Annotated in this window: 40 protein-coding genes (1 of these 40 only partly in view); 23 read left to right on the forward strand and 17 right to left on the reverse strand. The window is 48.1% G+C overall.

The features are described 5' to 3' along the window. The 4 genes from D8Y20_RS05050 to D8Y20_RS05065 form a co-directional block, all read right to left on the reverse strand. Positions 1–1,314 carry the 5' portion of a DegQ family serine endoprotease gene (locus D8Y20_RS05050; protein WP_121541949.1) on the reverse strand. 102 nt of this gene lie to the left of the window's left edge, so only the first 1,314 of its 1,416 coding nucleotides appear in the window; it begins with the start codon at positions 1,312–1,314; its stop codon lies beyond the left edge, outside the window. 85 nt (positions 1,315–1,399) lie between these two features. After that, positions 1,400–1,891, reverse strand: a complete 492-nt coding sequence (locus D8Y20_RS05055) for a SoxR reducing system RseC family protein (protein WP_121541950.1) — start codon at positions 1,889–1,891, stop codon at positions 1,400–1,402. A 150-nt stretch (positions 1,892–2,041) separates the two neighbouring features. After that, positions 2,042–2,272 (reverse strand): nitrate/nitrite transporter NrtS, encoded by a 231-nt coding sequence (gene nrtS / locus D8Y20_RS05060; RefSeq protein ID WP_201265535.1) that lies wholly within the window; start codon positions 2,270–2,272, stop codon positions 2,042–2,044. Between the two features lie 54 nt (positions 2,273–2,326). Beyond that, complete coding sequence (locus tag D8Y20_RS05065) at positions 2,327–2,797, reverse strand: MgtC/SapB family protein (protein ID WP_121541952.1); 471 nt, start codon at positions 2,795–2,797, stop codon at positions 2,327–2,329. A 179-nt stretch (positions 2,798–2,976) separates the two neighbouring features. Here D8Y20_RS05065 and D8Y20_RS05070 point away from each other — a divergent pair, with 179 nt between their 5' ends. The 5 genes from D8Y20_RS05070 to glnA all read left to right on the forward strand — a co-directional run bounded on the left by D8Y20_RS05070 (position 2,977) and on the right by glnA (position 10,974). After that, positions 2,977–4,479: an FMN-binding glutamate synthase family protein gene (locus D8Y20_RS05070; protein WP_201265536.1), complete on the forward strand. Its 1,503-nt coding sequence runs from the start codon at positions 2,977–2,979 to the stop codon at positions 4,477–4,479. Positions 4,480–4,482: 3 nt separating this feature from the next. After that, the gene (locus D8Y20_RS05075; protein ID WP_121541954.1) at positions 4,483–5,937 is read left to right on the forward strand and encodes an aldehyde dehydrogenase family protein; all 1,455 of its coding nucleotides are present in this window, start codon (positions 4,483–4,485) and stop codon (positions 5,935–5,937) included. Between the two features lie 259 nt (positions 5,938–6,196). Beyond that, entirely contained in the window at positions 6,197–7,849 is a 1,653-nt protein-coding gene (locus tag D8Y20_RS05080) for an acetolactate synthase large subunit (RefSeq protein WP_121541955.1), read from the forward strand. Positions 7,850–7,859: 10 nt separating this feature from the next. Next, entirely contained in the window at positions 7,860–9,209 is a 1,350-nt protein-coding gene (gene gorA, locus D8Y20_RS05085; protein WP_121541956.1) for a glutathione-disulfide reductase, read from the forward strand. A gap of 349 nt (positions 9,210–9,558) precedes the next feature. Then, positions 9,559–10,974, forward strand: coding sequence for a type I glutamate--ammonia ligase (gene glnA, locus D8Y20_RS05090; RefSeq protein WP_121541957.1), 1,416 nt, complete (start codon positions 9,559–9,561; stop codon positions 10,972–10,974). Between the two features lie 102 nt (positions 10,975–11,076). Here glnA and D8Y20_RS05095 read toward each other — a convergent pair whose 3' ends face one another. Next, a complete protein-coding gene (locus D8Y20_RS05095; protein ID WP_121541958.1) occupies positions 11,077–11,805 on the reverse strand; it encodes an HPP family protein in 729 nt (242 codons plus the stop codon). Between the two features lie 152 nt (positions 11,806–11,957). Next, positions 11,958–12,182: a hypothetical protein gene (locus D8Y20_RS05100; RefSeq protein ID WP_121541959.1), complete on the reverse strand. Its 225-nt coding sequence runs from the start codon at positions 12,180–12,182 to the stop codon at positions 11,958–11,960. A gap of 168 nt (positions 12,183–12,350) precedes the next feature. Here D8Y20_RS05100 and glnE point away from each other — a divergent pair, with 168 nt between their 5' ends. From glnE to D8Y20_RS05135, 7 genes are all read left to right on the forward strand, one after another. After that, the gene (glnE, locus tag D8Y20_RS05105; RefSeq protein WP_121541960.1) at positions 12,351–15,083 is read left to right on the forward strand and encodes a bifunctional [glutamate--ammonia ligase]-adenylyl-L-tyrosine phosphorylase/[glutamate--ammonia-ligase] adenylyltransferase; all 2,733 of its coding nucleotides are present in this window, start codon (positions 12,351–12,353) and stop codon (positions 15,081–15,083) included. A gap of 66 nt (positions 15,084–15,149) precedes the next feature. Beyond that, positions 15,150–15,518, forward strand: a complete 369-nt coding sequence (locus D8Y20_RS05110; RefSeq protein WP_161957578.1) for an EF-hand domain-containing protein — start codon at positions 15,150–15,152, stop codon at positions 15,516–15,518. A gap of 106 nt (positions 15,519–15,624) precedes the next feature. After that, complete coding sequence (locus D8Y20_RS05115; protein ID WP_121541994.1) at positions 15,625–17,634, forward strand: ATP-dependent DNA helicase RecG; 2,010 nt, start codon at positions 15,625–15,627, stop codon at positions 17,632–17,634. A 195-nt stretch (positions 17,635–17,829) separates the two neighbouring features. Continuing rightward, positions 17,830–18,018: a carbon storage regulator CsrA gene (gene csrA / locus D8Y20_RS05120; RefSeq protein ID WP_121541962.1), complete on the forward strand. Its 189-nt coding sequence runs from the start codon at positions 17,830–17,832 to the stop codon at positions 18,016–18,018. A gap of 223 nt (positions 18,019–18,241) precedes the next feature. Then, on the forward strand, positions 18,242–18,631 hold the full coding sequence (locus D8Y20_RS05125) for a Fur family transcriptional regulator (protein WP_121541963.1): 390 nt from the start codon (positions 18,242–18,244) through the stop codon (positions 18,629–18,631). 74 nt (positions 18,632–18,705) lie between these two features. Continuing rightward, positions 18,706–20,421, forward strand: a complete 1,716-nt coding sequence (locus D8Y20_RS05130) for a proline--tRNA ligase (RefSeq protein ID WP_201265537.1) — start codon at positions 18,706–18,708, stop codon at positions 20,419–20,421. Further along, positions 20,409–21,110: a lytic transglycosylase domain-containing protein gene (locus D8Y20_RS05135; RefSeq protein WP_236075261.1), complete on the forward strand. Its 702-nt coding sequence runs from the start codon at positions 20,409–20,411 to the stop codon at positions 21,108–21,110. Before D8Y20_RS05130 ends, D8Y20_RS05135 begins: the two co-directional genes overlap by 13 nt. 108 nt (positions 21,111–21,218) lie before the next feature. On the opposite strand, the gene argF is transcribed toward D8Y20_RS05135, so the two are convergent. Next, entirely contained in the window at positions 21,219–22,127 is a 909-nt protein-coding gene (gene argF / locus D8Y20_RS05140; RefSeq protein ID WP_121541997.1) for an ornithine carbamoyltransferase, read from the reverse strand. Then, complete coding sequence (locus D8Y20_RS05145) at positions 22,124–23,293, reverse strand: acetylornithine transaminase (RefSeq protein ID WP_201265538.1); 1,170 nt, start codon at positions 23,291–23,293, stop codon at positions 22,124–22,126. Before D8Y20_RS05145 ends, argF begins: the two co-directional genes overlap by 4 nt. Positions 23,294–23,411: 118 nt before the next feature. On the opposite strand from D8Y20_RS05145, the gene D8Y20_RS05150 reads away from it, so the two are divergent. From D8Y20_RS05150 to D8Y20_RS05180, 7 genes are read left to right on the forward strand one after another with little or no spacing between them, the layout of a single operon-like run. Then, positions 23,412–24,056, forward strand: a complete 645-nt coding sequence (locus D8Y20_RS05150) for a phosphoribosylanthranilate isomerase (protein ID WP_121541965.1) — start codon at positions 23,412–23,414, stop codon at positions 24,054–24,056. Between the two features lie 2 nt (positions 24,057–24,058). Next, positions 24,059–25,276, forward strand: a complete 1,218-nt coding sequence (trpB, locus tag D8Y20_RS05155) for a tryptophan synthase subunit beta (protein ID WP_121541966.1) — start codon at positions 24,059–24,061, stop codon at positions 25,274–25,276. Continuing rightward, entirely contained in the window at positions 25,273–26,100 is an 828-nt protein-coding gene (gene trpA / locus D8Y20_RS05160) for a tryptophan synthase subunit alpha (protein WP_121541967.1), read from the forward strand. The genes trpB and trpA overlap by 4 nt, the downstream gene beginning before the upstream one ends. Next, a complete protein-coding gene (locus D8Y20_RS05165; RefSeq protein ID WP_121541968.1) occupies positions 26,097–26,882 on the forward strand; it encodes a 3',5'-cyclic-nucleotide phosphodiesterase in 786 nt (261 codons plus the stop codon). The genes trpA and D8Y20_RS05165 overlap by 4 nt, the downstream gene beginning before the upstream one ends. A gap of 32 nt (positions 26,883–26,914) precedes the next feature. Beyond that, positions 26,915–27,784: an acetyl-CoA carboxylase, carboxyltransferase subunit beta gene (gene accD, locus D8Y20_RS05170; protein ID WP_121541969.1), complete on the forward strand. Its 870-nt coding sequence runs from the start codon at positions 26,915–26,917 to the stop codon at positions 27,782–27,784. Positions 27,785–27,819: 35 nt separating this feature from the next. Beyond that, entirely contained in the window at positions 27,820–28,989 is a 1,170-nt protein-coding gene (locus D8Y20_RS05175; RefSeq protein WP_121541970.1) for a folylpolyglutamate synthase/dihydrofolate synthase family protein, read from the forward strand. 57 nt (positions 28,990–29,046) lie between these two features. Beyond that, positions 29,047–29,403, forward strand: coding sequence for a response regulator (locus tag D8Y20_RS05180; protein ID WP_121541971.1), 357 nt, complete (start codon positions 29,047–29,049; stop codon positions 29,401–29,403). A 3-nt stretch (positions 29,404–29,406) separates the two neighbouring features. On the opposite strand, the gene ilvN is transcribed toward D8Y20_RS05180, so the two are convergent. From ilvN to D8Y20_RS05195, 3 genes are all read right to left on the reverse strand, one after another. After that, on the reverse strand, positions 29,407–29,904 hold the full coding sequence (gene ilvN, locus D8Y20_RS05185) for an acetolactate synthase small subunit (protein WP_121541972.1): 498 nt from the start codon (positions 29,902–29,904) through the stop codon (positions 29,407–29,409). Next, complete coding sequence (gene ilvB, locus D8Y20_RS05190; protein WP_121541973.1) at positions 29,901–31,601, reverse strand: biosynthetic-type acetolactate synthase large subunit; 1,701 nt, start codon at positions 31,599–31,601, stop codon at positions 29,901–29,903. Before ilvB ends, ilvN begins: the two co-directional genes overlap by 4 nt. Positions 31,602–31,719: 118 nt before the next feature. Next, positions 31,720–32,406, reverse strand: a complete 687-nt coding sequence (locus D8Y20_RS05195; protein ID WP_236075263.1) for an SIMPL domain-containing protein — start codon at positions 32,404–32,406, stop codon at positions 31,720–31,722. Between the two features lie 310 nt (positions 32,407–32,716). On the opposite strand from D8Y20_RS05195, the gene D8Y20_RS05200 reads away from it, so the two are divergent. Then, the gene (locus D8Y20_RS05200) at positions 32,717–33,238 is read left to right on the forward strand and encodes a cupin domain-containing protein (protein ID WP_121541975.1); all 522 of its coding nucleotides are present in this window, start codon (positions 32,717–32,719) and stop codon (positions 33,236–33,238) included. A 4-nt stretch (positions 33,239–33,242) separates the two neighbouring features. Beyond that, entirely contained in the window at positions 33,243–34,130 is an 888-nt protein-coding gene (locus D8Y20_RS05205) for a pyridoxal-phosphate dependent enzyme (protein WP_121541976.1), read from the forward strand. 39 nt (positions 34,131–34,169) lie between these two features. Here D8Y20_RS05205 and D8Y20_RS05210 read toward each other — a convergent pair whose 3' ends face one another. From D8Y20_RS05210 to D8Y20_RS05225, 4 genes are all read right to left on the reverse strand, one after another. Further along, positions 34,170–34,481 carry a hypothetical protein gene (locus D8Y20_RS05210; RefSeq protein ID WP_121541977.1) on the reverse strand — a complete coding sequence of 104 codons (312 nt, stop codon included), beginning with the start codon at positions 34,479–34,481 and terminating at the stop codon, positions 34,170–34,172. Positions 34,482–34,921: 440 nt separating this feature from the next. Beyond that, a complete protein-coding gene (locus D8Y20_RS05215; RefSeq protein WP_121541978.1) occupies positions 34,922–35,107 on the reverse strand; it encodes a DUF2934 domain-containing protein in 186 nt (61 codons plus the stop codon). A gap of 160 nt (positions 35,108–35,267) precedes the next feature. Next, positions 35,268–35,660, reverse strand: a complete 393-nt coding sequence (locus D8Y20_RS05220) for a PIN domain nuclease (RefSeq protein ID WP_370050565.1) — start codon at positions 35,658–35,660, stop codon at positions 35,268–35,270. Next, positions 35,657–35,851 (reverse strand): type II toxin-antitoxin system VapB family antitoxin, encoded by a 195-nt coding sequence (locus D8Y20_RS05225; protein ID WP_121541980.1) that lies wholly within the window; start codon positions 35,849–35,851, stop codon positions 35,657–35,659. The genes D8Y20_RS05220 and D8Y20_RS05225 overlap by 4 nt, the downstream gene beginning before the upstream one ends. Positions 35,852–36,114: 263 nt before the next feature. Here D8Y20_RS05225 and nfo point away from each other — a divergent pair, with 263 nt between their 5' ends. Next, on the forward strand, positions 36,115–36,957 hold the full coding sequence (nfo, locus tag D8Y20_RS05230; RefSeq protein WP_121541981.1) for a deoxyribonuclease IV: 843 nt from the start codon (positions 36,115–36,117) through the stop codon (positions 36,955–36,957). Between the two features lie 483 nt (positions 36,958–37,440). Continuing rightward, the gene (gene trmFO / locus D8Y20_RS05235) at positions 37,441–38,814 is read left to right on the forward strand and encodes a methylenetetrahydrofolate--tRNA-(uracil(54)-C(5))-methyltransferase (FADH(2)-oxidizing) TrmFO (protein WP_121541982.1); all 1,374 of its coding nucleotides are present in this window, start codon (positions 37,441–37,443) and stop codon (positions 38,812–38,814) included. A gap of 271 nt (positions 38,815–39,085) precedes the next feature. On the opposite strand, the gene D8Y20_RS05240 is transcribed toward trmFO, so the two are convergent. Continuing rightward, on the reverse strand, positions 39,086–39,892 hold the full coding sequence (locus tag D8Y20_RS05240; protein ID WP_121541983.1) for a sulfite exporter TauE/SafE family protein: 807 nt from the start codon (positions 39,890–39,892) through the stop codon (positions 39,086–39,088). Between the two features lie 3 nt (positions 39,893–39,895). Beyond that, a complete protein-coding gene (locus D8Y20_RS05245; protein WP_121541984.1) occupies positions 39,896–40,150 on the reverse strand; it encodes a hypothetical protein in 255 nt (84 codons plus the stop codon). Between the last annotated feature and the right edge of the window lie 516 nt (positions 40,151–40,666).

Below are 40,666 nucleotides of genomic sequence, written 5' to 3' on the forward strand. Positions count from 1 at the left end.
CAGTTTGGAGAAGCTTTTGACATCATTGACATTTTTACCATTCACCCGGTAAATAACATCACCACTTTGAATGCCGGCTCTAGCAGCAGGCATGCCCCGCTGCAGTTTTTTAACGACAGCACCTTTTTTTACGCGTGTTTGCAAGCGTGTTGCGAGTTCTGGTGTCAGGTTTTCAACCAGCATGCCCAAGCGCACTTTGTTGGTGTCTTTGTAAGTCTCGCTTTTAGCCAAATCAGGGTCAGTCATGGCTTCTACGGTGACGGTGATAGTCTTGAGTTTGCCATCACGAATTAAACCAATTTTAACTTTATCACCAGGCGTGTGCCGTGCTACACGAATAGGTAAGTCATGGGCTTTATCAATGAGAACGCCGTCAATGGATACGATGACATCACCGGGGTGAATACCCGCTTTGTCCGCAGCAGAGCCTGATTCAACCTGTGGAACCAATGCGCCTTTACGATTTTTCAGCTTCAGGGCCTGCATGGTCTCTTTATCCACATCGGTGATGTGAACGCCTAAACGTGCACGTGTTACATGGCCTGTTTCACGCAACTCATCCAATACAGAACGCGCTAAATTGATTGGAATAGCGAAACCAATGCCGTTATTGCCGCCACTACGTGAGAAAATTGCAGTATTGATGCCGACAACTTCACCGCGACTATTGAACAGTGGCCCACCGGAGTTGCCCGGGTTGATCGCTGCATCGGTTTGAATAAAGTCATCATAAGGGCCGGAACCAATCACACGACCTTTAGCGGATACAATGCCCGCAGTTACTGTCTGTTCAAGACCGAATGGGTTTCCGATAGCTACAACCCAGTCTCCGACCCGTAGTTTTTTGGAGTCTCCAAGTTTTACGGCTTTGAGTCCCTTTGTGTTAAGTTTGAGTAAAGCCACATCCAATTTTGGATCGGCACCAATGACTTTCGCTTCGTGTTCAGTGCCATCGCGCATTTTTACAACGACTTCATCGGCTCCATCGACAACATGGTTGTTGGTGACAATATAACCGTCATCAGAGATGATGAAACCGGTACCCAGCGCGTGTTTTTCCTGCTGTTGCTGTGGCATATTACGGAAGAAATCATTAAAAAATTCATCGAATGGTGTGCCGCTATGTGGAGAACCAAGTCCCGGAGGCATGCCTTGTTGAACGCGTTTTTTTGCGTGTTGGGTGGTGCTGATGTTTACAACGGAATCAGCTTGCGCTGCGGCCAGATCAGCAAAGCTTTCAGGCATGGCTGCAGCTTGTGATCCCCATAGGGTGATTAAAAATACAACTGGAAATAGACGTTTGATATGGCTCAATCTTAACTCCTTATGAATATTCAGGGCGATTTGTACGGTTTGCAGATGAATAAAAGATGAATAAATAATTTATTGTTGATCAGTTTTAATCAGAGGGGGATACCTGCCGAAGCGGTATGTCTAGCGTAATGTTATCGGGGGTTGAGCAATGAATTACCCGTACCATCTGCACATCCAGATTATTTTGATGGCTGGATAGATAGAATTTATACCAGAGATAATACGCAATGACCGCAGCAAAACCGGATAGTGCTGCAATAGCCTCAACTTCTGGCCAGGCCAACCAGGTTGCCATGCTTTGCATGCCAAGTCCGGCAAGGATAAATGCGAGCATGGGAAGAGCATACAGTCTAAAAGCAATTTTCATGACTGCGCTATCAGGGACTTCCAACAAAACGCGATCACCAATGCCTGCACCGACACTGTTGTGTACACGCAGTTCGATGAAACGCTCTTTCCATGATCCGATAGTGCTGCAGGAAGTTTTGCCAGCGCAATCACCGCAAGCACTAGCGCGATTGCCACGCACAATGGCATCACGTTTTTCAATGGCGATAACGGTAACCTGCTGCTGCATCCATACTCCTCTTTAGACCTATTCATCATGCCTTATTTTCAGGACGTGCGTATCTTACACTGGAATTCGATGGCGTCGCTAGTTTCTATTTCAACCTGTTTTAGCCAAAAGTCCGATATGGACAGGTTGCACAGCTCACCTGCTTTGCATTTATACCTTGTTGCAGTTTTTGTATGCGCTAATGCTGGAAAGCGTTGATACAATATAGGGAACAATCATTGTCAGTCCGGATTTTAACCACGTTTCTGCATGCATGGAGCCGTCGATAATCGCGTCACCGTGGTTGATGAGAACCAATATAGGTCCGACAATCAGGGCAAACCTTGCGGCTGTTCGTATGACTTTTGGTTGGCATGCAATATTGAATCGCTGTTTCATCATGTGTCCTTTTAAATCATTATTCAGGAATATGTTGAGCTTACAATCGGGCGGTGATTATTTTGATGAGGGCGTATCTTTGTTGTCGCTGTATTCTCCGCGTCTTAGCCATGCAAAATTATGTTCCAGCGAAGAGCATGCACTTAAAATGAGTACAGTAAGTAGTGATAAGAGCAGTGGCGAATAGATATAACCCAAGCCAGCCATGGAACCTACTGCTGCCAATACCCAGATTACGGAGGCTGTTGTGACACCATTGACCACTCCGTTCTGGTTGAACATCACACCAGCACCGAGAAAGCCAATGCCTGTGACAACCTGACCTAATACCCGGCTGGCATCCACGCTTGAGCCATCCATATGGCTGCCCATAAAAACGAATATCATTGTCCCTATCGTGATAAGTATGCCTGTTCGAACACCTGCAGCCTTGCCTCTGAACTGCCGTTCAAAACCGATCACTGAGCCACAAGCAATAGCGACTGCAATCGCAGTCCATAATTCACTATTCAATATCTCTTTTTCCATATCGCTGAGGTCGTTATATTTGATGAAATATTACAAACGGATGTTCGTCTATGATGTGGGGTGGAGAGAGTGTAATGCTTCAGCCGTATTGCCGACGACTCATGTAATACAACAGCGTTTCTTGAAATTATAGTCATAAGGAAAAGAGACCTGCACAGAGGTGTTTCATGACCCGGCATATGATCGAAATAAGTTATAACTGGTTATCAGAAGCCTTGATTATTCTTCTGGCCGGCGCATTACTGGCAGGGGTCATTCTGTTTATCATTGATGTCACCCAGACAAAAAATGCAATCAGACGCAACTATCCGCTGATTGGCCGCTTTCGATCTCTGTTTGAACACCTTGGCACCTTTTTTCGCCAGTACTTTTTTGCGATGGATAGAGAAGAGATGCCATTTAACAGAGCCTTTCGTGAATGGGTTTATCGGGCCTCAAAAAATGAGGATAGCACCATCCCTTTCGGTTCAACGCGTGATTTGACACCGACCGGTAGTATCTCTTTCGTCAACTGCCCTTATCCCACCCTAGATGTCGATGCTGTGCCAACCCGGGCGATGGTAATTGGCGTCGATTGTCGTACCCCGTTTGAAGCCGGCAGCCTGTTCAATATCTCCGGTATGAGTTATGGCGCCATCTCCAAAGTGGCTGTGCAGGCGCTTTCCAGTGGTGCGGCCAAAGCCGGTTGCTGGATGAATACCGGAGAGGGAGGGCTATCGCCTTATCATCTGGAAGGTGGCTGTGACATTGTCATGCAGATTGGTACTGCCAAATATGGTGTGCGGGATAGCGATGGTAATCTTTCTGATGAACGCTTGTCTGAATTGGCCGCGATTGAACAGGTCAGAATGTTTGAAATCAAACTCAGCCAGGGTGCTAAACCCGGTAAAGGGGGCATCTTACCTGCGGTCAAGGTTACCGCAGAGATTGCCGCCATTCGTGGTATTACGGCCGGTGAGGATTCGATCAGTCCGAATCGGCATGTCGATATCGATAGCCCGGGCGAATTGCTGGATATGATCGCTCACATTCGTGAGGTCACCGGTAAACCTGTCGGTTTCAAACTGGTGTTGGGTGGTTGCGGAGCGCTGGATCATTTGTTTGATGAAATCAAGCGGCGCGGCGACCAATCTGCGCCGGATTTTATGACACTCGATAGCGCCGACGGTGGCTCAGGAGCGGCGCCGCAACCGTTGATGGATTTTATGGGTATGACGTTGAAAGAGAGTCTGCCGATGCTGATTGATCATCTGGTTGGCTATGGGCTGCGTGATCGTGTGCGGGTGATTTGTTCGGGTAAACTGATTACACCGTCGGGTGTGGCATGGGCGCTATGTATGGGGGCGGATTTCATTGTTTCTGCGCGCGGTTTCATGTTTGCCTTGGGCTGTATTCAGGCCATGCAGTGCCATAAAAACACCTGCCCGACCGGTATTACCACCCATCAAAAGAGATTACAGCGCGGATTAGACCCGCAGGACAAATCAGTGCGTGTGGCGCATTATGTCGAAAATATGTTGCATGATGTTGGCGTGATTGCGCATTCATGCGGGGTGAAACATCCACGCCAATTACAACGCAGACACGCACGCGTGGTCACATCCGATAGCAGCAGCACCGGCCTGCATCAACTGCACCCGGAAACAGAAAAAGGATTTCCGCACGGCAAAGCCAAGGAGTAAATGATGAACGATCATGTTGAACATTACCCATTAATGATTTCCGGCGCTTCAGCCGAAAATGAAACATCAATCGAAGTACGATCGCCGTATGATGACAGATTGCTTGCAACAGTGGCGACGGCAGATAAGGCCGTTGTTGAGGCTGCTCTGAACAAGGCACACACGCTCTTTGCCAACAGAAAGGGCTGGATTCCTGTGGCTGAACGCATTGCCATACTCGAACGGGCAATCGAACTGATGAAAGAGCGGGCTGAAGAACTGGCGCGCGGAGCGGCCGAAGAGGGCGGTAAGCCGCTGATAGACTCTCGTATTGAGATGGTGCGTTGCATTGACAGTATTCGAATCTGTACCGATAGCTTGCGCACCGATAGCAGCCACGCTCCGGTTTTGGGTTTGAATACTGCATCCCGTCATCGTATGGCACTGATGCAAAAAGAACCGATTGGTGTGGTGGTGGCTGTTAGCGCATTCAATCATCCATTGAATTTGATTGCGCATCAAATTGGCCCCGCCATTGCCTCCGGCTGTCCTGTCATTATCAAACCGGCAGAAGACACGCCGCTATCATGTTATCGTCTGGTGCGTCTGTTTCATCAGGCGGGCCTTCCAGAAGATTGGTGTCAATTCATCATGCCTACATCAACATCATTGGCAGAAGCGCTCGTTACCGATTCCCGCGTGGCATTCTTCAGTTTTATAGGTAGTGCTAACGTTGGTTGGTATCTGCGGTCAAAACTCGCTGCCGGTACCCGCTGTGCGCTGGAACATGGCGGTGTTGCCCCCGTCATTATTGCGGCTGATGCGGATATAAATCAACATCTACCCGGCCTGATGAAAGGGGCTTTCTATCACGCCGGACAGGTATGTGTGTCGGTGCAACGCATTTTCGCCCATGCATCGATTGCACGCGAACTGGCTGATAAGATGGCGAATCTGGCAAAGAAAATGGCTGTCGGGGATCCGTTATCCGAACAAACGGAGGTGGGGCCTCTGATTAGAGCGAAAGAGCTGGATCGGATTGACTTATGGGTTAAAGAAGCGATCGCAGGAGGGGCTAAGCTTCTGTGTGGTGGAGATCGGCTTGATCATCACTGTTATGCCCCTACCGTGTTATATAACCCTCCTTACGATGCGACTATCTCTACACGAGAAGTGTTCGGGCCAGTTGTCGCTGTCTATCCATTTGTTGAGCTCGACTCAGCCATTGATGATGCTAATGCATTGGATGTCGCTTTTCAGGCATCGGTTTACAGCCGTGATATTGATACGGCTCTCTACATTTCTAATCGCCTTGATGCATCAGCGGTGATGGTGAATGACCACACTGCCTTTAGAGTGGACTGGATGCCATTTGCAGGTCTAAAACATTCCGGGCTCGGTGTCGGAGGCATTCCACACACCATGCACGATATGCAGATCGAAAAGATGACCATCATCCATTCCGAGTCCATAGAGTGATCAAAACCATTTACCGCAGAGCAACAGTGTTACGCAAAGGAAAAACTAAACAATGAAAAGCCTTTGAAATGTAGCAATTAACGAGGGGTTATAGATTCAGACAGAGATCAGCGGTAGAGATTCTACATACTAATATTTTGACTTTACTCTGCGGAACTTTGCGTCCCTGTGATGGGCAGGATGCCCGAATGCCACGAGCGCATGGATGCGCATGAGTGGCCGGTGAAATACTTTGCATTATTTATTAAAGGAGTCAGTAATGAAAACATCAGAGTTGCTTGTCCGTTGCCTGGAAACAGAGGGGGTTGAATACATTTTCGGTGTACCAGGGGAAGAGAATGCCGACTTTATGATTGCGCTGGAGCAATCCGATTCGATTCGTTTCATTCTAACCAGACATGAGCAAGGGGCCGCATTTATGGCTGAAGCTTATGGCCGATTGACCGGTAATCCGGCGGCGTGTCTGGGTACCTTAGGCCCTGGTGCAACCAATCTGATTACCGGTGTCGCCAATGGCAATATGGATCGCGCCCCCATGCTGGTATTAACCGGTCAGGGCGCATCAACCAGACTTCATAAAGAGTCTCACCAGATTATGGATGTGGTGGCCATGTTCAAACCTGTGACCAAGTGGGCAACAACGATTCTGCATCCCTCATCAGTACCCGAGATCGTGCGCAAAGCCGTTCGTCTGGCACGCAGTGAGAAGCCCGGCGCATGCCATATTGAACTGCCGGAAGATATCGCTAAACAGGAGACGGATGCACAACCCATGCAGCCTCGTCGCTTTCATCGCCCGGTAGCAGAACCGGGAGAAGTAGAAAAAGCATTCAGCATGCTCAGGCATGCCAAACGACCAATCGTGTTGGTTGGTAACGGTTGCGCACGCCATGATGCCAGTCGGGAGCTGCGCCGTTTCTGTGAAGTCACCGGGGTTGGCGTTATTAACACGTTTATGGCCAAGGGTTGTGTGGATGCCGATGCTGACTACTGCCTCTACACGATTGGATTGCAAGCTAAGGATGTTGTTGCCTGTGCACTGGATGCTGCTGACCTGGTCATTACAATCGGCTATGATATGGTGGAATATCATCCTCGCCTATGGAATTCGGGGCGCGATAAACACATTATCCATGTCGATTTTCAGCCTGCCGAGATAGACGAATTTTACCATCCTGAATTGGAGCTGGTTGGAGATCTCACCCATACACTTTCCACCATCAATGCGAATATTGAAACACTTGGGCCGGTCATGCGTGATCTTTCCCAGCAGGCTGCAACGCGGCAGCAGATGCAGCAAGAGTTCAAGCAGTACGCCGCAGATGAAACCGAACACACTATCCGACCGCAAAAGGTGCTGGCAGATGTGCGCAAGGTGATGGGGAAAGAAGATATTTTACTCTCCGATGTTGGTGCGCATAAGATGTGGATCGCCCGCCATTATCAATGTCATGAACCCAATACCTGCCTTATCCCCAATGGCTTTTGTTCCATGGGCTTTGCGCTACCGGGAGCCATTGCTGCATCACTGGTTCATCCGGATAAACAAGTGTTGGCTATTTGTGGTGATGCAGGCTTTCTCATGAATGTGCAAGAGATGGAAACAGCCAAACGCCTGAACAGCAACATCGTGGTCATGGTCTGGGAAGACAATGCCTACGGGTTGATCGCGTGGAAGCAACAGAGTCAATTCGGTCACCACACTGATTTAAGTTTCGGCAATCCTCATTGGTTACTGCTGGCAAAATCTTTCGGCTGGCATGGGCACAGAGTAGAAGAAAGCGTGGCGTTGCAAGAGACCCTTAAAGTAGCATTTTCAGAGCAAGGGCCTAGCCTGATCGTTGTCCCCATCGATTACCGTGAAAACATGAAATTGACTGAACGGATGGGGAATATTGTCTGTTCTATTTGATGGAGAAGGTATGCATTCAGAATACAATTACATTGTCATCGGTGGTGGCAGCGGTGGTGTTGCTACTGCACGAAGAGCATCGGAATATGGTGCCCGTGTGCTCCTCATTGAGTCAAGTCGTCTTGGCGGTACATGCGTTAATGTTGGCTGTGTTCCCAAAAAAATCATGTGGACGGCTTCAGACATTATTCACAACCTTGAACACGCCGAAGGTTACGGTCTTACGATCGACGCATGGCGTTTTGACTGGGGCAGACTCAAACAGGCCCGTGATGCCTATGTGAAAAATCTGAATAGTGTCTATGCCCGTCTGCTCGACAACAGTGCTGTTGACGTCATCCACGGTTTCGCCCGTTTTGTTGATGCGAAGTGCGTCGAAGTGGATGGCAAAGAATATCGTGCTGATCATATTACTGTTTCAACAGGTGGTTACCCAACCATTCCGGATATTCCGGGCGCGGAACTGGGTATCAGCTCGGACGGTTTTTTTGAACTTGAAACAAGACCGGAGAGAGTTGCCATTGTCGGCAGCGGTTATATTGCTGTTGAGATTGCCTGTATGTTCAATGCGTTGGGCTCTGAAGTGACAATGCTACTGAGGAAAGAGCACCTGCTCCGCCCGTTTGATGCAAGCATGCGTGAATCTTTGACAGCACATATGCTGGAGCAGGGAATCAATATTATCCCCAATACGCAGATATCCTCGGTGCGAAAACTGAATGATGGCTGTCTGGAGCTTGTCTGCAGCAATCATGAAACAATTTTGCATGTTGACGCTCTGCTTTGGGCGATAGGACGAAGCTCTGCCACGGAGAAACTGAAGCTTGAGGCGGCAGGTGTGGAAGTAAAACCAAATGGAACCGTTCCTGTGGATGCGTTTCAGAACACCAATGTTTCAGGTATTTATGCCATCGGGGATATTACAGGGAAGGCTCAATTAACCCCTGTGGCTGTTGCTGCAGGGCGAAAGCTGGCTGCGCGTCTGTTTGATAAGCAGTCCGATAGCAAGCTGGATTACAGCGATATTCCAACCGTAGTGTTTAGTCATCCGCCCATTGCCACCATTGGTATGACTGAAGATGAAGCCAGAGAGATCCATGGTGATGCTGTGAAAGTCTATCAGACACGGTTTACACCGATGTACTACGCCTTTGCAACGGAGAAACCAAAAACCACAATGAAGCTGATATGTCTGGGCCGCGAAGAAAAAGTGATCGGCCTTCATATGATAGGCATGCATGTGGATGAAATGTTACAGGGGTTTGCAGTCGCCATCAGGATGGGTGCAACGAAGCAGGATTTTGATCGTACCGTGGCCATCCACCCCACCAGCTCGGAAGAATTGGTGACGTTGCGTTAGGGAAAGACTGAACAAATCAGCAACACAATTTAACAGTTTCAAACAGGCAGTCGCGAGTGAAATATTTTGGACTCATCTGGTCTTGCATGCCGCTTTTGTCATGCCGATAAGGCATTGCTTACTTTTGCTAAGTTTGGTCAGTTTCAGTATTTTTAAGGTGGTAAGTGACGTGGTGAGTCTGGATCAAAGAATCAACGATTGCATGCGTCATCCGGTAGATAGGCCTGCATTGATTTAATGCCATTTCAAGGGCATCACTGTATTGCCTTTTTTGATCGTTTATGACAAAGTCCCGCTTCCTATTTTTTGCCGGGTGGGATTTTCTGTATATATAGAGAGGAGAACAGTTGTGAGTGACGCAATTCAAAAGGTTTTTGACCTACTTAAAGAAAATGAGTGCGAATTTGTTGATGTTCGTTTTACGGACACCAAAGGCAAATGGCAGCACGTAACGTTCCCAGCCCATACGCTGTGTGAAGATAACTTTGAAGACGGTTTCGCCTTCGATGGTTCTTCTGTAGCTGGCTGGTGTGACATCAATAATTCCGATATGGCGTTGATTCCAGATCCTGCGAGTGCGAATATCGATCCATTCTTTGAAGCTTCCACATTGGTGTTGGTTGCTCAGGTGATCGATCCAATTACTGGTCAGGATTATAATCGTTGCCCGCGTCAGGTTGCGCAGCGCGCATTAAGCTATATTCGTTCAGCTGGTATTGCTGATACAGCATATTTTGGGCCTGAGCTGGAGTTCTTCATCTTTGATAGCATGCGCTATAAAAATGAAATGGGCTCTTCCGGTTATGAAATCGGCTCTGAAGAAGCTGCATGGAATTCAAATGAGAAATATGGTGGTCAGAATACAGGTCACCGTCCACGCATTAAAGGCGGTTATTTCCCGGTTCCTCCGGTTGATTCACTACACGAAATTCGTAATGACATGTCATTGGTCATGACTGACCTGGGCATGGATATGGAATGTCATCACCATGAAGTAGCAACTGCGGGTCAGTGCGAATTGGCGATGAAGTTCGGTGAACTTATTGAACAGGCAGATAAAGCACAGTGGTATAAATATGTTGTGCATAACGTAGCTGATGCTCACGGTAAAACTGCAACCTTCATGCCTAAGCCTATCTATAACGATAATGGTACTGCGATGCATGTGCATCAGTCCTTATGGAAAGATGGCAAAAATCTGTTTGCCGGTGATAAATATGCCAACCTGTCTCAGGAAGCGCTGTGGTACATTGGTGGTATTATCAAACATGCTCGTGCATTGAATGCATTCACTAATGCATCAACCAACTCGTACAAGCGTTTGGTTCCAGGTTTTGAAGCTCCGGTGATGCTGGCTTATTCAAATCGTAACCGTTCTGCTTCTATCCGTATTCCGGTTGTGAACTCTGATCCGGCTCGTCGTATTGAAGTTCGCTTCCCTGATTGCAGTGCTAACCCATATTTGGCATTCACTGCGATGATGATGGCTGGCCTTGACGGCGTAGCGAACAAAATTGATCCGGGTGAAGCGGCAGATAAGAATCTGTATGACCTGCCTCCGGAAGAAGGTAAATTGATTCCTACTGTTTGTGAAAGTCTTGAACAGGCTCTGGAATACTTGAGCAACGATCGCGACTTCCTGAAAACCGGTGGCGTGATGGATGACGATATGATTGACGCTTACATCGCTTTGAAGATGGAAGATGTAAACGAAGTACGTATGCGTCCACATCCAATGGAAATGGAGCTGTACTACTCCTGCTAATATAGCATCCATTCGAATGAATAAAAAAGCCACCCGCAAGGGTGGCTTTTTTTTGCGCTAATTTTAAATGCCATTGTTCGAGGATAGCAATGGAGAGGGCTGTTACTTTTGAACTGAATGTGTTTTCTGAACTGAGTGTTTTTGCCCGTTGTCGAATTCGCTGGCGAGTTGGTAAATGCGGTTCAAATCTTCTTCGCTGATATCGATGAATGAATCAATCTCTCTAAGCGCGTATGCAATGCTTTCATGTGAAAGTTGTTTAGAGTCGACAGTAAGAGGAGGAGTAGATTCAGTTGTCTGTTTGATCAGACTGGCCGGATAACGACGCCATTTGAACGGGTAATTAAAGATCACTGCAATGCAGAAGATCACGACTACATTGAATAAAACGGGAGTCACAATATAACTAAATCCCAATGCGTTGACTGCCGACCCACTGATGACTGCAGACAGGGCGGTGGCACCGGCAGGGGGATGGATGCATTTCAGATAATACATGGCTGTGATGGAGAGACCTACGGCAGCGGCTGCTGCAATATATACATCTGGAATCCATTGTGCGCAGGTCACCCCAATAATGGCAGCAATAATGTTTCCGCCGAACAGAGGCCAGGGTTGCGACAATGGACCATGTGGTACGGCGAACAGCAATACGCTTGCCGCGCCCATTGAGGCGACAATCAGCATTGCATCCTCAGCCAGCATTTGATGGCTAATGCTATAGACAGCATAAATCGCCAGACAAGCCCCGAGACCTGAAACTATTTTTTCTACATGACTGGATGGATTGAGCTCAATGCCAATAAGGCTACTCAATGATCTCTTGTTCATGACTACTCCTGTGAATAGAGAGCATGAATGAAGAGAGCATAAGTATCAATTATCAGATCTGTTTTTAAAGCGTTTTTCCTTTGCTTGCAAAATGGGAGTGCCGAATAAATCAGCGCTTCCTTAGGGGAATAACTGAGGCCGGTATTAGTTGTTCACTCGTTTTTCCATCCATCCCATCGCACGAGAAAATGTTGATCAGCGCTTAGATTCACCCAGCGCTGAAAGTGATCATGTTCAAGCAACATCCATGGGCCCGGATGTTGGGAAAAGAGTACGTGGGCGGTGATACTATTCACGATCCAGTGGTTACCCATTTTGCGAATGAAATCCCTACCAAAAGGAGATCTTCCGGTTAGTTTAATAGTGCTCTGTTGCATCAATAGCGACCTCCTTCGAGTTGTAGCATGTCATGTGCGCTGCCTGTTTTATATCTATCGGTACGCATGCTGTAATATTTAGCTTTTATGGCGCGAATCATTGAAATATTTACTTTCTGATGGTGAATCGAAGGTTTTTACTTTTTCCAGACGAGTTATACTCATGCAATGAGCGAACAGATTGATACCATACTTAAGCTAACCTCACCTGAGCTGCATGCGGATGTGCGCCGGGTGTTTGAGATTTCTCAACAATTTACCATGTTGATGCGCACGGTTTCAGAGCAGGAGTTGCAAACTCTGTTTATGGATCAGGACAATGCGCTGCTACCGGATGGTAGTGACGTTTGGGTGCCGACGTATGAAGGCAGTGACCTTGTTGGTTGTCTGGCACATCTGCGCAAGTGTAAACATCGTGCTCATCGTCATTTGATCTGGTGGGAGATGGGATTGCGGGGTGATATGGATATATCCTGTCGTGCTATTGCGGACCTTGCATCAGGTTTGATGGATGAGGCCTTGCGTATGGCTGAGCGACTGGTGGCGCCGCGTTATGGGGCTATAGAAGGCGGATCATTCTGTGTGATCGGATTAGGCAAGCTCGGCGGTCGTGAACTTAATCTGGGTTCGGATGTTGATCCTCTGTTTGTTTGGCAGGGCGAGGGATCAACAACTGGTGGACGTCAATCGGTGCCGGCGCAGGAATATTATATGCATCTCTCGCGCATGCTGATTCGTTTGATGAGTGAGCGAACGGTAGATGGCATGGTCTGGCCTGTGGATATGCGCCTGCGCCCCGGTGGTGATGCTGCTGCGATTGCCTTGCATATTGATGCGACGGTGAATTTTTATCTCGAATATGGCCAGACATGGGAGCGTGCCATGCTGATTAAAGCGCGTCCGGTAGCTGGAGACCTACTGCTTGGTCAGGTCTTTGTGGATGGCATCGTACCGTTTATTTATCGCCGATACCTTGATTACACTACGGTGGCAGCACTCGCTGATATGAAGCGTCGTATTGATGGGCAGGCTGGTAGTGGCGGCATTGCGGCGGGTTTTGATGTTAAACGCGGGCGCGGTGGGATTCGTGAAATTGAATTTATTATTCAATCATTGCAGCTATTGCATGCGGGCAGAAATGAAGCCTTAAGAGTGCAGCCAAGCATGCAGGCGATTGATCTGTTAGAGCAGGCCGGAGCGATTGGTGCAGAGGATGTGTTGCTTCTGAAACAGGCATATCGCTTTTGGCGCAGGGTGGAGCACGCTATTCAGTCACGTCGGGGTGAGCAGACACATAAGTTACAGGATGATTACAGTGCATATCTGACGGCAGCCACTGGTATTGAAAATATTGATGTGGAGATGCGGGCTCAGGCAGTGATTGTTGAAACAGCGTTCCGTAAATATATCAAGCCGGTTGGTGAGGATGAACAGCAAGTGCAGGGCTGGTTGTCCGGCAAAGTAGAAGGTTTTGATGCGCTTGATGAAGCAGGGGCCGAACGCATGTCGCAGGCGCTGCAGTATGTTGATGAATGTCTGTCACGAGGGGCATTACCTGAGCGTAGTCGCGTGCAGGTGGAGCGTATTCTTGAGCAGGCCATGCCACGCTGGCTTAATGATGAAAATGGGGTCACGGCACTCGAATCATTCTCTAAATTGATACGTTCGATCTCCGGTCGTGCTACCTGGATTGATTTGATGGCAACGCATCAGGGGGTATTGGATTGGTTGATTGGTGTGTTATCGGCCAGTCAATATTTGGCCGATCATATTGTCAAAGATCCATCGTGGCTGGAGTGGCCGCTGATGACGGAGCATCATGAAACGGATATCAAGCAGGTCTGTGCTAAACTTGATGGTCTGGATGTTTTTGATGATGTGGAACAGACATTGGCTGATATTGGTCGGTCAGTGGATCAAGCGCGATTGCTTTGTGCGTTAGCCGTTGATGCCCATACGGCGGATGCGATGATGGTAGGGGCATGGCTGGCTGATGTGGCCGATGCAGCTACCTCGGCAGTATTGCGTCTCTGTCTGTTTGAAATGGATTTGCCGAAAGATTTCCCGTTTGTGGCTTTGGCGATGGGCAAACATGGTTCGCAGGAGATGGGACTGGTTTCTGATCTCGATATGGTGTTTGTATTGGTGCACGATGAACCAGCAGCACATGTTGGCAAGCGTAGTCGGGGTGAACATGCCCAGCGCATTGGGCGACGTATGATTCAATACCTGTCGGGAAAACCACCGTTTGGAGCAGGTTTTGAGTTTGATGCTCGCTTGCGTCCATCCGGTAGTTCAGGGGTGTTGGTTACCAGTTTGACAGGTTTTCACGATTATCAATTGAATGAAGCGCAAACCTGGGAACACCAGGCCTTATGTCGAGCTCGGGCTGCTGCAGGGCCTGAAAATGCTAAAGCAGCAGTGGAAGCGGTGATTCTGGAAGTATTGGGTCAGAAACGGAATGCACAGACACTTGCTGCAGATGTGGTGGAGATGCGCGCCAAAATGCTGGATCATCTGGGTAGTAAATCAGATGCCGTGATTAATCTTAAACAGGATGCCGGTGGCCTAGTCGATATTGAGTTTCTGGCACAATATGCCCGTCTTATTTTTGGCTCTGGTAGTCGAAGGGTGATTGATATGCTGAAGAATCTATCGGCTGACGCACCAGAAGCCTGGTTACAATCGGCGCAATTTCTGGCCGATACCTATCGGGATTATCGTCAGATGGAAAACATCTTGCGTGTGGAACTGTGGGCGTCCATTGGTAAATTGCCCGGTGATGCATCTGCGACGGAGTGGGAGACAATGCGTCGCCATGCTGCAATCACGTCACCGGATGCATTGCGTCAGCGCATGGTCAAGGTGCGTTTGTTATTCAATGATCTGTTGAGCAACTGAATATTCATCAAACATTCATCACACCGATGAAATACTCAGCCACCGATTCATATGAAAGGAGAGTTTATGAAACATACATCACTGTCTGTTGTTGCATTGTGTCTGTCCGTGCCAGCGATGGCTTATGCAGAAGAAGGCAAGGTCTGCCCGACGCAAGCGAAAAAAACGTGCAATTATATTGAGAATATGGATGCCAATAAAGATGGCAAAGTTTCATTTGGAGAGTTTAAAGAAGCCCGTAACGCATATGCGCAAAAGAAATTTGATCGTATGGATACAAATGGAGATGGTTTTATTACCAAAGATGATAAAAAAACAGCTTATAAACACTCCGCAGGCAAATTTTTTGATAAGGCCGATAGCAATAAAGATGGCTTATTAAGTAAAGAAGAGTTCATGGCTGCAAAGAAACATCACAGGGGTCATAACAAGTAAGGCTGAGTTTCACTCTGACTTTCACAACAGGGCTGCATTGCAGCCCTTTTTTTATGCTGAAGATTCTCACCTTGAGCCCACACGGATCATCGTTCACTATCAGCCCATGTACGATCTGTTTGCACAATCGATTGCATCGGTTCCCGGTATTGGCCCTAGTCTGCAAAAGCGGCTTATGGCTCGTGATATCCGTTGCATGGGAGATCTACTCCTGCATCTGCCTAAGGATTATATTGATGACCGTCATATTCATCCGATTGCGCAACTCGTTGAAGGTGAGTCTGCCCGCATCGTTGGTCGCATTGTAAGCAGGCAAGCGCGTGGTTATGGCCGTAGTCGCCAGGTGAGTTTGAATATAGCCGATGATTCCGGTCAAATTTCACTACATTTCTTTCATTCCGGCTACATGATGAGTGATGCCCGTCTCAGTGAGGGGCGGGAGATATCCGTACGCGGTGTGGCTGAACGCTGGAAAGGTTTTTGGCAGATGTCACACCCGGATTGGTGTTTGCCAGAGCAGTTTCAACCGGGCTTTCATGCACAATATGGCAGTGTGGCCGGTTTGGGTGGTAAACGTGTGAGTGGTTTTATTCAGCATGTGTTATCGCTTCTGCCAGTAACGGCCTCTAGCCCATTGGACGCTCCATTGGCATCGAGCCTTCCGTCACTGCGCAATGCTTTGATCTCTGTTCACATGCCCAACAGCGTTGACCAGTCGATGTTGGAGAAGGCATTAAAGCGTTTGAAAGCCGAAGAGGTGATCATCTACCTGCATCTGATGCGGCATAAGAAAAAAGAGGCGGATTGTCCGGCCCATGCCTTGCATCAGGAACATGTAAGTCAGCAGTTGCTGGATGCTCTGCCATACCCATTGACCGCTGCTCAGCAAGCCGCATGGCATGATATTCAATCTGATCTGCATAGTGGGCGGCGTATGCATCGCCTGCTGCAGGGAGATGTGGGAGCTGGTAAAACCTGGGTTGCGGCGCTGTCTATGCTCAAGGCGGCTGCATGCGGTTATCAGGCGGCACTGCTTGCTCCAACAGAGGTGCTGGCCAATCAACATGCTGAAACGTTGCAAGCGCTGCTGGCGCCATTGGGTTTTGGCATTGTTTTATTGACGGGTAGTTGCAAGGCAAAGCGGCGGCGTGACATTTTGGCCGGCTTAGCGTCTGGAGAAATACTGTTGGTTGTGGGTACGCATGCATTGCTTAACGATGATGTGGTGTTTGATCGCTTGGCCTTGGCTCTGGTGGATGAGCAGCACCGATTCGGTGTACGTCAACGTTGGGGGCTGGCAGATAAACAACAAGGTAACCATGCAGTGCATTTGCTTGGTATGACGGCTACCCCCATTCCGCGCTCACTGGCGCTGTCGCTTTATGGAGATATGGATCTGACCATTATGCGAGGCATGCCGCTGGGAAGAAAGCCTGTTGAGACACGAGTTATTGCCGCCAATAAAATGCAACCGCTGGCTGAAGGCATGCGGCGTATTCTGGATGCGGATGGGCGCATCTACTGGATCGTGCCGCGTATTGATGAAGATGAGGATGGAGTCTCTGTAGATCAGCGTGTCGCACTGTTACACAACTATTTCCCTGATGCTAATGTGACCGGTCTGCATGGCCGCATGAAAGCAACTGAAAAAAATGCGGCGCTGGACGCCTTCTCCTCTGGTGCAAGTAGCATTCTGGTGTCAACGACTGTGGTGGAAGTGGGTGTGAACGTTGTCGAGGCACGCTTGATTATTATTGAACAGGCTGAGGGTTATGGTTTGGCACAATTGCATCAGCTTAGAGGGCGAGTGGGTCGTTCTGATGCGCAGGGCTATTGCATGTTGGTTGCCGGAGAAAAGGTCTCAGCAAACTCCAGTGAACGTCTTAAACAGATGGTTCATAGCCATGATGGGTTGGAGTTGGCTGAAGCGGATCTTGCCCTACGTGGTAGTGGTGATGCCATTGGTACGCGGCAGCATGGAGACGCCGGTTTCCGGATATTGAATATGGCCGAGGATGCTGCGTTGGTTCGCCAGTGCTTTGAGCGGCTGCCTGATTTTACCTTGAACGATGCCATGCAGCAATTTTGGCGCCCTTGTGCTGAATCCACCGATTAATAAGCTGTAGTGGTTTGGTAACTGTCTATTTAGCGGAACAGGAAACAGGGATTTAACCACTATATTTGAATAGTGATGATTCTATCAGACCTTTTATCACGGACTTGATGTGGAGTTGGCCTTAATATTGCTAAGTCATGTTCATCTTGCATTTACCGATATAGTAGTCTATCTAATGTGTAGAGAGGGACATTCATGTTAATTCTAACACGTAAAAAAGGTGAATCGATTGCAATCGGCGATAATATTCAGATTCAGGTATTGAATGTGAAGGGTGGGCAAGTACGCATTGGCATTGATGCACCACGTGAAGTCTCCGTTAACAGAGAAGAGCGTGCTGGCGTTGCTGAGGGTGGAGAAGCCACTGCTTCCGGGATCGCCTGAGTTTCACAATGGTATTTCAGGGCAGCATCTTCTTCGTCGAATTCATGTAAGTGTTTACCGCAGAGTAGATCAATGACGACGCTCGTATAGTAGGGCCAAATTGACCTGACTTTAGTCTGAACGATGATGAACCGCCCAAGGAATACTTTATATTCAATGCGATCAGTCGGCAGCTATCGAACTTCGGGCTTTACAGATAGATGATAACGATTATCGTTATGTCATGGTTAAATTAACAACACAGCGACAAGCTCTTCTGGATATTATTAATGCCTCGCATCGACATTGGGATGCGGATGAATTGGCAAGAGCCATGTCTGATGCAGGCCAAAGTATTGGCATTGCTACGGTGTATAGAGGTCTGGCCGCGTTGGAATCGCAGGGGTTGATCGACTCCATTCAATTGGCGGATAAAAAGCGTTATGAACGTGCCGATAAAGCACATCATGATCATATGGTATGCACAGAATGTGGCCATATCGAAGAGTTTTCTCATCAAACGATAGAGCAACTACAGCTGGCTGCGGCGCATGAAAAAGGTTTTACACTGACCGGTCATCAATTGGTGATGTTCGGCTTGTGTCGTCAATGTGCTAAGGGTTCAGAAAGCTGAACTCTTGTTGAAGTTGGCCTTGCGATAATGTTTTACTGTGGCTGCATCACGAAAGCACCGCTATGATTCCCGCCATGCGTTATTCTAAACTATTTATTCCTACTTTGCGTGATGATCCGGCTGATGCTGAGGTGATCTCCCATAAACTGTTACTGCGTGCAGGTTATATTCGCCGTGTTACTTCCGGTGTATATGATTATCTGCCCATGGGCTTGCGTGTACTGCGTAAGATTGAAGCTGTTGTGCGTGAAGAATTGACCCGCGCCGGAGCACAGGAACTGCTGATGCCGATGGTGCAACCATCTGAATTGTGGGAAAAGTCGGGACGTATGGAGAAATACGGGCCTGAATTACTGCGTTTTAAAGATCGCCATGGTCATGAATCCTGCCTTGGTCCGACCCATGAAGAGGTGATCTGCGATCTGGTCAGCCGTGAGTTGCGCTCTTATAAACAGTTGCCGATGAACCTCTATCAGATTCAAACCAAATTCCGTGATGAAATTCGTCCGCGCTTTGGCTTGATGCGCGGGCGCGAATTTATCATGAAAGATGCGTATTCCTTTCATGCCGATGATGCATGTTTGAATGCTGAATATGATAATATGTTTGCAACCTATTGCCGCATTTTTGAACGGTTTAATTTGAAATTTCGTCCGGTTGAAGCCGATGGCGGCACTATTGGTGGTAATAAAACCCATGAGTTTCACGTGTTGGCCGAGTCTGGTGAAGATCTGATCGCCCACTGTTCCGGTTGTGATTATGCTGCCAATGTTGAAAAGGCAAGCTCTCAACGTGCGTTGCAAACATTTGAGTGTTCAGCTTTACAAACGGTGGATACACCACATGCGACGTCGGCTGAAGATGTGGCTGCGTTGTTGTCCGTACCGACATCACAACTACTGAAAACGCTGGTTTATCGTGTTACCGGTGGTGAAAATGATGGTGTGATTGTGGCGGCCTGTGTGTTGGGTGATGACCAGTTGCAGGAGATTAAATTAATTCATGCGCTTGCTGCAGATGCTGTTGAGATGGCAACGGATGAAGAGGTGTCCACTGTCGGTGGTATCACTGGTTTTATCGGCCCACAAGGTCTGAACGCGATGGTGTTGATGGATAACAGCCTGATAGATGCGACGGGTTTGGTGGCCGGTGCGAATCAAAAAGATGTGCATGTTACAGGCTTGGATGTCTCTCGTGATCTGAAATCGGTCAGTTTCGTTGATCTGCGTGAAACACGTGCAGGTGACAGTTGTGAGAAATGTGGCTCAGCTATTGAGCTCTCCCGTGGTATAGAAGTGGGGCAGGTGTTTGCTCTGGGTACGCAATACACAGAGTCCATGGAAGTGATGTTCCAGAATCAGGAAGGTAAACGTGCGGTTGCTACGATGGGGTGTTATGGCATCGGTATATCGCGCCTGATGGCAGCAGTGGTTGAGCAGTGCAATGATGATGCTGGCATTGTCTGGCCTGCAGAGCTGGCTCCGTTCCAGTTGGGTCTGATTAGCATGGGTAAATCTGAAGAGGTGTTAGAAGCATCAGAAGCGATTTATAATCAATTACTGGATGCCGGCATTGAAGTGCTGTGGGATGAGCGCAAAGAGCGTCCCGGTGTGAAATTTAAAGATGCCGAGTTGCTTGGTTTACCTATGCAGCTTGTTATTGGTGACCGTGGATTGAAAGAGGGTGTGGTTGAGATGGGATGGCGAAAAGGTGAGCGTAGTGAAGTTGCCTTGGCTGATGCAGTCAATATTGTGATTGATCGGCTTAAGCCTTCAGGATGTACAAACTGAACTCAGACGAGTTAAGGCGTCGCTTGGGTGGCATTGCACCCAAAGCCATTTTGGCTGGCGTGTTTGTGGTCGGTTTCTTTTTAACGATTCCGGTCTGGTTGCAAAGTACAGTGGAAGATAAGCAGCATTTAGCCGAAAGTCAGGTCAAGCAGATGGTGGGGAAAAATATCGGCCTGCTTGATATTAAACCGGAAGAGAAAGAGGAACTGCGCAAGATGCTCGCGCCTGCTGCTGAAGTAAAAGAAACAGATTTTGAGCGTACGGTATGGGTCAAAGATATTGTTCAAACCATTCATCCCTGGGTACCAGATCAGGGGGAAGCGGAAACAATTGCGCATTGGGTGTATGTGAACAGCCAGCGTTTTAAGTTATCTCCGGAACTGGTGTTGGGTGTGATTGCGGTGGAATCACGTTTCGATCACTTTGCCCTCAGTAATGTTGGGGCGGTTGGCTTGATGCAGGTGATGCCGTTCTGGAAAAAAGAGTTGGGCAGCCCTTCAGATAACTTGCTCAAGATTGAAACGAATGTACGTTATGGTTGTGCTATTCTCCGGCACTATATCGACCGATTTAAAACGCTTGATCGGGCCTTGGGTGCATATAACGGTTCGTTGGGGCGCATGAAATATCCCAATTTGGTATATGCCAAAATGAAGCGCTTTAAAGCCACGCATAGTGATGCGATGTGAGCGTGACTTTTACCGAATGCTATAGCTTTCAGTAGGTTTTTGGCGTGCTGGTTTAGCCGCGTCACACGCAACATTCCCCGGGCTAAAGCAGCACGTTCTGGTTTGTTTCTAATCGCTTAGAAGGAATTCCAGCAATGCCTTCTGGGCATGCAGGCGGTTCTCAGCCTGATCCCAAACCACCGACTGTGGTCCATCAATTACACCGGCCGATACCTCTTCACCACGGTGGGCTGGTAAGCAGTGCATGAACAGGGCATCAGGATTGGCATGCGTCATCACACCTTCAGTGACACAGAAACCGGCAAAGGCTTTTTCACGTTCGGTTTGTTCTTCTTCCTGCCCCATGGAGGCCCACACATCGGTGCTGACGAGATCAGCTTTATGGGCTGCGATAACAGGATCATCTGATCTGGAAATATCGGCGCCAAGCTCACGTGCTGCGGCCAATAGTTTTTCATCCGGGCGGTAACCTTTCGGACAGGCTAATTTCAATTTATAACCAAATGAGACAGCGCCATTAATCCAGGAGTGGGCCATGTTGTTACCATCGCCGATCCAAGCGACGGTCTTGCCTTCAATAGATCCGCGATGCTCTTCAAATGTAAGCACATCAGCCAGAATCTGGCATGGATGGGTTAAGTCGGTTAAGCCATTGATGACAGGCACTTTCGAGTATTCGGCAAATTTCTGTATAATGTTATGACCGTATGTACGGATCATAATGCCATCACACATGCTGGATAAAACACGTGCCGAATCGGCAACCGGTTCGCCACGGCCTAGCTGTGTTGCATCGGAATGCAAAAACAGTGCGTGACCACCAAGCTGATACATACCAACTTCAAAAGAGACGCGTGTGCGGGTACTCGATTTATCAAAAATCATACCCAGCGTTTTGCCTTCCAGCGGGCGATGTGACTCACCTGCTTTTAATTTGCGTTTGATGATCGCTGCACGATCTAAAATATGGCGCGCTTCCTCTTCGGTAACATCCAGCAATGTTAAAAAGTGTCTCATACCCATGTTTTTGACTCCTTCAATACAGCGGCAACAGTTGTCAGCGCCTCATCTACTTCTTCAGCTGATACATTCAGCGCGGGCAAGAAACGCAATACGTTTGGCCCCGCCATAAGTATCAACAGGCCTTTATCTCTTGCCGCGGCAACGAATGGAGCCGCTTCTACATTTAATTCCACACCAAGCAATAAACCCTGACCACGCACCTGTTTAATGATCGGGACGGAGGGCGCTAAAGCCTGCAGCCCCTGTCTCAATTGTTCGCCACGTTGATTGACATTATCCAACAGCTTGCTGGAGGCAATTTCACGCAACACAGTCAATGACGCAGTACACGACATCGGGTTGCCACCAAAGGTGGAGCCATGTGTGCCCGGGCCGAATGAGGGCGCTACAGCAGCACTGGCGAGCATCGCACCAATCGGCATGCCTCCACCAAGTCCCTTTGCCAGCGTCAGAATATCAGGTTTAATCTCAGCCTGTTCAAAAGCGAACATCGTGCCGCAACGACCTATGCCCGTTTGCACTTCATCAAGGATCAATAAAATACCCTGTTCATCACATAGTTCACGTACTGCTTGCAGATACGTGGCCTCGGCAATATTCACGCCGCCTTCACCTTGCAATGGTTCGAGCAAGATAGCCGCGGTGTGATCATTGATGGCCAGTTTGAGTGCTTTAATATCATTCAACGGGACATGTGAAAATCCCGGTGGTAGCGGGTCAAAACCAATTTTTACTTTATCCTGCCCGGTTGCAGTCAGCGTTGAGAGCAGGCGGCCATGAAATGATTGCGTGGCCGAAATAATGGCTCTTCTTGGTGAATTCTGATCATAGAAATATTTCCGAGCCAGCTTGATAGCAGCTTCATTGGCCTCGGCACCTGAATTACAAAAGAACGCAGCATCCAATCCTGACAGGCTTGTCAGTTGATCTGCCAATAGCTGTTGTTTAGGAATATGAAACAGGTTGGAGCAGTGCAGCATTTCAGATGCCTGCTGCGCTATCGCCTTGGTCATAGCCGGGTTGGCATGGCCCAATGTGTTGACAGCAATGCCGGCAATAAAGTCAAGGTAACTATTGTCTTTTTCATCCCATACACGAGAGCCTTTACCCCGTACAAGCGTGAGCGGGAAGCGTGCGTAGGTGTTCATGATCGAGTTCATCGCCGCAGTTTAGAGAAGCGATGACAGATGCGCTAGTTCAATGGTGTTTTTGCATGAGGATTTTATGAAATATGGCAACACTATTGGCATCCTCTCTAGCACTACATAGGGTATGGCAATGTCTATGTCATCAGATAACGCTCGCACCCGTATAAAAATATGTGGCATCACCCGTCTGGAGGATGCGCTTAAGGCAGCCGAGCTTGGTGTCGATGCTGTTGGGTTTGTCTTTTATGACAAATCACCACGGTATATCGATCCGCAAAAGGCTGCTTCTATTATTCGTCAATTGCCGCCGTTTGTCTCCGCTGTTGGTCTGTTTGTGAACCCTACGCAGGCGTATATTGCGGAAGTATTGCAGAGTGTGCCGCTTGGTGTGATTCAATTGCATGGCGATGAGAGCCCTGACTTCTGCTCGGCTCAGCGTCGTCGCGTAATGAAAGCTGTGCCGGTTAGTGATGCGGGTGATCTTAAACAGGCCGCTCGGTTTAATTGCCCGGTGTTATTGGATGCGAAAGCACCTGCTGGTGTTTATGGTGGCACAGGTAAATCGTTTGACTGGGCACTGTTGCAAAGTTTTGAACACGATTTTCCACTCACGCTGGCAGGCGGACTGAATGTTGAAAATGTCGAAGAAGCAATGTCCATTCGTCAATGGTTTGCACTGGATGTATCTTCGGGCGTCGAATCTTCACCCGGCATCAAGGATGCCGAAAAAATGCGTGCCTTTGTGGGCGCGGTGAACAGAGCAAAAGGACTATAAACATGTACAATTTGGATATTACGCACGCTCCGGATGAGGGTGGTCACTTTGGTAAATTCGGTGGCCGTTTTGCAGCCGAAACATTGATGCAGCCCCTTAAAGATATTGAAGAAGCCTTTTATGAAGCGTGGGCGGATGAAGATTTTCATGCCGAACGTTTGGACTTGTTGAAAAATTATGTTGGCAGAGCGACGCCGCTTTATCATGCCAAACAGCTAACTGCCGCTGTTGGTGGTGCACAAATTTACCTTAAACGTGAAGATCTGACTCATACAGGCGCGCATAAAATCAATAATACCATCGGTCAGGGACTGCTGGCTCGACGCATGGGCAAAAAGCGTGTGATCGCTGAAACCGGTGCTGGTCAGCATGGCGTGGCAACAGCAACGGTTGCAGCCATGTTTGGTATGCAGTGCGATATTTATATGGGCCGTGAAGATATGGCCCGGCAAATGCCTAATGTGCTTCGTATGCGTTTGCTCGGTGCCAATGTGATCCCGGTCGATTCAGGTACGGCGACACTGAAAGATGCGGTGAACGAAGCACTGCGAAATTGGGTTGCTACATGTGAAGATACTTTTTATATCTTTGGTACGGCTGCCGGCCCGCATCCTTATCCGCTATTGGTGCGTCAGTTTCATACGGTGATAGGTCAGGAAGCCCGCGCCCAGTGTTTGGATCAAGCCGGGCGCTTGCCGGATGTGGCGGTGGCATGTGTTGGCGGTGGTTCCAATGCTATGGGCTTGTTACACCCGTTCCGTGATGATGCCTCTGTGCGTCTGGTGGCGGTGGAAGCTGCAGGTTACGGGCTTGAGAGTGGCCAGCATGCGGCATCTTTGGCCAAAGGAAAAGCAGGTATTCTGCATGGTAACTTAACCTTCCTGTTGGAAGATGATGAAGGGCAGGTGCAGGGCACACACAGTATTTCTGCTGGGTTGGATTATCCCGGTGTAGGGCCTGAGTTGGCCTATATGTTTGAACAGGGCCGTCTGGAGCTTGATGCCAGCACTGATGAAGACGCGATGGAAGCGTTGCAGCTGCTTACCCGTAAAGAGGGGATTATTCCGGCGCTGGAATCCAGCCATGCAATTGCTGCCGGAGCACGTATCGCCAAATCGATGGCTGCGGATCAGATTGTGCTGATTAATCTTTCTGGTCGTGGTGACAAAGATATGAACACTGTATTCAAACATCTGGGCTGGGTGGAGGACGCATCATGAGTAACCCGATAGCTAGGCCTTCACGATTGGCTGCGGTGTTTGAGCGTTGTAAACAAGAAGGGCGCAGTGCTTTGGTGGGGTATCTCACCGCTGGCGACCCTGATGTCCCTACCAGTGAAGCGCTGTTGTTGGCGCTGGCTGAGCAGAGCGATATTCTGGAAATAGGTATGCCCTTTTCCGATCCGATGGCTGATGGCCCTGTCATTCAGGCTGCATCCGAGCGTGCGCTCGAAGCGGGTACGCATATTGCTGATGTATTTGCACTGACCAAAACGGTGCGTGATGCTCACCCTGACCTGGGTATTGTCTTGATGGGTTATGCCAATGTGCCGTATGCAATGGGTTTTGATATCTTTTCAGAGCGCGCAAAAGCAGCCGGTGCTGACGGGGTGTTGATTGTCGATATTCCTGCTGAAGAGGGGAATATTTGTGATGCCAGTCTGAAACAGCATGGACTGGATCGTATTATGTTACTTTCTCCGACATCTACCGATGAGCGTATTAAGCTGGCTTGTGCATGCGCCAGTGGTTTTATCTATTATGTCTCTCTCAATGGCATTACCGGAGCCGATATGGGGGATATGCAGGGCATTCAAGATAAAGTGAAACATATCAAATGTATCAGTAATGATTTGCCGGTGTGTGTGGGTTTTGGTGTGAAAACACCAGGGCAGGCAACGCAGGTGGCTGCGTTCTCTGATGGTGTGGTTGTCGGTAGTCATTTTGTTGGCCATATCCCGCAAGCAGATAACAAGGCTGATATTTGCGGCGCCTTGTCTGTATCTGCTGCCAGCATGCGTAAGGCCGTTGGTGCAATAGCTTGAGGATTAAAGTACTGGGCTGTTATGGCGGTCAACAGGTTGGATTTCGACTGACCTCTTTTCTGGTCAACGACTCTATTTTGTTGGATGCAGGTTCGCCGGCTGAAATTCTAACACTGGAAGAGCAGCACCGTATTCGCCATATCTGTGTGTCTCATACCCACCTTGATCATATCAAGGATATCGCTTTTCTGGCAGATAACCGTTGTGTGAAACGTTCCAGTGGCCATGTGGAAAATAGAAATATCACCATTCATAGTCTGGCAGAAAATAATCAGATATTGATGCGCCATTTCTTCAATGGTCATATCTGGCCTGATTTTACGGTGATTCCCAATGCCGATGATAGTATTCTGATACTTGATGATATTGAGCCGGAACGGACATTCGAAATTGATGGCGTGCGCATCACAGCGATACCGGTGAATCATCCTGTGCCATGTACCGGTTTCCTGCTTGACCAGGATGGTAAGCAGGTGATCTATACTGCCGATATGGCGAATACCGATCGTGTGTGGGAATTTGCCAATGCACAGCCTAATTTGCAGGCGATCATCATGGATTGTTCATTTACCAATGCCAATCAGTATCTGGCGGATATCAGTGGGCACATGACACCCGCTTCGATGATGAAAGACCTGAAAAAATTTGAACAACTTGGTAAGGTGCCGGTCTATCTGTATCATATGAAGCCGGAATCACTGCAACGTATGATTGAAGAAGTGGAAGCATTGAACGTGCCGCGTTTGCGGATGATAACGCAAACTGATGAATTGCACTTTTAGCAGTCGTTAAATTAATATAGAGGTATGATATTGTGAGTTGGTTTACGCGCCTGATTGAAACACCAAAGAATATTCTGAAATCATCTGAGACGGCATCACCTGACGGTGTATGGGTGCAATGTCCGAGCTGTTCTGAAGCCTTGTACAATAAAGAGCTTGATCGCAATGGTATGGTTTGCCAGAAGTGTAATCATCATCTGCGCATGTCTGCAGCGGCACGCGCCGGAATCCTGTTTGATGAGAATACCGTTGAAGAAAAAGACACGGAACTGCGCTCCAAAGACCCCTTGGCATTTAAAGATCAAAAAAGATACAAAGATCGCATCAAGGCTGCGGATAAAAAGGCCGGCCCTGAAGATGCTGTACGCAACTATATAGGTGACGTGCATGGTCACACCATTGCTGCTTCTATTTTTGAATTTGCCTATATGGGCGGCAGTATGGGTTCTGTAGCAGGTGAGAAAATTGTGCGTGGTATGGAACATGCGCTGGAGCGCCAATGCCCTTACCTGTTGGTGGCAGCTTCCGGCGGTGCGCGTATGCAGGAAGGGGTGTTGTCTCTGATGCAGATGGCCAAAACATCGGCTGCAGTCAATAAACTCAATGATGCACGTCTGCCCTTTATCTGCCTGTTGACTGATCCGACTATGGGTGGCGTTTCGGCCTCTGTGGCTTGGTTGGGTGATGTTATTCTGGCAGAGCCCAATGCGTTGATCGGTTTTGCCGGTCCGCGTGTGATTCAGGAAACGGTGGGTGAAAAACTACCGGAAGGATTCCAACGCTCGGAGTTTCTGCTGGAGAAAGGGTTGATTGATGACATTGTTGATCGTCGCGAGTTTCGTAATCATCTGGCTGTGATGCTAACCCATTTGACGGATCGTTCTTATCGCCAAAATACTTGAATAAGCATCGGTAATCTTCGGGTCTTTTAAATAGCATGGGCAATAAGCCTGAGCATATCGAACAGTGGTTGGAGGGCTTAGGTCAGCCTTCTGCTGATAGAGATTATAAGCCCGGCCATGAACGCTTGCTGGAGTTGCTCTCCCATATTCAACAACAGAAGCCACGCTTGCGTGTACGTGTGGCAGGCACCAACGGTAAAGGCTCCACATCGTTTATGTTGGGGGCAGCACTGCAAGCCTGTGGGCTGAAGGTTGGCCTCTATACATCTCCCCATATTCTGTCGTTTAATGAACGGATTCGTATCAATGGAACACCCGTTTCAATAGATAAACTGTGGCAAAGCATGGAAACGCTTATGCCGATTGCACTGGATGTGGGCGCCTCCTATTTTGAAACCGCGACAGCACTGGCTTTGGATCAATTTTCCAGAGCAGCCGTTGATGTGGAGATACTGGAAGCAGGTGTTGGAGCCAGGCTCGATGCCACTACAGCGGTTGCCGCTGATATGGCGCTTATTACGCCGATTGCGCTGGATCATCAGAACTGGCTGGGTGATACACTGGGTGAGATTGCGCTAGAGAAGGCATATGTCATGGCCGGTTGTAGGCACTGTATCAGTGCTCCACAAGATGATGCGGTTATGCAGATATTGCGTGCATTCAATGCTGAAGTGGCTGTCTGCGACAGGAGTGAGGCATGGCGTGGTCTGGCGCTGCCGGGATTGCATCAACGCATCAACGCATCACTGGCCTGGTCTGCAGTGCAGCGTTTGGCCCAGTGCTCCATGGCAACTGACCAGAACGCTTTAAAGTCTATCGATATTGACCTTGCCACCGCACATGAGGCGATCCTTCAATGTCGGGTGCCCGGCCGTCTGCAGCATCTATCCATCGGTGAGGCTGATGTGTGGCTTGATGCCGCACATAACAATCATGCCATAGAGGCGCTGTTGCCATCTCTCAAGGCACTGGCCGATCCATTTGATGCCATTGTTGTGTTTACCCGTGAAGACAGGTCACTGAAAGCGATGTTGCCCTTGCTTGAGCAATATGCGGTACGGGTCATTAGTAATGATGATGCCTCGCTGCGTGATGGCGCTGTCGTGGTTTTAGAACAAGAGATAGCGCGTAAGCCGCAAGGCCATTTTCTGGTACTGGGTTCGTTTATTACCGTGGCATCTATTCTGGCAGCGAACACAGATTGATAAATAGCAGGTATTAGGCTATATAATTCGCAATTTAAGCGTGTGAGAGGGAGACCGGTGCCAGTTTATATCGTTGATGATAATTTGGATCTTGGTGAGATCATGGCATTTGTACTTAGTGATGCGGGCTATCTGACGCATGTGTTTACATGTCCGGTGGCAGCACTGGATCATATGCAAAGCAACGCGATAACTCCATCCATGTTGATTACCGACTACAATATGCCAAAGATGAATGGTTATGAGCTGCACATGGCTGTACATATTCATGCACCGGATGTGAAAACAATCATTATGTCAGGGCGATTTGTGCAAGAGAAGATTGGTGATCTGCCTTTTATGCAGAAGCCATTTTCCCCGGGTCACTTACTGACCACTGTTGAAGCGGTAAAGGGAAGTAGCGCTCCAATATAGTGCTTAATCTACAGTAAAACCATCCGCTGCACGGCGCATACCAACAGGTCCTGTACGGCTTGTTTCGATAATGCCAAAGGGTTCCAGTTCAAGCAGAATAGTATCGAGCACCTCTACCGGGCCAGTGAACTCCAGAATATCATGGCTGTCAGGGTGATCATCAATGATGCTGGCACCATACTGTTCAATCAGTGCAAGCAACTCATCTCTCTGATCGGCGCCAGCATCTACCTTGGCAATCAACATGCCACGTTCTAAATGCACGGCATGAGAAATATCTTCAACCTTAATGACCGGGATCAGTTTGTTGAGCTGTTTTTTAATCTGCTCGATGATGCGTTCATCACCACGCGTAACCAGGGTCATACGGCTGATGCTGTGGTCAGGCAGCGGTGCCACATTGAGTGTTTCGATATTGTAACCACGGGCGGAGAATAGCCCTGCAATGCGGGTCAATACGCCAAATTCATTTTCCATCAAAATCGTAATGGTATGTCTCATGATAGCACCATCTCATTGAGTGCTGCACCCGCAGGCACCATAGGGAATACATTCTCTTCTTTTGAAATCGCAACATCGACAATGACAAAGCGGTCTTTGGTGTTCAGTGCCTGGATCAAAGCAGGCTCCAGCTCTTCCAGTTTATCCACACGCAGACCAAGGCCGCCATAGGCATCTGCCAGTTTTACAAAGTCAGGCAGGGAATCAAAATAAGAGTTGGAATAACGGGACTCATAGAACATCTCCTGCCACTGACGCACCATGCCCATATAACCGTTGTTAAGGATTACCACGACAACGGGAAGGTTGTATTGAAAGGCCATCGAGAATTCCTGACTACACATCTGAATGGAGGAGTCACCGGTAAACAGCACAACCTTTTCACCGGGTTTGGCAATCTGTGCACCGATAGCTGCAGGCAGTCCGTAACCCATCGTGCCAAGGCCTCCGGAGGTTAACCAGCGGTTGGGCTTTTTAAAGCCGTAATACTGTGCCGACCACATTTGATGTTGTCCTACATCGGTGGCAACAATGGCATTACCCTCAGTGAGTTCGTGAACTTTGCAGATAACTGTTTGTGGTTTAATCACCGCATCAGGATCTTGCACATAGCCAAGGGAGTCTTTCGAACGCCATTCATCAATCTGTTCCCACCATAAAGCCATCGCATCCTGATTCTGGTTGAATGGTTTGCGGGCCATTTCATCGATAATCTGTTGTAACACGGTTGCAACATCACCAACGATAGGGAGGTCTGCATGGATGTTTTTGGAGATCGAAGATGGATCTACATCAATATGAATAATAGTGGCATCCGGCGCAAAGGCTTCCAGTCGGCCGGTTACGCGGTCGTCAAAACGTGCTCCGATAGCAACGAGTAGATCACAATGGGATACGGCCATATTGGCTTCATAGGTGCCATGCATGCCCAGCATGCCGACAAAATGACTATCATCATAAGGTATGCCGCCAAGCCCCATCAGGGTGTTGGTAACCGGAGCGTTGATGCTATGTGCCAGTTCCTTAAGTAGTGCGGAACCACCCACTGAATTTATTACACCGCCACCGGTGTAGAGCATTGGACGTTTGGCCTTTGCCATCAATCTGATCGCCTTCTTGATCTGACCTGGGTGGCCGGATACAACAGGCTGATACGAGCGGATATTTACCTCTTCAGGCCAAACGAATTCGCAGATGTCATTGCTGACATCTTTCGGCAGGTCAATAAGTACCGGACCCGGACGGCCCGTGGTGGCGATATGAAACGCCTGGCGAATCACCAGTGCCAGATCTTCAACATGTTTGACGAGAAAATTATGTTTGGTGGCTGAACGGGTAAGGCCGACAACATCGGCTTCCTGGAACGCATCGCCACCAATCAGGCTGGTTGGAACCTGGCCTGAGAAACATACGGTTGGAATCGAGTCGGATAGGGAGTCAGCCAAGCCTGTGACTGCATTGGTTGCACCGGGGCCTGAGGTGACCAGCGCTACACCACATTTCTGGGATGCACGCGCATAACCATTGGCTGCATGCAATGCGCCCTGTTCATGGCGCACCAGATAATGTTTAAAGTGGTTTTGTTTGAAAATCGCGTCGTAAATAGGCAGGACAGCCCCGCCGGGATAACCAAAAATGGTATCCACTCCTTCACGTTTTAAGCATTCAACTAAGATTTCTGCGCCGGTTAATTTCATGGTTGTATTATTGCACTCACTGGTATTTATAGAAGGCTGGGAAAACTGCACCTGTCATTGCACAGGGTCAAGGAAAAGGCCTGAAAAAACCTCAAAAAACAAGGGGTATTGCGGGGCGTCAGGGGGTCGGGAAATCAATAAATGGTGTTTCAATTTCACCAGTCACGTTGACACTCACCTTACCCTCTCCTGATGAGAGGGAGGGGGCATCGGCAGCCATCGATTTGCTCATCATGGCCATTTCAGCGCGGTATCGGACAGGCTGGGGCGCATGACTGCTGGTATTCAAACGGATGATTCTAAATGTTTTCGCGGAGAGCCCTTTGGCAATAACAGCCGCTTTATCTCTAAATGAAGCAATGGCCTGTAGGCGCAGAGTGTCCTGTACGGCTTTGGTGGTGTCAGCGCTGATGCGAAACTGCAAACCGGAAAGGTTTGCCCCTTCGGCTTCAATGGCATCGAGCCAGCCGGGCACAGCATCAAGATGCTGGCTGACAATTTCACCGGTTTGGGTCATGCGCCAGCCGGTGCGCTGGCGGGGCTGGTTTTTCACATGTTTCCATATTGGCTGTATATTACGGCCGGTGGTTTTGAGCTTTACACCCTTCTCATGCGCCAAACGGTTCTTGATGGCTGCGGCAACCTTGTTGACATACTGGCGAATAGTGCGGGCATCGATGCCTTCTTTTTCCACCCGGAAACTAATCACCACTTCATCATTGGGCACTTGTGTTTCCACTGCTGCATTGAGGTTGATTCGTGTACCACTTGGCCCCTGTGCTTCGGCAGAAACAAGTGTTGGCATAAGTATGAGTGAGAGAAAAAGTAAATATCGCATTGGATCAGTATGAAACTGCTTTGAATAATCTGCAAGGCTAGTCGCATTTATGAACTGTACTATGTGCCGAAAGCTTGGGGTAATAATCTATTTTTATCACAGAAACACAAAGGGAAACCACGTCGTAAAACAAAATTCCGGAACCTGTTCTTCAATATTCTGAGTGACTTTTCATCTTCATTGTATGTTTTCTGCAAAAGTTTTTTCTCTGTGTCTTTGTGCCTTAGTGGTTCCTAGCTTGGTTACTCAAGAGTCAGAGTTACGTTATCATGCAGGCATGAATGAATCGCATCAACCTTTACCAGAACAGGTTTCGACATGGATAGAACAATTGGGTTTGGAAAAACATCCTGAAGGGGGCTGGTACAGAGAGATTTACCGCTCGTCTGAGAATGTTCCACCCGAGGGGTTGCCTGCCCGTTTTGATGGTGAAAGAGCATTTTGCACCAGCATCTATTTTCTGTTGAGTGGGGATGAATTTTCAGCTCTGCACCGCATCAAACAGGATGAGTTATGGCACTTCTATGCAGGGGATGGGCTAACTGTGCATGTGATTGATAAAACCGGTGCTTATGCTGAGAAAAAGCTGGGGTCTAAGCTTGAGGAGGGTGAATCATTTCAACAGGTCGTGGAAGCCGGTGACTGGTTTGGAGCATCTCTATCAGCAGGTGGATATGCACTGGTTGGTTGCACTGTTGCGCCCGGGTTTGATTTTGCCGATTTTGAAATGCCGGGCAGAGAGTATCTGTTGGAACTGTTTCCCCAGCATAGCGATATCATCAATCGGCTGACCCGCTAGATCGATGTTGGCAGATTCTGCCATTGAGCCTTTTCTGTTTCGCGGCCATCGTTTTCTTGTTAAACGGGATGATCTGATTGATCCGTTGCTCAGCGGCAATAAATACCGCAAGCTATACAGCCTGATTCACACGCCTGCTCAGCAATACAAGCAGCTTCTCTCTTATGGCGGTACGCAATCGAATGCCATGCTCTCCATTGCGGCGTTGTGCCATCAAAAGAGCTGGCAGTTTCATTACACATCAAAACCTGTTCCTGCTCATCTTAAACAAGAACCGACCGGTAATTTAAAACTGGCTCTGGAGCTGGGCATGCAGCTGCATGAGGTGGCACATGATGATTATGATGCTGCTATTAGTGTCTTGAAATCACAGGCTGAGGATGGTTGCCTGTTTGTACCGCAGGGCGGTGCTGATCCGATTGCTCGGGCTGGTATTGGACAACTCGCCACAGAGATCACGCAATGGCAACAAGAGCATGAGATTGAATCGTTATATGTTGTGACACCTTCAGGTACGGGCACTACGGCCTTCTATCTTGCCGAAGCGTTAAATAATGCCACTGTGCTGACTACACCGGCTGTGGGTGATAAAGCGTATCTGCTATCCCAGATGAATCTGTTGGGAGCTGTGCCCGAGAACCTGAGGATGCTTGAGAGTGACAAAAAACATCACTTTGCCAGGCCGTACCCCGAGTTGCTGAAAATATGGCAGGAACTGAAAGATACGGGTATTGCGTTTGATTTGATTTATGGAGCGCTGATGTGGCACACCCTGCTTCAGCATATTGATAGCATAAAAGGCACTGTGCTTTATGTGCATAGCGGTGGCCTGATCGGCAATGCAACGATGTTAGAGCGTTATCGTCACAAAGGTATGATTCTGAACGGGTAGATCAGGGTTTAATCAGGGAAGTTGTTAACACGACCGTGATTAATTATCGATAACAGCCGTCACGCCATCTTTGTTACAGGAGAGGGTTACGGTGGTCATATCCAACGGCATGGAGAGGGCTTTGCTTAAATTCATGTTGCCTGTCACGGATTTCACACCGTCTGCAATCACTTCATAAGGAATCGCTGCACAATCGCCATTGGCCTGCACAACCAGACGAGCCATTTTTGATTCACTGGCGATGACACCGGGCGTGCCGTGGTCGATCATATATGAATATTTGCCTGCGATAGCTTGGGATCCGAATGGTAAAAATAGCAGTAGTGAACATAAAATAGCTTTGCGTAACATGAGAACTCCATTCAACTTTAGAAAGTGATCGAATCATAACGCCCAAGCAGGCTGAGAGCTATTCGGCCATTCAAACAGATCAATAAGTCATGAATATGTCATCTTAGTGCCACATCGATGACTTAGATGGTTGTTAACCTTTGCAGCAAATATGATGCAAAGGAGGAATACAATGAATGACACAATCTATATCAGCTTACAGTTTGTTGGCGGCCTGGTGATTATGTTTTTATTGATGGTGGTGCTTGATACCCTCTCCAGATTATAAAACATACCTTACCCAGCTAATATTCTCGCTTCTGCTGGAGTTGCACTGGCTCAGCATTATCTTCTTCCTTGCCTGTACCTGATGGTAACCAGTAAATAATAACATAAAGCAATAAAGATTCAATGTATGCCAGAGCTATTTGATTGATTCAATTCCTGTTAGCAACTGTCGATTAATACGAGCTATCGGGGCCAAAGGCATGAGTGATTGCTTCTTCTCCGCACACCCAGTCATAGAGTTGATGATCACCTTCGAATCCACGATGTTCAGCCAGAAAATAAGCCGCGACTTCAACCATCTCGTGGCGATCTCTTTCTGGTTGATTTTGTGTTGGTATTGGTTTGTCCTTGTTTGACATGATTCTCTCCGAGAACGATATAGTTGTTATTTATGCATGTTGGGCATATTCCCATACCCAACTGACAGAGTATAACATGATTCAGACTTATACACTTGTAATAATTTCTCCGCCTTCATGAACCGGTTTACCGGGGGGGGGGAGGTAAATACAATCAGGCCTAAATAACGCTTTGCAGGTGAAGGATCTCAACCATGGGATCAAAATCACGGTCGGAGTAGAGCAGGGGCAGGTCGTGTTCGATGCAATATGAGGCAATCATGACATCAATAGTCTTGCGAACGGTGACACCATGTTTGCGTAAACTGCGGTAGTTTTCGGCAGCTCTTATCGCAGCTTCAGGTCCAAGCATGGTTACAACGGGGAGTTCATTCAATAATTCGTGTGCTTTATGGAAGTCGGCATCTTTACGAAATCCCTGCAAGACTTCGGTCAACATAAGATCACCGATGATCACCTCATCAACGCCCAGCGCCCGATCCAGTGCATCAGTTTCCGGAGTTTGACGGCCGTTGAAGTAGTCGATCCATACGGAGGAATCGACTAACATCAGGAATCTGTACGCATGGCATCCAGATCATCATTCCATGCAAGTTTGCCGCGCCAACTCTTGATGGATTGCTGTTTTTTTAATCGGATAAGGGTTTTCAGGCCCTCTTCGACGATGCCCCGCTTGGTGGATATGCCGGTCAGTTGCTGAGCCTCGGAAATCAGTTGTTCATTCAGAACGATATTTGTACGCATACATTAGCCCCGTGTGTATCAATTATGGATATTATACACATTTTATTGAGCGGATCAATTTTGACCAAAAACCAATGGGACAGAAACAGTCCTCTGCTCATTATATATTCTGTATTCCAGAATCTGGAATAAAGAGGCGAGGGGGTGATTCATCAGGCCGGACCAAGTTGAATGTTGAAAACTGTCATTCACCACTTTGATTGGGTGGCGGAGGCGCTATGCTGCGGGCATTTGTTAATGAACCGCAGTTTTAGGAGTCCCTTGTGAAATATGTTGGAGCACATGTGAGTGCCGCTGGTGGCGTTGAGAATGCACCGCTCAGAGCCAAAGAGATTGGCGCGCAGGCGTTTGCCTTATTTACCAAGAATCAGCGCCAGTGGGTGGCTAAATCGCTGACAGAACAGAGCATTGCTGCGTTCAAATCCAATTTGGAGTTTGCCGGGATCAAACCCGAACATGTGCTGCCGCATGACAGTTATCTGATCAATCTGGGGCATCCTGAAGAGGAACCATTAAGCAAATCACGTAACGCATTTCTTGATGAGTTACAGCGTTGTGAGCAGCTGGGATTAAAACTGCTCAATTTCCATCCGGGTTCGCATCTGAAGAAGATAGAAGAAGCTGATTGTCTAAGCTGTATTGCTGAATCGATCAACTGGGCACTGGATCAGACAAACGATGTGATTGCCGTGATTGAGAATACCAGTGGTCAGGGGACTAATCTGGGTTACAGGTTTGAACACCTGGCCGCGATTATTGATCAGGTGGACGACAAATCCCGCGTGGGTGTCTGTCTGGATACCTGCCATACCTTTACGGCCGGATATGATATGCGTACAACGGAAGACTGTGAAAAAACATTTGGTGAATTTGATGCGGTGGTTGGTTTTCAATACCTGTGCGGCATGCATATCAATGGTTCCAAAGCCAAGTTTGCTTCGCGTGTGGATCGTCATCACTCCCTGACACAGGGCGAATTGGGGCTGGATGTGTTCCGTTATATCATGAACCATGATGCCTTCAACGATATTCCAATGGTGCTTGAAACGATTGACGAAACCATCTGGCCTGAAGAAATTCAATTGTTATATAGCCTGATTGAATAAGCCTAACCAAGAAGATTCAAAGAAAGTCAAAAGATTATCTGTATGCAGTCGTTTTCTACCTATATATGTATTAAGTAAGAAATTTAATCGGCTATAGTGATTTATACTTTTTCATTATTTTTTCTTCGTCTCCCCGGGGGTACTCTCTTGCTTTCGCGATTCACCTGATCTTACGCAATAGTTGTCGCCTTGGCACGAACGCACAAAGGAAAGTAAGCATGCCAATTTATGAATTCAGGGGTGGTTGCAAATCTTAGCCCATTGAGGCCAGTAGTCATGGTGTAGGTCTAATAAATATTTTTTTGGCTCCGACATTGGCTTGAATGTTGCACACTGCGGCCTAAACCCCCTTGTGTTTTGTTATATTTTATCACTTAATATGGTTGTATTTTATTTCATGTAGCTCGCAGAGCGTTGACTGGTTTACGTTATTTTTATGAAGAGATGCCTGACCTGACCGGAAATTCCGATTAGTGTGCCGGCATGACAAATCCTACCCCTCAAACTGTAACAATTATTGGCGCTGGCCTGGCTGGCTCTGAAGCAGCCTGGCAACTGGCCAAGCGCGGTGTACCTGTGCGCTTGCATGAGATGCGTCCGGTGAAAATGACTCCGGCTCATCATAGCGGCAGCTGTGCCGAGCTGGTTTGCTCTAACACCTTCCGTGCTGATCATCTGGAAAATGCCGTGGGCCTGCTGCACGAAGAGATGCGCCGCATGGATTCATTGATCATGGATTGCGGTGACCAAACACGTATTCCTGCCGGTACTGCGCTGGCCGTGGATCGTGAGCAGTTTGCTGAGCTTGTGACGAAACGATTGCAGGCTGAACCTCTGATTGAGTTTGTTGAGGGCGAAGTAACTGAAATTCCATCTGAAGGTCTTGTCTTGATTGCGTCCGGCCCGCTTACCTCCGATGCGCTGTATGAGCAGATCAAAACATTAACGGGTGAAGACCGCTTGATGTTCTTTGATGCGATTGCGCCTGTACTGGATGCTGAATCGATTGATATGGATATCTGTTACTGGAAAAACCGCTATGACAAAAATGTCGAAGAGGGCGAGGCTGGCGATTATCTTAACTGCCCGATGGATGAGGCGCAGTACAAAGCCTTTATCAAAGAACTGGTGAATGCTGAGAAGGTAGCGTTCAAAGACTTTGAAGACATTCCATTCTTTGATGGCTGCATGCCGATTGAAGAGATGGCTGAGCGTGGTGAAGATACGCCGCGTTTCGGGCCGATGAAACCGGTTGGCTTGGATCATCCTGAAACGGGTGAAAAAGCTTATGCGGTGGTACAGATGCGCCGTGATAATCGTATGGGCTCGTTATTGAACATGGTTGGCTTTCAAACCAAGATGACCTATGGTGAACAGAAACGGGTATTCAGCATGATTCCGGGTTTGGAGAAGGCTGAATTTTTCCGCTTGGGTTCTTTGCACCGCAATACATTTATCAAATCACCGGCACTGTTGGATGGCACGCTACGTTTGAAATCTGATCCGCGTATTCTGTTTGCCGGTCAGATCACCGGTGTAGAGGGTTATGTGGAATCGGCTTCCATGGGCTTGATGGCTGGTCGCTTTCTGGCTGCTATAGCCGTGGGTGAAGAGCCTGAGATGCCACCGGAGATCACTGCTCATGGTGCGTTACTGTCTCATATTTCTAAAACACAGGTTGAAGGGTTTCAGCCGATGAATGTGAACTTTGGCTTGTTGCCACCGGGTAAAAAACGCGAAGGCAAACGCCGCTTTTCCAGAGCAGAACGTCGTCGCTCGGTATCTGATCGTGCCTTAGAAGCATTGAATGTGTGGTTGGGTATTGCGTCGGAAGAAAAAATCGAAACAGCGGAATAAGTTTATTTTCTAACAATGCCTTTAACCGCCAAGGACGCAGAGTTACGCAAAGTAAAGACAAACGCAGACCTGATTACGTACAGAGTTCAGTTGTCTTACGGTCTCAAAAAAGAAAGAGAACGCGCTCCTTTAACTTAAGACAGAAAGACAAGCGAGCCATAAGGTGAATGGCGGAGCCAGAGAGGGTGGCCTGTGCCATTAGTGGCTAAATTTTTTGATTATTGTGCCTGTTTTTCTGCGACCTCTGTGGTAAATGCTTTTAAAGGAAATATCAGTGATATCCGGTCAATACAGCCGCGAGGAGAAACCCTGCAGATAAGGATATGAACATGGTTTTGAGTATCACGCCTAGTGCTAGCTCGGACATGATGTCATGTAATCGGGCTGACCAGCCGACGCTATGGGGCAAAATAAGCATAATACCGATCCACGCCGGCAGAAGAAACAGCCACTGATCACTGATCAATACACGCCAGCTGGATTCAAGCGTCATGTTCATAGCGATAGCGCCAAGTGCCATGATGAAACCACAAGCTGCGGATGTGCCGACGGCATGTCGCAGTGTGATTGAGCGGCGCAATAGAGGCACCAGCATGGTGCCTCCACCAATGCCCAGTACACCAGAAATATAACCGATAGGCCCGGATAACCATGGTAGCATTTTTTGTGTTGGCGATGTGGCCTGTAGTTTTTTACTGTAATCGAACGCAACCCAGGCATTCAATGCAGCTAAGGCAAACAGAATCGATGCGGCAGGCAGATGCAGTGTGCTCCACAAACCTAATCCGGCTCCAATCATCAGACCGGGTAGCAGTAAAAACATCGCACTTCTGTCCAGATGCCCCAATCGCCAGTGCGAGCGCGAGGATACAAAGCCTGTGATGATAATGGCCACCATGCTGGCAAATATATATGCACTCATGCCCTCGGTGTTGCCAGCCATACAGGCGTAAAACACGGGTACATAAATTAAGCCACCACCGACACCGGCAAGGCCTGCCATTAAACCGCCCAACAGACCTGCGCCTATGCCAACCGCCAAGCCGTATAGTATCAGGGACAGATCAAGTTCAGGCATGCGCTATGATGCTGGTGTGTGTTTGAAAAGCAGGTAGTTCTGATATTCATCGACATCCATTTTACCAAGAATATAGAGCATTTGGTCAGCCAGTACATCCGGATCACAGATGCCTTCTTTCTGGTTATGGACATCGGCTAATATTTTACGCTGATCAGATTCAGCAGCATCGCACAGAGAGGTGCGCTGCATCGCTGCATTGCGCCACGCATCTGCATTGTCGAATGGGGGTTGTGGTGTATGTGAAGAGTCAGGCATGGGCGTATATTACAAACAAATATGCTGAAGCATAGCTTACCCGGATTATTCATAAATACTGTTGAGCGCTTACTTGTTCCTTTATTCGCACCAAATCCTTCATCAGTCGTCGGCATCCTTGCCTCACGCCACTGCGTGGCGACTTTTTACCGTCCTATGATCCTGTGGAATGGAGGCTTTTGCGAGCAGTGTTTGATAGGAGACTATAAAATAATGTCATTGTGTGTGAAGTATTTCACACATGTTTTAAGCTGTATGGCGTATAGTCCGCGATGATTGGAAAAATCAGTGTTAAAGCGCTTGGATTTATTAGTAAATGACGGAATAATCTGAATAGATTAATGCTTTATCAACAGATGCTGTAAAGCCCAATACAATCAACTTTAGGAGAGAAAATGAAATTTATTATAATAATGTTCAGCTTGTTTGCATTTGCCATTCCAGCCTCTAGTGCAGGTTTTTTTAGCAGTGTGGAATCGCGTGCGGATGCGATGAATGAACAATTAGGTGATAAAA

The organism is Mariprofundus sp. EBB-1, assembly GCF_003665155.1.
GTDB lineage: Bacteria > Pseudomonadota > Zetaproteobacteria > Mariprofundales > Mariprofundaceae > Mariprofundus.

What these genes read in the sequence shown, in the direction of transcription:
- D8Y20_RS05055 (WP_121541950.1), bottom strand. Translation starts at nt 1,891, where the DNA reads ATGCAGCAGCAGGTTACCGTTATCGCCATTGAAAAACGTGATGCCATT.
- nrtS (WP_201265535.1), bottom strand. Translation starts at nt 2,272, where the DNA reads ATGATGAAACAGCGATTCAATATTGCATGCCAACCAAAAGTCATACGA.
- D8Y20_RS05065 (WP_121541952.1), bottom strand. Translation starts at nt 2,797, where the DNA reads ATGGAAAAAGAGATATTGAATAGTGAATTATGGACTGCGATTGCAGTC.
- D8Y20_RS05070 (WP_201265536.1), top strand. Translation starts at nt 2,977, where the DNA reads ATGATCGAAATAAGTTATAACTGGTTATCAGAAGCCTTGATTATTCTT.
- D8Y20_RS05075 (WP_121541954.1), top strand. Translation starts at nt 4,483, where the DNA reads ATGAACGATCATGTTGAACATTACCCATTAATGATTTCCGGCGCTTCA.
- D8Y20_RS05080 (WP_121541955.1), top strand. Translation starts at nt 6,197, where the DNA reads ATGAAAACATCAGAGTTGCTTGTCCGTTGCCTGGAAACAGAGGGGGTT.
- gorA (WP_121541956.1), top strand. Translation starts at nt 7,860, where the DNA reads ATGCATTCAGAATACAATTACATTGTCATCGGTGGTGGCAGCGGTGGT.
- D8Y20_RS05095 (WP_121541958.1), bottom strand. Translation starts at nt 11,805, where the DNA reads ATGAACAAGAGATCATTGAGTAGCCTTATTGGCATTGAGCTCAATCCA.
- D8Y20_RS05100 (WP_121541959.1), bottom strand. Translation starts at nt 12,182, where the DNA reads ATGCAACAGAGCACTATTAAACTAACCGGAAGATCTCCTTTTGGTAGG.
- glnE (WP_121541960.1), top strand. Translation starts at nt 12,351, where the DNA reads ATGAGCGAACAGATTGATACCATACTTAAGCTAACCTCACCTGAGCTG.
- D8Y20_RS05110 (WP_161957578.1), top strand. Translation starts at nt 15,150, where the DNA reads ATGAAACATACATCACTGTCTGTTGTTGCATTGTGTCTGTCCGTGCCA.
- D8Y20_RS05115 (WP_121541994.1), top strand. Translation starts at nt 15,625, where the DNA reads ATGTACGATCTGTTTGCACAATCGATTGCATCGGTTCCCGGTATTGGC.
- csrA (WP_121541962.1), top strand. Translation starts at nt 17,830, where the DNA reads ATGTTAATTCTAACACGTAAAAAAGGTGAATCGATTGCAATCGGCGAT.
- D8Y20_RS05125 (WP_121541963.1), top strand. Translation starts at nt 18,242, where the DNA reads ATGGTTAAATTAACAACACAGCGACAAGCTCTTCTGGATATTATTAAT.
- D8Y20_RS05130 (WP_201265537.1), top strand. Translation starts at nt 18,706, where the DNA reads ATGCGTTATTCTAAACTATTTATTCCTACTTTGCGTGATGATCCGGCT.
- D8Y20_RS05135 (WP_236075261.1), top strand. Translation starts at nt 20,409, where the DNA reads ATGTACAAACTGAACTCAGACGAGTTAAGGCGTCGCTTGGGTGGCATT.
- argF (WP_121541997.1), bottom strand. Translation starts at nt 22,127, where the DNA reads ATGAGACACTTTTTAACATTGCTGGATGTTACCGAAGAGGAAGCGCGC.
- D8Y20_RS05145 (WP_201265538.1), bottom strand. Translation starts at nt 23,293, where the DNA reads ATGAACTCGATCATGAACACCTACGCACGCTTCCCGCTCACGCTTGTA.
- D8Y20_RS05150 (WP_121541965.1), top strand. Translation starts at nt 23,412, where the DNA reads ATGTCTATGTCATCAGATAACGCTCGCACCCGTATAAAAATATGTGGC.
- trpB (WP_121541966.1), top strand. Translation starts at nt 24,059, where the DNA reads ATGTACAATTTGGATATTACGCACGCTCCGGATGAGGGTGGTCACTTT.
- trpA (WP_121541967.1), top strand. Translation starts at nt 25,273, where the DNA reads ATGAGTAACCCGATAGCTAGGCCTTCACGATTGGCTGCGGTGTTTGAG.
- D8Y20_RS05175 (WP_121541970.1), top strand. Translation starts at nt 27,820, where the DNA reads ATGGGCAATAAGCCTGAGCATATCGAACAGTGGTTGGAGGGCTTAGGT.
- ilvN (WP_121541972.1), bottom strand. Translation starts at nt 29,904, where the DNA reads ATGAGACATACCATTACGATTTTGATGGAAAATGAATTTGGCGTATTG.
- ilvB (WP_121541973.1), bottom strand. Translation starts at nt 31,601, where the DNA reads ATGAAATTAACCGGCGCAGAAATCTTAGTTGAATGCTTAAAACGTGAA.
- D8Y20_RS05195 (WP_236075263.1), bottom strand. Translation starts at nt 32,406, where the DNA reads ATGCCAACACTTGTTTCTGCCGAAGCACAGGGGCCAAGTGGTACACGA.
- D8Y20_RS05200 (WP_121541975.1), top strand. Translation starts at nt 32,717, where the DNA reads ATGAATGAATCGCATCAACCTTTACCAGAACAGGTTTCGACATGGATA.
- D8Y20_RS05205 (WP_121541976.1), top strand. Translation starts at nt 33,243, where the DNA reads ATGTTGGCAGATTCTGCCATTGAGCCTTTTCTGTTTCGCGGCCATCGT.
- D8Y20_RS05210 (WP_121541977.1), bottom strand. Translation starts at nt 34,481, where the DNA reads ATGTTACGCAAAGCTATTTTATGTTCACTACTGCTATTTTTACCATTC.
- D8Y20_RS05215 (WP_121541978.1), bottom strand. Translation starts at nt 35,107, where the DNA reads ATGTCAAACAAGGACAAACCAATACCAACACAAAATCAACCAGAAAGA.
- D8Y20_RS05225 (WP_121541980.1), bottom strand. Translation starts at nt 35,851, where the DNA reads ATGCGTACAAATATCGTTCTGAATGAACAACTGATTTCCGAGGCTCAG.
- trmFO (WP_121541982.1), top strand. Translation starts at nt 37,441, where the DNA reads ATGACAAATCCTACCCCTCAAACTGTAACAATTATTGGCGCTGGCCTG.
- D8Y20_RS05240 (WP_121541983.1), bottom strand. Translation starts at nt 39,892, where the DNA reads ATGCCTGAACTTGATCTGTCCCTGATACTATACGGCTTGGCGGTTGGC.
- D8Y20_RS05245 (WP_121541984.1), bottom strand. Translation starts at nt 40,150, where the DNA reads ATGCCTGACTCTTCACATACACCACAACCCCCATTCGACAATGCAGAT.